This window comes from Streptomyces sp. NPDC029139 (assembly GCF_055564335.1).
Window position 1 is genome coordinate 1 of the sequence record NZ_JBVHWN010000010.1, and the last position, 54,072, is coordinate 54,072.

The window sequence follows — 54,072 nt, forward strand, 5'->3', positions numbered from 1 at the left end:
GGTACTGCAGGGGGGACCCTGTGGGAGAGTAGGACGCCGCCGAACAATCATTGTGGGAAAGCCCCGCACCTTATGGTGCGGGGCTTTTCTGCGTTCAGAGCACTTCAGCCCCCTTTCGGAGGCTGTCGCCGGCCGGTGCGAGCTCTAGTACCAAAAGGCCTTCACCACGGCGCACCTCGCTCCAGCAGCGCGGGTGTAGAGGGCGCGGAGGGCGGTGTGATGGGCGAGGTAGGTACCCTTCGCCGCGGTCTCCGGGTCGTCCCACAGGGCATACGGGGCAGTGAGGGCCGGTCCCGCCACCTCCCACAGGGCCTCGAAGGAGACGCTCGCGAGAAGGTCCGCGGTCGCGGTCACCTGGGACGGGGTGAGGAGCGCGAACGGGGGCCGGCTTCCGGTCGGATCGTGGACGATGCGGCCGCCGAAGACCGGAAGTTCACGGCTCGGCGAGGCGCCGGCGAGATAGAGGTCGTTGAGGGGGCCGAAGTCCTTCTCGACGGACGCGGCGATGCCCTCCTCGTACTCACGCTCCAGCCTCTCCCAGGCCACGTCCATGAAGTCCGTCAGCCAGGCGTGGTCGTCCCGGATCTCGTGCTCCGCCGTCGCACGGAGATGCATGTGGAAGCTCACGGCCGGCCCGGGGTGACCAGCTGGGCGTCGTACGCCAGGATCACGGCCTGGACGCGGTCCCGGGCGCCCGTCTTCGCCAGGATGCGGCTCACGTGCGTCTTCACCGTGGACTCCGCGAGGTGGAGGCGGCTCGCGATCTCCGTGTTCGTCCAGCCCTGGCCGACCACCGTGAGGATCTCCCGCTCGCGGTCCGTGAGGGCCGACAGGCGGGGGTCCTCACGCGGGGGGCCCGCTGTGGCCGGCAGATGGTGGATGTACGCGTCCAGGAGACGGCGGGTCAGGCTCGGCGCCACCACCGCGTCGCCGCCGGCGACCGCGCGGATGCCCGACAGGAGCTCCTCCGGCTGGGCGTCCTTGACCAGGAAGCCGCTGGCGCCGGCGCGCAGGCCCTCGTACGCGTACTCGTCGAGATCGAAGGTCGTGACGATCAGGACCCGGGTGCGGGCGCCGGTGGCGATGATGCGGCGCGTGGCCTCGATGCCGTCCAGGCCCGGCATCCGGATGTCCATCAGGACGACATCGGGGTGGTGGCGGTCCACGAGGCGGATCGCCTCGGTGCCGTTCGCTGCCTCACCCACGACCGTCATGTCGTCCTGACTCTCCAACAGCATGCGGAAACCGAAGCGTTGCATCGGCTGGTCGTCCGCGATGAGCACCGTCGTCACGAGGGGAATTCCTCCAGGGGGATGCGGAGCCGTACGCGCCAGCCACCGGTCGGCAGCGGACCCGCCTCGAGTGTGCCGTCATAGAGGGCGGCGCGCTCGCGCATGCCTGTAACTCCCTGGCCCGTTCCGACGATGGCGTGGCCCGTGCCGCCCGTGCCGCCCGTGTCGGTCACCGAGAGCGTCACGTCCCGCGGGCCGTAGGAGAGGAGGACGGAGGACTCGGCCTCCGGGCCGGCGTGCTTGAGCGTGTTCGTCAGTGCTTCCTGGGCGACGCGGTAGACCGTCAGCTGCGCTCCCGGCGGGAGGGGTTGGGCCTCGGGTGCGGGCTCTTCGCGGATCGTCAGGTGTACGGGCAGTCCTGCCGTCCGTACACCGGCGATCAGTGCGTCCAGGTCGGCCAGCGTCGGCTGCGGGTCGCGTACGGCCTCACCGCGCAGCAGGCGGCGGAGTTCGGCGAGGGCCTGGCGGCTGGTGGTGCCGATGGCGTCGAGGGCCTGGGCGGCCTGCTCGGGGCTCTTGGCCGCCGCGTACCGTCCGCCGTCCGCGAGGCCGGTGATGACCGAGAGGTTGTGGCCGATGATGTCGTGCATCTCGCGGGCGATCCGGGTGCGTTCGGCGGCCGCCGCCAGCTGGGCCTGCTGGTCCCGCTCGATCTCGAGACGGCGGGCCCGGTCGACGAGAGCGGCCGTGTAGTCCTTGCGGGAGCGGACCGCGATGCCGAGGAGGGCGACCATCGCGTACGCCCACAGGGTCGGGACGACCTGCTGGTCCCAGCTTCCCTGCGGGAAGCGGATCGCCCCGACCACCAAGGGCGGGGTGATCAGGGCGAGCGCCCACCAGAGGGCGCGGAGGGGCAGTCGCAGGGTGATGCCGAAGACGGCGACCGCCTGGAGGAAGCCGGCCTGGAGGAAGGCGCCGGTCCAGTGGCTGACGAGCGAGGCGCACGCCATCACGGCGAGGACGAGCAGGGGCCGGCGGCGGCGCCACAGGAGCGGGACCGAGAACGTCAGGCTCAGGGCGAGGACCAGCCAGACCGGGACGGACGGGTCGCGGGCGATGCTCCGCCAGCCGCCCGCCGCGTCGATCAGGGCGGCGATCGTCCAGAAGGCGGTGAGCAGTCCGTCCCAGACCCAGGGGCGGCGGGTGTCGAAGGCCCGGGCGCGCTGGGTCAGCCGCTGGATGTACCGGCTGAGGGGTTCCGTTTCCGTGCCGGGCCGCTTCTCCGTGATCACCAGCTCATCCTCGTACGGCACGGGCTCAGACGTCTCGGCGCTTCAGCAGGACGGCCGGGACGATCAGGGCGGCCGCCGCCCACAGGCACAGGGCGAGCAGGGCGGCGCCCGGGGAGGCCGCGCCGGGCATCGGGTCGGCGGAACCGAGGGCCCCGGCGGCCTGGGTGGGGAAGTACCTGAGCGCGGTCTCGACCGCGTCGTACGGAAGCATGCCGAGGACCTCGGGGAGGATCAGCACGCCGCCGACGAAGGCCCCGATGGCGCCCGGCACCGAGCGCAGCGCGGCGCCGAGGCCGAGGGCGATGAGGGCGAGCAGGGTGACGCCGGTGGCGTTGCCGGCGATGGCGGCGAGGACGCCGTCGTCGGTGAGGGCGGCCGCCTGGTCGGTGCCGGAGAGGAAGATCTGCGCGGTGAGGAAGGTGGTCAGGGCGGTCATGAAGGAGACCGTGAGGACGACTGCCGTGAAGACCGCGGCCTTCGCCCACAGGATCGGCGTGCGGCGCGGGACGGCGGTCAGCGAGGCTCTGACGAGGCCGGTGGCGTACTCGCCGGCGGTGACCAGGATGCCGAGGACGGCGAGGCAGATTCCGCCGAGCTGGGAGCCGTAGAGGGTGAGGACGACGGTGTCCACGTCGGAGTCGCCGCCGTCGGAGGTGTAGGTGGCGCCCATGAGGATGCCGACGCCGAGGAGGAACGCGACCGAGGTGAGGACGGTGATCCAGGTCGAGCGGACCGTCCACAGCTTGTGCCACTCGGAGCGCAGGACGCGGGGAGCGGTGATCGCGGGGGTGGCGGGGGTGCTCATGCGGCTGCTCCCTGGTATTCGACCGAGTCGCGGGTGAGGTCCATGAACGCCTGTTCCAGGGAGGCGGTCCGAGGGGTGAGTTCGTGCAGGGGGATGCCGTGGTCGGCGGCGGTGCTGCCGATCCGTACGGAGTCCACTCCGGTGATGCGGAGGGTGCCGGGGGACTCCTCGGTGACGCGGGCCTCCGGGAGCAGCGCCCGCAGCCGCGTCGGTTCGGGGGTGACCACCCTGACCGAGGCGCCTCCCGACTCCCGTACGAGGGCCTCGACGGTCGTGTCGGCGAGGAGCCGGCCCTTGCCGATGACGATGAGATGGTCGGCGGTCAGGGCCATCTCGCTCATCAGGTGGGAGGAGACCAGGACCGTACGGCCCTCGGCCGCCAGGGACTTGAGCAGCGTGCGGATCCACAGCACGCCTTCCGGGTCCAGGCCGTTGACGGGCTCGTCGAGGACGACGGCCTGCGGGTCGCCCAGGAGCGCGGCGGCGATGCCGAGGCGCTGGCCCATGCCGAGTGAGAAGCCCTTGACGCGGCGGCGGGCGACCTCGGTCAGACCGGTGAGGCCGAGGACGTGCTCGACGCGGGAGCGCGGGATGCCGTGCGTGTGCGCGAGTGCCATGAGGTGGTGGTGGGCGGAGCGGCCGGGGTGGATCGAACGGGCCTCCAGGAGCGCGCCGACCTGGGTGAGGGGCGCGGGGTGGGCGGCGTAGGCGCGGCCGCCGATGGTGGAGCGGCCGCGGGTCGGGGCGTCGAGGCCGAGGAGCATGCGCAGGGTGGTGGATTTCCCTGCGCCGTTGGGGCCGAGGAAGCCGGTGACCGTGCCGGGGTGGACGGTGAAGCCGAGGTCCTCGACGACGGTCCTGGCGCCGTACCGCTTGGTGAGTCCTTCTGCTCGGATCATGTCCACGACGCTACGGAGCGGGCGGCCGCGGATCGTCCGACCGTGGGTGGCAGCGGGGCGGGGGGACGTAGTACCGCGGTACGACGGGGATATGGGTTTGTGGGGGGTGGCCGGCAGCGGTGAGGATCGGGCCATGGACTATCTGATACGCGCGATTCGCGCCGACGAGTGGGAGCGGGCGCGCGAGATTCGGCTCGCCGCCCTGCGGGACCCGGTGGCGCACCTGGCCTTCCTGGAGACGTACGACGTGGCCGTGACCCGGCCCGACGCGTTCTGGCGGGAGCGGACCGAGGGGGCGGCCGAAGGCGGTACGGGTGCCCGTCAGTTCGTGGCCGAGGCGCCGGACGGGACGTGGGCGGGCACGATCTCGGTGCTGGTGGAGCGGCCGGCGGACGAGGTGCGGTTCGGGGAGCCGGCGAAGATCGACCAGACGCACATGGTGGGGGTGTACGTACGGCCGGAGGCGCGCGGGACCGGGGTGACGGAGGCGCTCTTCCGGGCGGGCGTGGAGTGGTCCTGGTCGCTGCCGGCGCCGGAGATCCAGCGGGTGCGGCTGTACGTGCACGAGGCCAACGCGCGGGCCCGCGCCTTCTACCGGCGGTTCGGTTTCGTGCCGTCGGGGGAGACCGTGCCCATGCCGGGGGACGAGTCGGCGCGTGAGGTGGAGTACGAGATCCGGCGGCCGGTGCTCGGCGCGTAGGGCGGGACCGTGCGCTACTGGAGCCGCCAGGTCTGGAGACGCTAGGTCTGGAGGCGCCGGGTCTGGAGACGCTAGGTCTGGGGGAGCGGCTCGGGCCAGCGGGCGCGGGCTTGTTCCTGGGAGCGGAGCAGGGCCAGGGTCGGCAGGCCCTGGTCCTGGCCGTCGGCCAGGAGCTCCGGGAGCCGGGGAAGGGGAGCCACCGCGGCGACGTCGTCGAGGACGAGCGTCAGTGGTGGGTCGAGGCGACCGTCGGATGACCGTGCGGCCATGCGGCGGCCGCGCTCGACCACGCTTGCGGTGAGGGCGGTGAGCAGAGGCATCGCGCCCGGGTGGGTGCGCGGGTCCTCGATCGGTTCGCCCACCACATAAAGGGTGCCCCCCTCCGCCACGAAAGATTCCAGGGTCAGGGAATCCGTTCGATTCGGTGTGCAGGCGTCCCTGATGTGGATGGAGGAGAGCGCGGAGAGGGTACGGGCCGTCAGTTCCTGGGCGATCTCCCGGCGTTCCGCGTGCGCGGTGAGCGCGGACTCCAGGAGTCCGGCGTGACCGGCGGCGGCCTTGGGGTGGGTGCGGAGGATGCGTACGGGCTCGTGGGCGCCCGCGCCCTGGGCCCAGCGGTGGACCTGCTTGAACGGGCGGCCGTCCAGGGCCGCGGCGTGCAGCCAGCAGCGCAGGAGCGTTTCGGCGGTGTCGGCGACGGCGGCGTCCAGACGGGACGGCGGGCGTACGGGGGCGAGGAGCGCGATCGCCCGTTCCTGGGCCGTGGCGGGGTCCTCGCAGTGGTCGGACGGTGACCAGTGGAGGCGGGCCGGGGTGTCGCAGAGGTGGCCGGGGTCGTAGACGAGGACGGGGCCGAGCTTGCCGCGGGCGTCCTTGGTGTCGGCCCAGACCGTGGGGTCGGAGGTGACGACGAGCGCGGGGCCTTCGGCGTCCTGGACGGCCTGGAGCGCGGCGGGGCGGCGGGTGGCGGGGGCGCCGAAGAGGAGGCCGGGGGCGGTGCGGGGCGCCGGGACGACGGGCTCGGGGGCCTCTGCCTGGGCGGGGGCCGGTTGCGGGGCGGGCTGGGAAACGGGTCGCTGGGCGGGCTGGGCGGGCTGAGGGATGGGGTGCGGGGCCGGCTGGGAGGGCGGGGGCTCCGTGGCGGGCGCGGGTGTCCACTCCGTGGCGGCGGCGCTGGCTGCCATTGGTGTGCCGTAACCCTGCCCGTACCCGTACGCGGCACGCCTGCTCGCCCGTACCGCTCTCCAGCGCGCCAGTGTCCCCACCACGAAGATCGTGAGGACCACCAGCACCATCAGCTCGCCGATGAGCAGTCCCCAGAACAGCCCGTACCCCGGCAGCTCGCCCGCCGGGGTGTCGGGCCAGGCGGCCGGCAGGTCCTGCGGGCTGCCGATCAGGGCGCGTACGGCCATGGGGGTTCTGGCGAAGGTGACCCCGGCCGGCCAGGCGCCCTTGGAGAGGACGGCGGCCAGGCCGGTCGCCGTCCACACGAGCACGGTCAGCCCGAGGACGAAACCGACGAGGCCGACCACCAGTCCGTCGGGGATGCCCCCTTGTCGTTCGTCCTTCCGCACGTCATGCCACCGTCGACTGCGAGGGGTCGTTGAGGTGCTGCTCGATGAGGGCGGCGCGCTGTTCCGTCTCCCATTCCAGTTCGGCGTCGATGGACGGGTCGACGGAGGACTCCGTCATGGCGCGGTCGGTGTAGACGAGCGGCCGTTCCTTCTCGGTGATGAGGTGTTTGACCACTTGGACATTGCCGTTGACGTCCCAGACGGCGATGCCGGGGGTGAGTGTCGGGATGATCTCGACCGCCCAGCGTGGCAGGCCGAGGACGCGTCCGGTGGCGCGGGCCTCGTCGGCTTTCTGGGCATAAATGGTGCGGGTCGAGGCCATCTTGAGGATGGCCGCGGCCTCCCGTGCCGCCGCGCCGTCGACGACGTCCGAGAGGTGGTGCACGACGGCGACGAAGGACAGGCCGAGCCGGCGGCCGAACTTCAGCAGTCGCTGGAACAGCTGGGCCACGAAGGGGCTGTTGATGATGTGCCAGGCCTCCTCGACCAGGAAGATGCGCTTCTTCCGGTCGGGGCGGATCCAGGTGTGCTCCAGCCACACGCCGACGATCGCCATGAGGATGGGCATGGCGATGGAGTTGCGGTCGATGTGGGACAGGTCGAAGACGATGAGCGGCGCGTCGAGGTCGATGCCGACGGTGGTCGGGCCGTCGAACATGCCGCGCAGGTCGCCGTCGACCAGCCGGTCGAGGACGAGTGCGACGTCCAGGCCCCAGGCGCGTACGTCGTCTATGTCGACGTTCATCGCCTCCGCCGACTCCTCCTTGGGGTGACGGAGCTGCTCGACGATGTCGGTGAGGATCGGCTGGCGGTCGGTGATGTGTGTGTTGACGTAGGCGTGGGCGACCTTGAGCGCGAAGCCGGCGCGCTCGTCGAGGCCGTGGCCCATCGCGACCTCGATGATCGTACGGAGCAGGGCGAGCTGCCCGGTCGTGGTGATCGAGGGGTCGAGCGGGTTGAGCCGGATGCCGGCGTCGACGGCGACCATCGGGTCGAGGCGGATGGGAGTTATCCCCAGCTCCTGCGCGATGAGGTTCCATTCGCCGACGCCGTCCTCGCCCTGGGCGTCGAGGACGACGACCTGGCGGTCGCGGAAGCGCAACTGGCGCAGGACGTAGGTCTTCTCCAGCGCGGACTTGCCGTTGCCGGACTCGCCGAGCACGAGCCAGTGGGGGGCCGGGAGCTGCTGGCCGTACAGCTGGAAGGGGTCGTAGATGTAGCCCTTGCCGCTGTAGACCTCGCGGCCGATGATCACGCCGGAGTCGCCGAGGCCGGGGGCGGCCGTCGGGAGGTAGACGGCCTGGGCCTGTCCGGTGGAGGTACGGACGGGGAGCCGGGTCGTCTCCACCTTCCCGAAGAGGAAGGAGGTGAACGCCTCGGTGAGGGCGGAGAGTGGATCTCGCATGTGCACGGGCCCCTTAGCGGCTGGCGTGGCTGGCGGCTAGTGGCTAGCGGCGGATGCCGGTCGCGAACGGCAACGTGTTCACAAAGGCCCGGTGGTGCTCGCGGTCGCACCACTCCAGCTTCAGGTACGACTTGCCGGCGGAGGCCCTGATCGTGCGCTTGTCCCTGGCCAGGGCCTCGGGCGAGCGCGACGAGACGGTGATGTACCCGACGAGGTTGACGCCGGCGGCGCCGCTGGCCAGGTCTTCGCCCCGCTGGTCGAGCCGCCCGTGCGCGGCGATGTCGCGCGGGTCGACGGTGCGGTTCATCTTGGCCTGGCGGGATGCCTCGGCCTCGTCGTTGGTCTTCTCGGTGAGCATCCGCTCGATGGCGACCTCGGTGGGTTCGAGGTCCATGGTCACGGCGACCGTACGGATCACGTCCGGGGTGTGGACGAGGAGCGGGGCGAGGAAGTTGACGCCGACGGGGGTCATCGGCCACTCCTTCACCCAGGCGGTGGCGTGGCACCAGGGGGCGCGGGTGGAGGACTCGCGGGTCTTGGCCTGGAGATAGGTGGGCTCCATGGCGTCGAGTTCGGCCGGCCAAGCGTTTCGTTTCGTCATGGCCTGGATGTGGTCGATGGGGTGGTCCGGGTCGTACATGGAGTGCACGAGGGAGGCGAGGCGGGACTGGCCGAGGGGCTGGCGGACGCGGATGTCGGCCTCGGCGAGACGGGCGCAGATGTCGGTGAGTTCGCGGGCCATGACGACGGCGAGGCCGGCGTCGCGGTCGAGCCTGCGGGCGCCGGAGGTGTGGCGGGCGGCGCGGGCCATGGCGTTGGCCTCGGCGGCGAGTTCGCGGGTGTAGTGCATGCAGGCCACGAGGTAGGCGCGGTGTTGCTCGCTGGAGGTGGAGACCATCGACTGGAGCTGTTCGTACGACTCCTGGAGCCAGGCCGGGGCGTTGGGGTCGCCGCGCTGGCCGACGTCCTTGGCGTGGGCGTCGGGGTCGGCGGGGAGGGTGCGGGCGAGCATCTGGAGGCGGGTGACGAAGCCGTCTCCGTTGGCGACGTGCTTCAGCAGGGTGCCGAAACGGTCCACCAGCGCTTCCTGGTCCTCGCTGTCGCGCAGGCCGACGCCGGGGCCCTCGATCTCGATGGCGGCGGTGACGGTGCGGCGGTCGGCGTGGAGGAGGACGGCGATCTCGTCGGGGCCGAAGGGCGCGGAGAGCCAGTTGATCCGGCCGATGCCGGGCGGTGGGCCGACCTCGACCTCGCGGCCGTCGAGCCGGGTGCCGGCTTCGGCGGCGGTGGACCGGTAGGCGGTGCCGCGCTTGAGGCTCCGCTTGTAGCTGCGGTTGATCTCGAACCACTTGTAGAAGGTGCGGTGCTTGTACGGGACGTACACGGCGGCGAGCGCGAGCATCGGGAAGCCGGTGAGCAGCACGATCCGCAGGGTGAGGACGGGGACGAGGAGTCCGCTCATCATGCCGAGGAACGCACCGGCGATGATCAGGGCGATCTCGCCGGTCTCGCGGTTCTTGCCGACGATCGCGTTCGGCCGGGCGCGGCCGATGAGATACGTACGGCGGGGCGTGACCGGCTGGGACTGGGTCGTCAACGCCCTCCACCTCCTGTGCTTCCTGTGTTCTTGCGGCTGCTGTGCGGGGTGCCTGACGTGGGGCTGCTGCTACGGGGCGGGGGTGCGGCGGAGGGGACAGTTCCGCCGCCGCCCCCGGCCGAGCCCCCGCGGCTGCTGTGGGCGGCGACACCGCCGGCGAGGGGGTTCGCGGGCCGTGCTGCGCCGCCGCTGTTCGGGGACTGGTTCCCGCCGCCGTCGCCGCGGGCGCTGTGGGTCTTGATGCCCTGGGAGACGAGGGAGGCGGGGGAGGAGATGACGGCGGCGGCCGCGTTCTCGCCGGCGCGGTGCAGGCGGTTGTTGCGGGAGGCGACGATCTCGTCGCCGAAGCCGGGGACGAAGCGGTAGATCATGGCGGAGGCGAAGATGGCGAGCAGGATGATCGCGAGGCCGGAGACGACGGCGGAGAACGAGTCGGGCCCGGTTCCGGAGGAGAGTGCTCCGGCGAGGCCGAGGACGATGACGATGACCGGCTTGACGAGGATCACCGCGATCATGATCCCGGCCCAGCGGCGGACGTGGCCCCACATGTTCTTGTCGACGAGCCCGGCGTAGACGACGACGCCGAGGAGGGCGCCGACGTAGAGCAGGACGGCACGCAGGAACAGTTCGAGGTAGAGCACGCCGGCGGCGAGGACACTCACCAGGGACACGATGATCAGCATGATGGGCCCGCCAGCGATGCTGTCGCCCTTCTGGAGGGCTTCCTTGAAGCTGCCGAAGAAGACGTCGGTCTGCTGGCCGGTGCCGGAGGCGATGACCTCGGTGACGGCGTCGGTGGCGTTGACGACGGTGTAGAGGATGAGCGGGGTGAAGGCGGAGGCGAGGACGGTCAGCCAGAGGAAGCCGATGGCCTCGGAGATGGCGGTGGTGAGGGGGACGCCGCGGATGGCGCGCTTGGCGACGGCGAGGAGCCAGAGGAGGAGGGTGAGGAAGGTGGCGGCGGCGAAGACGATGGCGTAGCGGCCGAGGAACTCGAGGTTGGTGAAGTCGACGTCGGCGGACTCTTTGACGGCCTGGGAGAGCTTGTCGACGATGGCGACGGCGGCGTCGGCGCAGCCGCGGGCGAGGGAGGAGAGGGGGTCGAGGGCGGTGGTGGGGTCCTCGAGCCCGGTGCGGCCGGATCCGCTGGATTCGCCGGTGTCGCAGTACTCCCTGGCGGGGCCGCGGATGAGGTCGCACGGGTCGTTGCTCGTGCTCGGGCTGGGAGTCGGCGTCGGGGCCGCGAAGGCACGGCCACCTCCGATCAGTACCAGCGAGCTCTGCACCGCTGCGGCGGCGACAATGGTGAGCGTGCGAGGCGGACGCTTAGCGGGCATAAGTGAATCCCCCGAACTGGTCGACGGCGTCGGCCATCTCCTCTGCGCCTGAGGCCCTCTGATCGCGGCCGACAGGCACCGGTCCGTCCTTCTGGTCGAAGTCCGTCACCTTCCAGTCGCCGTTGACCCACTGCAATTGGTACGTGGTCGTGTACCAACTCTCGGACACGGGGTTCTTGGATCCCTCGCCGGCCATGCCGAACAGGGACGAGAACCAGACCGCGACCGTGGCCCGGTCGTTGCTGTAGCTCTCCATCTTCGAGCCCACGGGGATGACCCGAGAGATGAACGTCATCCCGCTCGGAACCGTGCCGTCCTCCTGCAGGCCGATGCGGGCGAGGAATCCCTTGTCCGAGTAGACCTTGTCCAGGTCGTCGCCCCGTTCGGCGGCAGCTTCCGGCGTGTAGACCGAGTTGATGATCTCGTGGCGGCGGGAGGCCACGAACATGTCCGCGGACCCGAGCGGTACGGAGTAGTTCACGGCCGCGCTTTGGGCGCCCTGTTCGTCGTGGGCGAAGCCCATCGGGATCGTGCCGTTCTTGCCCGTCACCGGGCGGACGCCCGTCGCCGCCGTGGGGGCCTGGGCGCCCGGGGTGGCGGAGGAGGCCGAGGCGTTGTCGCCGGTGGTGTCGCCGGTGCCGCCTCTGTTCGCGAAGGCGATCGCGGCGATCAGCAGGACCACCACGCCCACGACCGTGATGAGCGACCGCGAGGCGCGCGCCGGTGGGCGGCGGGCGCCGCCGTAGACGTCGCCGGTGCCGCCCTCGGGGAGGCGCGTGCGGGTCTGGCCCGAGCCGCCGAAGCCGTCGTTGTCGTCGCCGAGGCTCATGACGGGTACGCCCCCTCAACCGTTCGCGGGTACGACAGAAGCCGTGCTGGTTTCCGCGCGGGCGCGGTGTGCTGACTGGACATCAGGGAACGTGACCTCGGTGGTTAGACGGCCATCCCGTACACGATCGTGAACAGCGTCCCGAGTGATCCGATGATGAAGACTCCGGTCAGACCGGCCACGATCAGGCCCTTGCCCTGCTCGGCGCTGAACGTGTCCCTGAGGGCGGTCGCGCCGATGCGCTGCTTTGCCGCACCCCAGATGGCGATGCCGAGGCAGAGCAGGATGGCCACGGCCATCACGACCTCGATCATCACCTTGGCTTCATTGCCCAGGCTCCCGAAAGGCCCCCAGTTCGGGGCGATTCCACCGATGATGGTGGTGATGTCGCCCTTCTCGGCCGCCAGGTACATGTAACTCACCGCCCCTGTTGGGTAGTTCGTCGCCCTTGCCTCATGGCATGGGTCATCGCCCTATCTTCGCTGATGAAACCGCTCGCGTGTGACGGCTTGACGGCTCTCTTTACCCGATCCCCGCACGCATGACCGATCTGACCGCCTTGACCTGCGGCGGTGTGGCCGGTTTCTCTACGAAGAAGCGTATGGTCACTCTGTGTATCACGGAGGGTGACTCCGGGCAATGACTGTCGTTGTTGCACTCTTGGGGTGGTGGCGGCGCCCTGGTCGGGCCGCGTCAGGCGTACGAGGCGATCAGGCGTGAGAGGTGGCGGCCGGCCAGGAGCAGGGGCGTCTCCGAGCGGGTGAGCTGGGCGGAGACCTCCGCGCCCTCCAGGGTGTTGATGACCGTCGCCGCGAGGGACTCGGCCTCGGGGTCGGGGAAGCCGCAGCCGAGGAGCTTGTCGGTGACCAGCCTCTGCCAGGCCAGCAGGGCTTCGGCGCAGGCGCGTTGGATCGGGTTGTCGGTGCCGAGGGTCTCCAGGGCGGCCGCGGTGACGGGGCAGCCGTCGGTCCAGCCGGAGGCGCGGAGTTCCGTGGCCAGGAGGCGGGCGCAGGCGTCGACCGCGGCGCCGGGGGAGTCCTCGCTGTCCAGGGCGGTGCGCAGCAGCGCGGCGAACTCCTCGCGGCCGTGCTCCATCGCCGCCACGGCCACGGCCTCCTTTCCGCCCGGGAAGAAGTGGTAGACGGAGCCGAGGGTGGCCTCCGCCTCCTGGGCGATCTGCTTGATGCCCGTGCCGACGTAGCCCTGGCGCTGGATGAGGCGCGAGGCGGCGACGACGATCCGGTCGCGGGTCCCGCTGGGGTTGTTGCCGGCGGTGGGGGTGCCGGCGCTGCTGGTCTGCATGCGGAGCAGTCTATCCAGGAATTAATTAGAGCGTTCGTTTTAGACCTGTGCTAGCTTCGGTCCTGCTCGCTAGATAGAGCGCTCGTTCTAGACCACCCACACGAGGGGATTTTCCGCATGCCCAAGAACTCCGTCACCGTCATCGGCCTCGGCCCCATGGGACAGGCCATGGCCGCCACCTTCCTCGACCGCGGCCACCAGGTCACCCTGTGGAACCGCACCGCCTCCCGCGCCGACGAGCTGGTACGCCGTGGGGCCGTCCTCGCGGCCACGCCCGCCGAGGCCGTGGCGGCCAACGAGCTGGTGGTGGTCAGCCTCACCGACTACGCGGCGCTGTACGACGTACTGGAGGGTGTGGACCCCGCCGTCCTGTCCGGCCGGGTTCTCGTCAACCTCAGCTCCGACACACCGCTTCGGGCCCAGGAGGCCGCGGCCTGGGCGCGGGAGCGGGGCGCGGTCCAGCTCACCGGCGGGGTGCTCGTGCCGCCGTCCGGCATCGGCCGGCCCGGCTCCTCCGCCTTCTACAGCGGCCCGCGCGAGGTCTTCGAGGCCCACCGCCCCACCCTCGAAGTGCTCACCGGCACGGACTACCGGGGGGAGGACCCCGGGCTGGCCGCGCTGTTCTACCAGCTCAACATGGTCATGTTCTGGACCGCCCTCAGCGGCTACTGGCAGGCTCTCGCCCTCGCCGACGCGCACGGCTTCAAGGCCGGCGACATCCTGCCGTACGCCGTCAACGCCCTGGACCTGAAGCAGTTCGTGGAGTTCTACGCACCACGCGTCGACGCCGGTGACCACTCCGGTGACGTCGACCGGCTCGCGATGGGTCTCGCGAGCACCGAACACGTCCTGCACACCATCACCGACGCGGGCGTCGACGGGGCGCTCCCCGCCGCCGTCGTCGACCTCTTCCGGCGCGGCGTCGAAGCGGGGTACGGGCAGGACAGCAGCTCCAGCCTCGTGGAGGTCCTGAAGCGGAAGTGAGGGCGGCGCGGACGAGGCGTGACCCGGGGCAACGCCCCGGAGCAATACACCTAGGGCCGGGTCGGCGGCGTGTGGAAGCCCGTGCAGCCGAAGCGCCGCCACTCGGTCCGGTCGTCGCCGTCCGCCCGGTAGGCGACCACCGTCCAGTCCCCGTCCTTCGACGTCACCGGCGGCGCCCCCGCGAAGTCCCCGGGGTACGTGAGGGTCTTCTCCGCCCCGCCGACCCGCAGCGGAGCGGAGGTGAAGCCGAACCCCTCGGCGCCGGGCGGCTTCACGCCGACCACCAGGCGGTAGGGCGCCCCGCCCGAGAACGCGAGCCTCACCTCGGCCGAGGGAGAGCCCGAGCGGTACGTGACCGAGGTCGACGAGGTGCTGCCGGAGGGGCCGCCCTCGGGCGGGCGGTCGCACTCCCCGGCGCCCAGCCGCGCCTGCTTCGGGTCCTTCGACAGCGCCCAGCGGACCTCGGACGCCGACTCGACCACGGACGCGGACGGGGTCGGGGTCGGGGTCGGGCGGGTCGGGCCGGTCGGTTCCACCGGCTGGGACGACGCGGCCTCCGCGCCCCTGTCCTTGCCTCCGCCCCCACCGTCCCCACCGTCCCCCTCACCCCAGCCCTGCCACGCGGCCGTGCCCACCACGCCGGCCAGCGCGAGGACCAGCGCCCCCGTCCCCCACCACCCACCACGGCCGCGCCGCGCACGAGCCGACGCCTCATCCGTCTCCGCCGCCGGATCCCTCGCCGGATCCCTCGCCGGATCCGCGCCCATATCCCCCGCCGGATCGGCAGGGGCGTCGACCCGTGTCGGCGACAGCGCCGTGCCCCCGTCTCGCGGGCCACACCGCGCGATCACCTCCGCGAGCTCCGGGCGGTCCGCGGGGTCCTTGGCCACGCAGGCCCGGATCAGCGCAATCAGCTCCGGATCGGGGTCCGTCCCGCCCGCCAGGTCGATCTCCTCGTGCACCGCCCTGTAGGAGACGGCCTCGGCGGGCCCGTCCCCGAACGGCGGCCGGCCCGTCGTCACGTACGCCATCGTGGCGCCCAGCGCGAAGACGTCCGCCGCCGCCGACGTCTCGTTGCGCAGCAGGACCTCCGGCGCGGTGAACCCCGGCGTCCCCGGCGCCGCGCCCGTCCGCGTCAGGGCCGTGTCGTCCGAGCCCCGCGCGATGCCGAAGTCGATCAGCCGGGGCCCGTCGGCCGCCAGGATCACGTTCTGCGGCTTCAGGTCCCGGTGGGTGATCCCGTACGCGTGGACGCTCTCCAGCGCCACCGCGAGCGCCGTGAGGAGCCGACGGCACTCCGCCGCCGGGAACGACCCCTGCGCGCCCACGGCCTGACGGAGGGTGGGGCCGGGGACGTACTCGGTGGCCAGCCAGTACGGCGCCGCGTCCAGCGAGGCGTCGACCAGTTGCGCGGTGTGCGGGCTGCGGACGGCCCGTACCGTCGCGACCTCCCGCCGGAACCGCGCCAGCGCCTCCCGGTGACCGGTGATCTCCTCCCGGATCACCTTCAGCGCGACCATCCCGCCGCCCGGCGAGCGCGCCAGGTACACCTGGCCCATGCCGCCGGCCCCGAGCCGGCCGAGCAGGATGTGGTCGCCTATGCGCGCGGGGTCCTGCCCGGGTCTCAGTGGGTCCACGCTGCCGCACTGTAGTGCGGGCGGTGTCGTCCGCGCGGGCCGTCGGCCTCCTCCGGACACTTCCTGTCCGTCCCGTTTGCCACCCCCCGAACCGCCTCCCGCCACCTAGACTTGGCGAGGATGGACTGCCAAGACCCTAGGGGTGGTTGACGGTGCGTAAGGCGCGAGGGGCGCGCAAGGCGTGGCTGGTGGGCGCGGGGGTCTTCGGGGCGTGCCTCAGCTTCGTCGCGCTGCTCGTCGTCGGTACGTACTCCGCCGCGGCCGGGCTCCTCGGTGGTGCGGGGAACGCCAAGAACGGCACGGTCGGACTGGCCAAGGGCGCCGTGCCGGCCGCGTACCAGGGGCTGGTGCAGAAGTGGGGGAACCTCTGCCCCGCCATCAACCCCGCCCTGCTCGCCGCGCAGCTCTACCAGGAGAGCGGCTGGAACCCGCGGATCGTCTCGCCCGCCAACGCCATGGGCATCGCCCAGTTCATCCCCGGCACCTGGGCGGGTCACGGCATCGACGGAGACAAGGACGGCGACCGGGACGTCTGGGACCCGGCGGACGCGATCCCGTCCGCCGCCTCGTACGACTGCGAGCTCGCCGGCTATGTGAAGGACGTGCCGGGCGACCCGACGAACAACATGCTGGCCGCGTACAACGCGGGGGCGTACCGGGTCATAAAGTCCGGTGGGGTGCCGCGCATCAGCGAGACGCAGAACTACGTGCGGATCATCCGCTCCCTGGAGAAGAGCTTCGCGCGGCCCCTGGGCCGGGTCGATCCCTCGCGGCAGGCCGCCGGGGCGATCCACTTCGCACAGCAGAAGCTCGGTACGCCCTATCTGTGGGGCGGGACGGGAACGGCCGCGCAGAATGGCCGATTCGACTGCTCCGGCTTGACACAGGCGGCGTACCGGACCGTCGGGATCGAGCTGCCGCGCGTCGCCAACGACCAGTACAACGCGGGGCCCCACCCCGCCCGTGCCGAGCTGCTCCCGGGCGACCTCGTCTTCTTCTCCGACGACCTGACCAACTCGCGCGCCATCAGGCACGTCGGCATCTACGTCGGCGGCGGTTACATGATCGACGCGCCGCGCACCGGGGCCGTGATCCGCTTCACCAAGATCGACACTCCGGACTACTTCGGGGCGACCCGGGTCACCCAGGAGGGCGCGGCGGCGCTCCCGACGCACCTGCCGCAGACCTGACGCGCTGTCGGACATGGCCGGAACTCTCCGTTAAGCACAGGCCCTGAGCTGCGACGACGTGTCACTCTTCGGTAACGTCGTGGTGATCGTCGAGGAAGAGCGGAACGTCCGCCTCAGGCGGTTCGTTTCCTGATCCGACCGCCCACGGTCGACTCACGTGACAAGGCAAGGGGCCGCAGCAGATGGCTGGACTCGCATCGGACGGTTCGAACCCCGATGTCAGCCTGCTCTACGACATCAACGGGCTGGCGCGGGAAGCCCCGCCGTGGTTCGACCGTGTCATGGGGTTCGTCGGCGAGTACGGGATCATGCTCGGCCTCGTCCTCGTCGCGCTCTGGTGCTGGTGGAGCGCCCGTCGGCGCGGCACCCTGACCGACTCCGTCACCGCTCTCTCGGGACTCGTCTGGGCCCCGCTGGCCGCGGGCATCGCGCTGCTCGTCAACATTCCCATCCGCGGGTTCGTCGAGCGACCACGGCCGTTCAAGGACCATGACGGTCTCGACGTCCTCGTCGACGGGAAGACCGACTTCTCCTTCGTCAGCGACCACGCCACCATGGCGATGGCCATCGGTGTGGGGCTCTTCGTCGCCCACCGGAAGTTCGGCCTCGCCGCCATCGGCCTCGCCTTCGCCGAAGGCTTCTGCCGCGTCTACATGGGCGTGCACTACCCGACCGACGTCATCGGCGGCTTCGCTCTCGGTACGGCGGTGACGCTGCTCCTCGCCCCCGTCGCCCACGCCCTGCTGACCCCGGTCGTGTCCGCGGTCGCCCGCTCCCGGCACGGGGCGCGGCTGGTCCGCTCCCGGAGCGCCGCCGAGCGCTGCCCGCAGCCCGAGACGCTCGGCATCCCCGAGCCGCGCCTGGGATCCGGCGAGAACGACCTGGCCGCGTGACCGCGCCGGAGTCCTGACCGCCCCCGAGCCCCTACCGCTCGAAAGCGCCTGCCGCTCGAGAGCCCTGGCCGCTTGAGACCCCCTGCCGCCCAAGACCCCTGACCGCGCAGGGGGCCCGCCTTCGAGAGCGGTCCGGCCCCGCGAGAGCGATCCGACCGCGAGAGCGATCCGACCGCGAGAGCGATCCGATCGCGCGATCGGTCCGGCCCCGAGAGCGGTTCCCTCCCCGTGAGCGACCTCGTCGCGCGGGCGGCCCCGCCGGCTAGGCGGTCGGCTGTCGTGCCTCGGCCGCGTGCGTCGCCGCGTCCGACCGGGCCTTGTCCCGCGATCTGCGTGCCGGGCCCGTCCAGCCGCAGCTGCACCGGGCCATCGCGAAGGAGCCGCGTTCCGTCGTGGTCGTGTGATGCGGGGCCTGCTGATGCACGGATCCACCGTACTGCGCGTGACGGGTGGCCCGGGACCGTCGTTAGGGGGTCGGGCGGGTCCCGGACAAGCAGCGGTACGGCGTTGGGGGTTGGCAGGCGATGGTGGTGCAGCGGTACGGGCGCGGGGGCGGCTCCCTCGCCGTCGCGGCGGCCCTGGTCGGGGCGGTGGCCTCGGGCGGGTGCTCCGCCCCCGAGGACTCCAAGCCGGGCGGCGACCCGGTGAGGACCGTGCGGGGCGCGGCCGAGGTGCTGACCCGGGCCGGCACCTCCAAGGCGAGTACGAGCATGGAGATGGCGGCCGGCGGGACCCGGGTGACCATCCGGGGTGAGGGCGGGTACGACTTCCGCCGGCGCACCGGCCGGCTCCAGGTCGTCCTGCCCAAGGACGCGGCCGGGGCCTCCGAGCACCGGCCCATCACCGAGCTGCTGGCGCCCGGCGCGCTCTACATGAAGAACCGCGGCGCCGGCGTCCCGGCCGACAAGTGGGTACGGGTGGACACCACCACCCTCGACGACGGCAACCTCGTCACCGGCGGGGCCACCGACCCGGCCGCCGCCGCCGAGCTGCTGCGCGGCGCGCAGCGGGTGACGTACGTCGGCGAGGTCGATCTCGCGGGGGTGAAAGTCAGCCACTACCGCGGGGTGACCGACATCGCCGTGGCCGCCCGGGCCGCCTCGCCGCAGGTGCGCGGGGCGCTGGCCGCGGCGGCGAAAGGGTTCGCCAAGGACTCCGTGCCCTTCGACGCGTATCTGGACCACGAGGGTCGGCTGCGCAAGGTGCGCCACCAGTTCAGCTTCGTCAACCAGGGACGTACGGTCGCCGTCGCGTCCACGACGCTGCTGTACGGGTTCGGTGCCGCCGTCGACGTACGGCTGCCGAGCCGCAAGGACATCTACGCCGGGAGGATCAAGGCGTAGCGGGAGGCGGGCGCAGGCCATTCCCAAATGGTCCGGACGTGTCATGCGCGGTGCGTGGCGCGCTCCCTACGCTGGGAGACCGACGCCGGCAGGAAGAGGTGAATGCGCGTGGCTCCGCCCAGTACCGCGACAGTGCCCACTGACCAGGACTGCGTCGCTCTCGCCGAGATCGAACTGTGCGGCGAACTGATCATCGCGGCCTCGGCCGCTGACGGGGAGCGGCTCAGCGCGGCCCGGATCGACGAGGTGCTGAGGGTCGTGACGGAGCGAGCCGAACGGTGCTGACCCGCCGGCCGGCCCGCCCCCGCCGGCCGGCGGGGCGGTCCGCCGGGCCCGTGCGTCGGGCCGGCGCCGTCCGCCGGGCCGGACCCGGCTCTCAGGTGCGCATCATCCGGGCGATGGCCTTCGTGGCCTCCTCGACCTTCGCCTCGATCTCGTCGCCGCCCTTCATCGCCGCGTCGGCGACGCAGTGGCGCAGGTGCTCCTCCAGAAGCTGGAGCGCGAAGGACTGCAGGGCCTTCGTGGAGGCCGACACCTGGGTGAGTATGTCGATGCAGTACGTGTCCTCGTCGACCATCCGCTGCAGACCGCGGATCTGGCCCTCGATCCGGCGCAGCCGCTTGAGGTGCTCGTCCTTCTGCTTGTGGTAGCCGTGCACGCCGTGGTCGTGGTCGGTCAGGGGCACAGCGCTCTCGACGGGCTGGGGGATGCCCTCGGCCGCCTCGGTGGTCGTCATCGCGTCCTCCCGTTGTCCAGAAAGGGTGTGTATACCCCTCGTGGGTATATGGTACCGATCCCCGCCGATCCGGGCGGGGGCCCGTGCAGATCACTGTGCCTGATGGGCGACACTGAAGGGACGCCGGTTAGCCGTGGCCGGATGATGCGCCTAGCATCAGCCTGACCGAAACCCAGCACCCCGAGGACCCCACGTGCGATTTCGTCTGACCCCCAGGGAGACGAGCTTCTACGACATGTTCGCCGCGTCCGCGGACAACATCGTCACCGGCTCGAAGCTCCTGATGGAACTGCTCGGAGCGGACACCTCCGCCCGGGCCGAGATCGCGGAGCGGATGCGGGCAGCGGAACACGCCGGTGACGACGCCACCCACGCGATCTTCCACCAGCTGAACTCCTCCTTCATCACGCCGTTCGACCGCGAGGACATCTACAACCTCGCGTCCTCCCTCGACGACATCATGGACTTCATGGAGGAGGCCGTCGACCTGGTCGTCCTCTACAACGTCGAGGAGCTTCCCAAGGGTGTCGAGCAGCAGATCGAGGTGCTGGCCCGCGCGGCCGTGCTGACCGCCGAGGCGATGCCGCACCTGCGGACGATGGACAACCTCACCGAGTACTGGATCGAGGTCAACCGCCTCGAGAACCAGGCCGACCAGATCCACCGCAAGCTTCTCGCGACGCTCTTCAACGGCAAGTACGACGCCATCGAGGTGCTCAAGCTCAAGCAGATCGTGGATGTGCTGGAAGAGGCGGCCGACGCCTTCGAGCACGTGGCGAACACGGTGGAGACCATCGCGGTCAAGGAGTCCTGAGGCTTCGTGGACACCTTTGCGCTGATCGTGACCATCGGTGTCGCGCTCGGCTTCACGTATACGAACGGGTTCCACGACTCCGCGAACGCCATCGCCACCTCGGTCTCGACCCGGGCGCTGACGCCGCGCGCGGCGCTGGCGATGGCCGCCGTGATGAACCTCGCCGGAGCGTTCCTCGGCAGCGGCGTCGCCAAGACGGTGAGCAAGGGCCTGATCGAGACGCCCGAGGGCAGCAAGGGGATGGGCATCCTCTTCGCCGCGCTGGTCGGCGCGATCGTCTGGAACCTGGTCACCTGGTACTTCGGTCTTCCGTCCTCCTCCTCGCACGCGCTGTTCGGCGGCATGGTGGGCGCGGCGCTCGCGGGCGGGATCGAGGTGATCTGGTCCGGGGTGCTCGAGAAGGTCGTCATCCCGATGTTCATCTCGCCGGTCGTCGGTCTGCTCCTCGGCTACCTGGTCATGTGCGCGATCCTGTGGATGTTCCGCAAGGCGAACCCGAGCAAGGCGAAGCGGGGCTTCCGTATCGCCCAGACGGTGTCGGCGGCGGGCATGGCGCTGGGGCACGGTCTGCAGGACGCGCAGAAGACGATGGGCATCGTGGTGATGGCCCTGGTCATCGCCGATGTCGAGCAGGCCGGTGACGCGATCCCGGCCTGGGTGAAGATCGCCTGTGCCGTGATGCTGTCGCTCGGTACGTACGCGGGTGGCTGGCGCATCATGCGCACGCTCGGCCGCCGGATCATCGAGCTGGACCCGCCGCAGGGCTTCGCGGCGGAGACCACGGCGGCGTCCGTGATGTACACGGCCTCGTTCATGTTCCACGCGCCGATCTCGACGACGCACGTGATCACCTCGGCGATCATGGGTGTGGGCGCCACGAAGCGTGTGAACGCGGTCCGGTGGGGCGTCGCGAAGAACATCATCCTGGGGTGGTTCATCACGATGCCGGCGGCCGCGCTGGTGGCGGCGGTGAGCTACTACGTGGTGAAGCTGTTCTTCGGGTAGTTCCCGGAAGCCGTACGGAAATGGGCCCGCCCCCTCGGGTAGAGGGGGCGGGCCCTTCGTCATGCGGTGGCACCGCCATGCAGCACCGCAGGACGCCACGCGGCGGAGCCGCATGGTCTGTGGGCTATCCGAAGCGGCCGGAGATGTAGTCCTCGGTCGCCTGGACGCTCGGGTTGGAGAAGATGCGCTCGGTGTCGTCCAGCTCGATCAGCTTGCCCGGCTGGCCGACGGCCGCCAGGTTGAAGAAGGCCGTGCGGTCCGAGACGCGGGCGGCCTGCTGCATGTTGTGCGTCACGATGACGATCGTGAAGCGCTCCTTCAGCTCGCCGATCAGGTCCTCGATCGCCAGCGTGGAGATCGGGTCCAGGGCCGAGCAGGGCTCGTCCATCAGCAGGACGTCGGGCTCGACCGCGATCGCGCGGGCGATGCACAGACGCTGCTGCTGACCGCCGGAGAGGCCGGAGCCCGGCTTGTTCAGACGGTCCTTGACCTCGTTCCAGAGGTTCGCGCCCTTGAGGGAACGCTCGACGATGTCGTTGAGCTCGGCCTTCTTGTACCGGCCGTTCAGCCGCAGGCCCGCCGCCACGTTGTCGAAGATCGACATCGTCGGGAAGGGGTTGGGGCGCTGGAACACCATGCCGACCGTGCGGCGCACCGCGACCGGGTCGACGTGGGAGCCGTACAGGTTCTCGTCGTCCAGCATCACCTTGCCCTCGACGCGGCCACCGGGGGTGACCTCGTGCATGCGGTTCAGGGTGCGCAGGAAGGTGGACTTGCCGCAGCCGGAGGGGCCGATGAAGGCCGTCACCGAGCGGGGCTCGACGGTCATGGAGATGTCGTCGATCGCCTTGTGGGCGCCGTAGTAGGCGGAGAGGCCGCTGACGTCGATTCGCTTGGCCATATCAATTCACTTCCAGAGTGACCGCGGTCAGCGGCCGGACTTCGGGGCCTTCCAGCGGGCGATGCCGCGGGCCACCAGGTTGAGGATCATGACGAAGGCGATCAGGACGAGCGCGGCGCCCCAGGCGCGGGCCACGGCTGCGTCGGTGCCGACCGCGTACTGCTCGTACACGTAGAGCGGCAGGGAGGACTGAGCGCCTTCGAAGGGGTTCGGGTTGATGAGCTTCGTACCGAACACGAGGAGCAGGACGGGGGCCGTCTCACCGGTGATGCGGGCGATCGCGAGCATGACGCCCGTGGTGATGCCGCCGATCGCGGTGGGCAGGACCACCTTCAGGATCGTGCGCCACTTCGGGATGCCGAGGGCCAGGGAGGCCTCGCGCAGCTCGTTCGGGACGAGCTTGAGCATTTCCTCGGTGGAGCGGACCACGACCGGCATCATCAGGATCGCGAGGGCCATCGCGCCGGCGAATCCGGAGGGCCCGAAGCCCAGCATCAGATTCCAGGTGGCGAGGATGAACAGACCCGCGACGATCGACGGGATGCCCGTCATGACGTCGACGAAGAAGGTGACGGCCTGCGCGAGCCTTCCGCCGCCGTACTCGACGAGGTAGACCGCGGTCAGCAGGCCGATCGGCGCGGCGATCAGGGTCGCGATGCCGACCTGCTCGATCGTGCCGAGCAGCGCGTGGTAGACACCGCCGCCCGCCTCGGCGTCGAGGACGCCGTTCATCGAGTGGGTCAGGAAGTACGGGTCGAGGACTTCCAGGCCCTTGCTGATCGTGACCCAGGCGAGGGACAGCAGCGGGATGACGGCCAGGACGAAGCAGACCCAGACGAGGCTGGTCGCGACCCGGTCCTTGGCCTGGCGGGAGCCCTCGACCTTGGTGGTGATCGCGTAGGTCGCGGCGACGAAGAACAGCGCGGCGAGCAGGCCCCACTGGATCCGGCTGTGCCAGCCGGCCGCGAGACCGAGGCCGACGCCGCCGGCGATCGACCCGATGGCGATGGCGAACGGGGTCCAGCGCGGGAGCCGGGCGTGCTTGAGCGGGTCGTGCGTGACCAGGCTCTTCACGGGCGGACGGTCCTGTATGGCGTGGCTCATGCCGCGGCCCCCGAGTACTCCTTGCGGCGGGCGATGATCCACCGGGCCGCGCCGTTGACCAGCAGGGTGATGACGAACAGGACCAGACCGGAGGCGATCAGGGCGTCCCGGCCGAACTCGTTCGCCTCGTTGAACTTGGCGGCGATGTTCTGGGCGAACGTGCCGCCGCCCGGATCGAGCAGGTGGCCCGAGAGGACGAAGCTGGGCGAGAGCACGACGGCCACTGCCATCGTCTCACCGAGCGCCCGGCCGAGGCCCAGCATCGAGGCGGAGATGATGCCGGAGCGGCCGAAGGGGAGGACCGACATCCGGATGACCTCCCAGCGCGTGGCGCCGAGGGCGAGGGCCGCCTCCTCGTGCATCTTCGGGACCTGGAGGAAGACCTCGCGGGTCACGTTGGTGATGATCGGCAGGATCATGATCGCCAGCAGGATGCCCACGGTGAACATGTTGCGGGCGACGCCGTCGCTGGCCTTGTCGAAGATGTACGTCCAGCCCAGGTACTCGTCGAGCCACTGGTTCAGGCCGTCCAGGTACGGGACCAGGAAGATCGCGCCCCAGAGGCCGTAGATGATGCTGGGCACGGCGGCGAGCAGGTCGACCACGTACGCGAGCGGCTTGGCCAGCTTGCGCGGGGCGTAGTGCGAGATGAACAGCGCGATGCCGATGGCCACCGGCACGGCGATGACCATGGCGATGATCGACGAGACGACCGTGCCGAAGGCGAGGACGGCGATGCCGAAGACCGGCGGGTCGCCGGCCGGGTTCCACTCGAAGGTGGTGAAGAAGTTCGTGGAGTCCTTGGAGATCGCGAGGACGGCGCGGTAGGTGAGGAAGCCCGCGATGGCGGCCATCAGCACCAGGAGCGTGATGCCCGATCCGCGGGACAGACCGAGGAAGATCCGGTCTCCGGGGCGGGTCGCGCCCTTGGCGCGCCCGTCGTTCTCTATGGGTGTTGTCGTAGCCATTCCGACTCTCCGGTCTGCGGAGCCGGTACAGATGTACGGGCTCCTGGCGGCGGTGCACCGGATGCCGGGCCGGTCCGTCGGTGGTGGCCGACGGACCGGGCCCGGCCGGGGATCAGGACAGGGTGGGGACGATCTCGCGGACCTTGGTCGCGATCTCGGCCGGCATCGGGGCGTAGCCCGCCTCGCTGAGGACCTTCTGGCCGTCCTCGCTGATCGCGTAGTTCAGGAACGCCTTCAGGGTCGGCAGGGTCTCCGCCTTGTTGCCCTTGTCGCAGGCGATCTGGTACGTGACCAGGACGAGCGGGTACGCGCCCTCGGCCTTGGTGGCGTAGTCGAGGGAGAGGGCCATGTCGCTGCCGGTGCCCTTGACCTTGGCGGCGGCGATGGCCTTCGAGGCGTTCTCCGTGGTGGCCGCGACCGGGGCGGCGGCGCCCGTGTTCACGGAGACCGTGGAGATCTTGTTGGCGGTCGCGTAGGAGAGCTCGAAGTAGCCGATGGAGCCCTCGGCGTCCTTGACGGCGGCGGCGACACCGGACGAGCCGTTGGCGGCCTGGCCGCCGGGGGCGGGCCACGACTTCGCCTTCGGGTCGTGCTTCCAGTCGGCCGCGGCGGCGGTGGAGAGGTACTTGCCCAGGTTCTGGGTGGTACCCGACTCGTCGGAGCGGTGGAAGGCCTGGATGTTGCTGTCGGGCAGCTTGGCGCCCGGGTTGAGCTTGGCGATCGCCGGGTCGTTCCACTTCGTGATCTTCGTGTCGAAGATCTTGGCGATGGTGGAGGCGTCCAGGACCAGGTTGTCCACGCCGTCGAGCTTGTAACCGATGGCGATGGGGCCACCGACCATCGGCAGGTTGATGCCCTTGCCGCCCTTGCAGATCTTCTGCGAGGCGGCGACCTCTTCTTCCTTCAGGGCGGAGTCGGAGCCGGCGAAGGCGACCTGGCCCTGGTTGAACTTGGTGATGCCACCGCCGGAGCCGATGGACTGGTAGTTGACCTCGACGCCCGAGCACGCGGCCTGGAAGTTCTTGACCCAGAGGTCCATGGCGTTCTTCTGCGCGGAGGAGCCCGCCGCGAGGAGCTGGCCCTTGGCGTCGTCGCACTTGATGTTCGACGCCGCGGTGGACGTCTTCCCGCCGTTCGGGGTCGTGCCGGTGTTGTCGTCCGAACCACACGCCGACAGGACGAGGGCACCGGAGACGACGAGGGCACCGATCGCGGAGGCGCGAAGCCCGTTGTTGCGCGAAAGCTTCACTTTCGGGTGTTCCTTCCAGAAGCCGCCTGACGCGGACCCAGTGTCCTGAACGTTCTACGGCGGCGTGTGTCGGGGTTGTGGGTGCAGCGCTGCGCTTGTGCACCTTGTACGGCCGAAATTAGGCAGAACAGGTGAAGCGGCCGACGGGGGAGGGTGAACGGGAAGTGAACCGTGCCGGAAGGGCGAGTGCGGGGCCCTCGGGCGGGAGGCCGGACGAGTGACAGCGACGGCCGGCGGGGTGGGCGCCCTGGCCCGGCCCCCGGCGCCCGGCCGCGGCTACGGGGCCGACACCAGCAGGTCGAGGAGTTCGCGGTCCCGGGGCTGGGTCAGGCGGTCGCGGGCCTGCGCGGGGGTGAGCCAGTCCACCCGGTCGACCTCCGCCGTCGGGGTGAACGTACCCCCGAGCGCACGGGCCGACCAGTACGTCACCTCTTTCTGGCGGCCGTTCGCCAGGTAGCGGACCGCGGGGAGACGGGGGCCCAGGACGCAGGACTGGCCGGTTTCCTCCCGTACCTCGCGGACCGCGCACGCCTCGGCGGTCTCGCCGCGCTTCAGCTTTCCTTTCGGATGGGACCAATCATCATATTTCGGACGGTGGACCAGGGCGATCTCGATGCCCCGCCCGGAGCGGGCGGGGCGCCACAGGACACAGCCGGCCGCGAGGATCACGGGACCGGCGCCGTCGTGTGCCGCCAGGCGCGCTGGAAGGCGAAGCGGGCGGCCTCGACCTCGTGGCGCTGGTCGGCGTGGAGGACACCCAGGGCGTACGCGGTCGCCGGGGCGATCCTGGGGGTGCGGGCCGCCGTGGCGGCCGCGGCGGCGGCCTCGGAGGCGTCCCGGTGGCGGTCGAGGGCGCGGCCGGCCTCGAAGAGGATCGGGGAGGAGCCCGTGCCGTGCAGGACCTCGCAGGCGTACCGGTGGAGGCGCAGCAGGAGCCGGGTCTGGTGCCAGGGCGCGTCCTGCGCCTCGCCGGCCGCGAGGGCGAGGGCGTCCGCGTTGTACGGGTGGCCCGCGCGGGCCAGCGGCAGCCCGGCGACGGCCTCCGTGAGGCGGCGCTCGACGACGACGGCCGGTGCGCCGAGGACCTCGGTCGCCGGCGCCTCCGCCGCGGGGCCCAGGGGGACGTCGGAGGCGAGGAGCGCGACGGCGTCCGCGACCGCGTGGAAGCGGGAGGAGCCCAGCGCCTGGAGGGCGGCCGAGTGGGCGCGCGTACGGGCGAGGGTGAGCTGGCGGTCGAGGAGGGCGCCGGCGCGGGCGGCGCCGACCGTCAGCCCCTGTCCGCCGTCCGTGCCCCGCGCCGCCGGGACGGGCCCGCTGCCGCTCGACAGCCGGGACAGCGCGTCCACCAGCCGGACGAGCCGGGAGGTGCAGGCGTGTTCCAGCGCGAGCGTTCCCGACAGCCAGGCGAGTTCCGCGCGCAGCTGGTCCGCCCAGGCGCCGTCGAGGAGTGGCCGGAAGGTGTGCAGGGTGCCGCTGATCCGGCGGGCGGCGGCCCGGAGCGACCGGGCGGCCTCCTCCGAGCCCGCCGTGTCCGAGCCGCTCTCGGTGTGCAGGCGCAGGGCGCGCAGGAAGTCTCCGGCGCGCGCCTGGAGGTAGGGGGAGAGGAGCTCCCCCGCCGTGACGCCCGTGGAGAGGCTCCGGGAGAGGGAGAGGTGGTCAGGGTTGTGCACGCCGGCGCCTCCGCGCGTCGATGAGCATCTCCTGGACGTGCCGCAGCGGCTGGCCCTCCGGGTCGGTCGCGTGCCGCGTCCAGTTCCCGTCCGGGCCGAGGTGCCAGGAGGAGGTGGTGTCGGACATTCCGGTCTCCAGGAGCCGGGTCAGGGACGCCCGGTGGGCCGGGTCGGAGACCCGCACCAGTGCCTCTATGCGCCGGTCCAGGTTCCGGTGCATCATGTCGGCGCTGCCGAACCAGACCTCGGGCTCGCCGCCGTTGCCGAAGGCGAAGATCCGCGAGTGCTCGAGGAACCGGCCGAGGATCGAGCGGACCCGGACGTTCTCGGAGAGGCCGGTGACCCCGGGGCGGATCGCGCAGATGCCGCGCACCCAGATGTCGACCGGCACGCCCGCCTGGGAGGCCCGGTAGCAGGCGTCGATGACGGCCTCGTCGACCATCGAGTTGACCTTGATCCGGACGTACGCCGGCCGGCCCGCCTGGTGGTGGGCGATCTCCTTGTGGATGCGGGAGACGAGTCCGTCCCGGAGGGACTTGGGCGCGGTGAGCAGCCGGCGGTAGGTCTCGCGGCGCGAGTAGCCGGAGAGCCGGTTGAACAGGTCGGAGAGGTCCGCGCCGACCTGCGGGTCGGCGGTGAGCAGCCCGAGGTCCTCGTAGAGCCGGGCCGTCTTGGGGTGGTAGTTGCCGGTGCCGACGTGCGAGTACCGGCGCAGCACCTCGCCCTCCTGCCGGACGACGAGCGACAGCTTGCAGTGGGTCTTCAGGCCGACGAGGCCGTAGACGACGTGGCAGCCGGCCTCCTCCAGCTTGCGCGCCCACTTGATGTTGGCCTGCTCGTCGAAGCGGGCCTTGATCTCCACGAGGACGAGGACCTGCTTGCCGCTCTCGGCGGCGTCGATCAGGGCGTCGACTATGGGGGACTTGCCGGAGGTCCGGTACAGCGTCTGCTTGATGGCGAGGACGTCCGGGTCGGCGGCCGCCTGCTCCAGGAACGCCTGGACGGAGGTGGAGAAGGAGTCGTACGGGTGGTGCAGCAGCACGTCCCGCTCGCGCAGCGCCATGAAGATGTCGGGCGCGGAGGCCGACTCGACCTCGGCGAGGTCCCGGTGGGTGCCGGCGACGAACTTGGGGTACTTCAGCTCGGGCCGGTCCAGGGAGGCGATCCCGAAGAGGCCGGTGAGGTCGAGCAGGCCGGGCAGCGGGTAGACCTCGGCGTCGGAGACCTTCAGCTCGCGGACGAGCAGGTCGAGGACGTACGGGTCGATGGACTCCTCGACCTCCAGGCGGACCGGCGGCCCGAAGCGGCGGCGCAGCAGCTCCTTCTCCAGGGCCTGGAGGAGGTTCTCGGTGTCGTCCTCCTCGACCTCCAGGTCCTCGTTCCGGGTCACCCGGAACATGTGGTGGGCCAGCACCTCCATGCCGGGGAAGAGCTCCTCCAGGTGCGCCGCGATGACGTCCTCCAGCGGGACGTACCGCTGCGGGGACGCCTCCAGGAAGCGGGAGAGCAGCGGGGGCACCTTGACCCGGGCGAAGTGGCGGTGACCGCTGACCGGGTTGCGCACGACCACGGCGAGGTTCAGGGACAGGCCGGAGATGTACGGGAAGGGGTGGGCGGGGTCGACGGCCAGCGGCGTGAGCACCGGGAAGATCTGCTGGCGGAAGAGGGTGAAGAGCCGCGCCTGCTCCTTCTCGGTCAGCTCCGGCCAGCGGATCAGGTGGATGCCCTCCTCGGCGAGGGCCGGGGCGACGTCCTGCTGGTAGCAGGCGGCGTGCCGGGCCATGAGCTCGCGCGAGCGGGTCCAGATCAGGTCGAGCACCTCGCGGGGCTGCAGCCCGGAGGCGGAGCGCGTGGCGACGCCGGTGGCGATCCGGCGCTTGAGGCCGGCGACGCGCACCATGAAGAACTCGTCGAGGTTCGAGGCGAAGATCGCGAGGAAATTCGCTCGTTCGAGGAGGGGCGTGGTGGGGTCCTCGGCCAGTTCGAGGACCCGTTCGTTGAACGCGAGCCAGCTGCGCTCGCGGTCGAGGAAGCGGCCCTGGGGGAGCTCGCCGGCGGCGTCGTCGTCCTCGTACGCGTCGGGGTCGGCGTCCAGGTCGGGCTCGAGGTCCGACGCCGGCCCGGTCTGGACGGTGTGGGGGCGGTGCGCCGCTATCGATCCGACGGAGGGCTGGGCGGTCGGCTCACCGTTCTGGGCACTCTTCGCGGACGGCTTGGCGGACGCCTTCGCGGACGACTTGGCGTTCTTCGCGGACGGCTGCGCGGACGGCTTCGCGGACGGCTTGGCGGAGGACTGGACCGGGACCTCGGCAGGCTGCTGGCTCATGGCCCCATTCTTCCGCGCGAACGGGTGGTCAGGCGCGTCGGAGCGGGCCGTGGGCGAGGGAAGTCTCCCTTTGGGGAGCCCCTTGGCGAGAGGAGGCACGGCGGGCTTCATTGCGTGAGCGTCGCAAGCGTGTCTGAATGGCCGGTAACGACGACATGTCGTGCGGGAATCGGGGGCGGGGCCCCTGAAGGCCCCGCCGACCGGTTCTCGACGGCTCGATTCCTACGTTACGGGTGCCGGGCGCAGGACCCGGCACGCGGCCAGGAGGGCGAGCGCGGCGAGGGCGAGGACGATGCCGGTCTCGATGAGCCGCGTCGGCCGGAGGTGCGTTTCGGGGTGGTGGTCGACGTACCGGCCGGTGATGCCCTTCTCGGCGAGACAGGCCGCGCGCTCGGACGGGTGGTGGCAGGACCGTTCCGTGACGCGCCGTCCCGTCTCCGGTGAGCGGGCCCATGTCCGTCATGAGCCAACCACCCCCTCGGGAAGCCCGGTTCAGGACTCCGTGCGATACATCAGATCCACCTCGTGCGTGACGAAGCCGAGCCGCTCGTACACCGTCACGGCCGCCGTGTTGTCCGCGTCCACGTAGAGCATCGCCGTCGGCACCGCCTGCGCCGCGAGGTGCCGCAGGCCGATCGCGGTCAGCGCCTTGCCGAGGCCGCCGCCCTGGGCCTCCGGCAGGATTCCGACGACGTACACCTCGCCGAGCTGCTCCTCGGCGTGCACCTTCGTCCAGTGGAAGCCGATCAGCCGCCCGTCCTTCTCCGCGAGGAAGAAGCCCTTCGGGTCGAACCACGGCTCGGACACACGGTCGTCCAGGTCCCGCTGGGTGAGCGAGCCCTGCTCGGGGTGGTGGGCGAAGGCGGCCGCGTTCACCGCGAGCCAGGCCGCGTCGTCCTGACCGGGCACGAACGTGCGGACGGTGACGCCCTCGGGCAGAACGGGCTCGGGGATGTCGAGCGGCACCAACGAGCGCCGCAGCTGGCGCAGTTCGCGGAACAGGGTCAGGCCGAGCACCTGCGCCAGGTGCCGGGCCGCCGACTTGCCGCCGTGCGCCCACACCCGCAGCCGCTTGCCCGAGGCCGCGAGCAGCGCCGCCCCGAGCGCCCGCCCGTGACCGCGGCCGCGGTGCGAGGGGTGTACCACCAGCTCGGCGGCCGGCGCCTCCACCGGGTCGGTGTCCTCCAGCTGGGCGTAGCCGTAGAGGTGCGATCCGACGGTGAGCAGGAAGTGCCGTACGCCCTCGCGCCTGCCGTGCCGCAGGTACAGCCGCCCCTGCTCGGACACGGCGTGCAGCCCGTCGGCGCGGTCGGCGGCTTCCAGCAGGTCGAGGACGTCCTGGACCTGTTCGGGCGAGAGTTCGTCGACGGTGAGGATCTGCCGTCCGGGTTCAAGGGCCGGTGTCGGGTCAGGAGTCATGCTCCGAGCCTACGGAATCAACTGACTTGTAACCCGGTACCCCCTGTTGCGCTACGCGCGTTGACTCTAGGCTGCGCTGGCACACCAGGAGTCGAGCAACGCCGCAAAAGGGGCGAGGGGCAAGGGGAGCGATGTCAGCAACACCGAAGAAGAAGAGGACGGCACGGCGGATACTCGCCGTGGGCGCGGGGCTCGCCACGGCCGGCGCGCTCGTCGCCGCGCTGCCCGCGGGCGCGTCGGGCACCAAGGACCGGCCGGGCGGTGCCCACGGACGGTACGTCGACGTCCAGCTGCTCTCCTTCAACGACCTCCACGGCAACCTGGAGCCGCCGACCGGCTCGTCGGCCCGCCTCACCCACCTCAACGAGGACGGCACCACCAAGACCATCGAGGGCGTCGGCGGCGTCGAGTACCTCGCCACGCACCTGCGGCAGGCGCGCGAGGGCCACCGGTACTCCGTCACCGCCGCCGCGGGCGACATGATCGGCGCCTCGCCGCTGATCTCCGGGCTGTTCCACGACGAGCCGACGATCGAGGCGCTGAACAAGCTGAAGCTCGACGTGAGCTCGGTGGGCAACCACGAGTTCGACGAGGGCGCGCGCGAGCTCGCCCGGATCCAGAACGGCGGCTGCCACCCGACCGAGGGCTGCTACGAGGAGGGCCGGAGCTTCGAGGGCGCCGACTTCCCGTACCTCGCGGCCAACGTGGCGGACGAGAAGACCGGCCGGCCGATGCTCGACCCGTACTTCGTGTGGGAGCGCGACGGCGTCAAGATCGGCTTCATCGGCGTGACCCTGGAGGGCACGGCCGACATCGTGAACGCCGACGGCATCAAGGGCCTGAAGTTCGGCGACGAGGTCGAGACGATCAACAAGTACGCCAAGGTGCTGGAGCGCAAGGGCGTGAAGTCGATCGTGGCCCTGCTGCATGAGGGCGGCGCGCCGGCCTCCGGCGCGTACAACTACGACTGCGACACCCCGGGCGCGGGCGCCGGCATCTCCGGCCCGATCGTGGACATCGCCAAGAACGTCACCCCGCAGGTCGACGCCCTGGTCACCGGCCACACCCACCAGGCGTACGCGTGCAGCATCCCGGACCCGTCCGGCAAGCCGCGCACGGTCACCTCGGCGGCCTCCTTCGGCCGGCTCTACACCGACACGACGCTGACGTACGACCGTCGTTCGAAGGACATCGTCCGCACCGCCGTCGCCTCCGCGAACCACGTCGTCACCCGTGACGTGACCCCGGCGAAGGACATGACCGACCTGATCGGCCGCTACAAGACGCTGGCCGCGCCGGTCGCGAACCGCGCGGTGGGTCACATCTCGGCCGACATCGAGAACCCGCTGCCCGACCCCAAGAACCCGCTCGCCGGCATCGAGAAGCCGGCCGGCTACCTGATCGCCGACGCGCAGCTGGAGGCCATGGCCCCGGCCGACAAGGGCGGCGCGCAGCTCGCGCTGATGAACCCGGGCGGCGTCCGGATGCCGCTGGTCCACGCGCAGTCCGGTGGCGAGGGCGACGGCGTGGTGACCTACGCCGAGGCGTACGCCGTCCAGCCGTTCACCAACATGATGACGGCGGTCGACCTGACCGGTGCTCAGCTGATCACCACGCTCCAGCAGCAGGTCAGCGGCGCGAACCAGGCCGCCCCGAAGTACCTGCAGGTCTCCAAGGGCTTCACGTACACCCTGGACCTGACCAAGACCGGCGCGGACCGGATCGTGGTCGACTCGGTGAGGCTGAACGGCGAGGCGATCGACCCGGCGAAGACCTACCGGGTCGCGATGAACGAGTTCCTGGCGGCCGGCAGCGACGGCTTCCCCGTGCTGAAGGAGCACAAGAACAAGCTGGTCGGCGCCTCCGACCTGGATGTTCTCGTCGCCTACCTGGGCGCCCACTCCTCGGCGAGCGCCCCGCTGGCGCCGCCGGCGCTGGGCCGGATCGCCATCGTCAAGTGAACCTGACGTAGCGCCCTGAGCGGAGGAGGGGCGGCGGCCGGAGCGACCGGTCCGCCGCCCCTTCCGCGTCCGCGGGGCTTCCCCGTACGCGCGACTCTGGCGCTCCTTGACGCGTACGCGTCATACTCCGCGCATGGACCGACGAAGCTTTCTCGCGGGCGCCGCGGCGGCAGGCGCCGTCCTCCTGGCCGGAGCTCCGCCCGCGCGGGCGCTCACGACCCAGGACTGGATGGCCGGCCACGGCGACGCCACCCCGCTCCAGCGGCTCACCATCCCCGGCACCCACGACTCCGGCGCACGCTTCGGCGGTCTCTGGTCGGAGTGCCAGAACACCACCATCGCGCAGCAGCTCGCCTCCGGAATCCGGTTCCTCGACATCCGCTGCCGGGTCACCGGCGGCTCCTTCGCCATCCACCACGGCGCCTCGTACCAGAACATGATGTTCGGCGACGTGCTCCTCGCCTGCCGCGACTTCCTGGCCGCGCACCCCTCCGAGGCCGTCCTCATGCGGGTCAAGCAGGAGTACTCGTCGGACTCCGACGCGACCTTCGGCGCGATCTTCACCGACTACCTCGACAACCGCGGCTGGCGCTCCCTCTTCCGCATCGGCGCCACGCTCCCCACCCTCGGCGAGGCCCGCGGCAAGGTCGTCCTCATCGCCGACAACGGCGGACTGCCCGGCCTCAAGTGGTGGGACGGCGGTGCCATCGCGCTCCAGGACGACTGGAACGCCCTGCCGTACGCCAAGTACCCCAAGATCGAGGCCCACTTCCGCACGGCCGTCGAACAGCCCGGCAAGCTGTACATCAACTTCGTCAGCACGTCGGCCTCACTGCCCCCGCGCTGGAACTCCGACAACCTCAACCCGCGCGTCCACGGATTCCTCGACTCCACGGCGAGCGGCTGGAAGGGCCTCGGCATCGTCCCCCTGGACTACCCGAACACCCGCTCAGGACTGGTCGAGTCCCTCATCCGCCACAACTGACGGAGGTGGCGTCGGCGCGCCCGGCAGGCGGATGACCGCGGCCGTGCCGCCGTCCTCCGGAGCCGTCAGGGTCACCGTGCCGCCCGCCTGCTGCACCGTGCGGGCCACGATCGAGAGGCCCAGGCCCGAGCCGGGGAGGCTGCGCGCCGACGGTGAGCGCCAGAAACGGTCGAAGACGTGGGGGAGTTCGTCGGGAGCGATGCCCGGGCCGTGGTCGCGGACCGTCAGCTCGCCCCGCATCAGGGTCACCTCGACCGTGCCGCCCGGCGGCGAGAACTTCACCGCGTTGTCCAGGACGTTCACCAGGGCACGCTCGAGGCCCGCCGGCTCCGTCCGGACGTACCAGGGCGCCAGATCCGTCACGAAGGTCAGTTCGGGGCCGCGCAGCCGCGCCCGGTCGAGGGCCGCGCGCAGGATCGTGTGGAGCGGTACGACCTCCAGCGGGCCCGGCTGGGCCGCGTCCGGGCGGGCCAGTTCCTGCAGGTCGCCGATGAGCGCGGCCAGCTCCGTCATCTGCGCCTTCACCGAGGCCAGCAGGGCCCGCCGGTCCTCGGGCGGCAGAGCGCGGCCCGTCTCCTCGCTGCGGACGAGCAGTTCGACGTTGGTACGCAAGGAGGTCAGCGGCGTTCGCAGCTCGTGCCCGGCGTCCGCGATCAGCTGGGCCTGAAGGTCCCGGGAGGTGGCGAGGGCGGCCGTCATCGCGTTGAAGGAGCGCGAGAGCCGGGCGATCTCGTCCTCGCCCTCCACCGGGATGCGCACCGTCAGGTCCTCGGTCGCGGCCACGTGCTCGACCGCGCCCGTCAGCCGGTTCACCGGCTCGAGACCGGTCCGCGCCACCCACAGCCCGGCCGCACCGGCGCCGACGACACCGATCCCGGAGACCAGCAGCAGCACCCAGCCCAGCGTGGACATCGAGTTGTCGATCTCGTACAGCGGGCGGGCGACCGACAGCGCCACCGGCCGGCCGGCGATCGTCGCGGGCGAGGAGTAGACCCGCATCTCCGTGCCGTTCTCGGCCTTCGTGGTGTGCAGGGCGTGCGGCCGCTCCGCCCGCGCGACCGCGAGATCGGCGGCCTGGGCGGGAATCGGCGAGGCGCCGAACGAGCACAGTTCACCCGTGGCCGTCACGATCTGCAGGGTCTGCGAGGGCCCGGCCGGCAGGCGGTTCTCGGTGCCCGGGGCGCAGGACGCCAGCAGCCAGCGCTTGTCGTCCTCCGTGAGCTGGGTGTTCCGCAGCGACGAGTCCAGCTCCGCCTCCAGCTGCGCCCGCGTCACGAACCAGCACGCCAGCGAGACGGCGGCCACCGCCACCGCGACCGCGAGCGCGGTCAGCAGGGCGAGCCGGGAGCGCAGCGGCCGCGACCGGAACCACGTCACGGGTCCGCTCACTCCGGGCCCCCGCCGCGCAGGACGTACCCCACGCCCCGCACCGTGTGCACCAGGCGCGGCTCGCCGCCCGCCTCCGTCTTGCGGCGCAGATACATCACGTACACGTCCAGCGAGTTCGAGCTCGGCTCGAAGTCGAAGCCCCACACCGCCTTCAGGATCTGCTCCCGCGTCAGCACCTGGCGCGGGTGCGCCAGGAACATCTCCAGGAGCGTGAACTCCGTCCGCGTCAGCTCCACCGGGCGCCCGGCCCGCGTCACCTCGCGGGTCGCCAGGTCCATCCGCAGATCGCCGAAGCTCAGCACGTCGCCCTCGGACGCCCGCACGGCCGGGGAAGCGTACGAGCTGCGGCGCAGCAGGGCCCGGATCCGGGCGAACAGTTCGTCCAGCTCGAAGGGCTTCACCAGATAGTCGTCGGCGCCCGCGTCGAGCCCCGTCACGCGGTCGCCGACCGTGTCCCGCGCCGTCAGCATGAGGATCGGCACCGTGGAGCCGGAGGCCCGGATGCGGCGGGCCGCCGTCAGCCCGTCCATGCGCGGCATCTGGATGTCGAGGACGACGAGATCGGGGGCGTACGACTCCATCCGGGCGAGGGCGTCGACACCGTCGACGGCCTCCTCGGTCCCGTACCCCTCGAAGGCGAGGCTGCGCCGCAGCGCCTCCCGCACGGCGGGCTCGTCGTCGACGATGAGGATGCGGTCGCCTTCGTTCACCGGGCCAGTCATGGGCTCAGCCTCGCACGGGTTCAGTTGCCGTCACCGGACCGCAGGTCGTCCAGATCTGCCTTGAGGGTGTTGACGGGGATGGCGAATCCCAGGCCCACGCTGCCGGCCGAAGATCCGTTCGACGCACTCGGCGCGTACATGGCCGAATTGATCCCGATGATCTCGCCGTCCATATTGATCAGCGCGCCACCGGAATTCCCCGGGTTGAGCGAGGCGTCCGTCTGGATCGCCTTGTACGTGGTCTTCGACGAGCCGGTGTCGCCGTTGAACTGCTGTCCGCCGAATTCGAAGGGCCAGCCCTGGCGCGGGTCGTACTGCTGCCGCTGGTCCTGGCCGTCGTCCTTGGCCACGGTCACATCGCGGTCGAGCGCGGAGACGATGCCGCTGGTGACCGTGCCGGTCAGGCCCTCGGGGGAGCCGATCGCGACGACCTGGTCCCCGACCTTGACGCCGTCGGAGTTCCCGAGCGTGGCGGCCTTCAGCCCGGACGCGCCCTCCAGCCTGATCAGCGCGAGGTCCTTGTCCGGGTTCGTGCCGACGACCTTCGCCTCGTACGTCTTCCCGTCCGACAGCCGCACCCCGATCGAGGTGGCCCCGGAGATCACGTGGTTGTTGGTGACGACCTCGCCGTCGCCGGTGATGATCACGCCGGAGCCGGTGGACTTGCCGGACGCCGAGCTCGCGGAGATCTCCACGATGGACGGGGAGACGGCCTCGGCGACGCCGGCGACCGTGCCCTTGCTGCTCGCGGAGACGGTCGTCCCGTTCACGCCGGAGGCGCCCGTCGTGCCGTCCGCGGTGAGCTGCTGGACCAGGGTCGCGGTGCCCCCGCCGACGGCCGCTGCGGCGATCGCCACCGCCGCCATCAGCCCGACGCCCCGCTTGGCGCGCCGGTGGGGAGGAGGGGAGGGAGCGGCGGGCGCGGGCGGGGGAGTGACGGCGGGGGGTACGTGCCCGCCGGAGGGCCAGATCGTGGTGCCCGGCTCCGTGGTGACCGGCTGCGTCGGGTCGTACGGCGGCCGGGGCGGGAAGTGCGGCTGCTGAGGGTGGTCCGTCATGGGTACGACTCTGGGAGCCGTACATGAGAGCTCCCTGAGGACGACCTGAGAAGCCCGACAGAACCCCGTATGCCCCATATAAAGGGCCGTCGGGAAGGTCTCCCGGGGGCAGTGGGGAGGTCAGCCCTGGCAGCCGCAGGAGCGACGGACGATCAGGGCCGAGGGGAACTGCTTGACCCGCTCGCGCTTCGACCCCGCCACCCGCAGCGAGTCGTCGAGGACGAGGTCCACCGCCGCCCGGGCCATCGCGGGCCGGTCCGAGGAGATCGTCGTGAGCGGAGGGTCCGTGAGGGCCGCCTCCTTCACGTCGTCGAAGCCCGCCACCGCCAGCTCGGTCGGCACGTCGATGCGCAGCTCGCGCGCCGCGCGCAGCACGCCGAAGGCCTGGTCGTCGGTGGAGCAGAAGATGGCCGGCGGTCTGTCGGGGCCGGAGAGGATCTTCAGGGCGATCTGATAGGCGTCGTAGCGGTTGTACGGGGCCTGGAACAGCCGGCCCTCGATCGGGATGCCCGCCTCCAGCATCGCGCGGCGCCAGCCCTCCTCGTGGTCCGCGACCGGGTCGCCGACCGCCGGGGTGTTCGGCACGCCGCCGAGGCACGCCACGTACGGGTGCCCGTGTTCCAGGAGGTGCCGGGTGGCGAGCTGGGCGCCGCCGATGTCGTCGGTGACGACGGCGACGTCGTCCAGTGCCTCGGGCCGCTCGTGCAGCAGCACCACCCGGGCGTCCCAGGCCTCGATCTCGCTCGCGGCCCGCTCGCTCATGCCCTGGCTGACCAGGATCAGTCCGGAGACCCGCATGCCGAGGAAGGCACGGAGATAGTGGACCTCGCGCTCGTCGCGGTAGTCCGAATTGCCGACCAGGACCATCTTCCCGCGCTCGGCGGCGGCCTGTTCGACGGCGTGCGCCATCTCCGCGAAGAAGGGCTGGCGCGCGTCCGGGACGATCATGCCTATGAGGTCCGTACGCCGCGACGCCATCGCCTGGGCCACCCGGTCGGGCCGGTAGCCCAGCTCCTTGATGGCGGCGAGGACACGCTCGCGCGTGGCCGGGGCGACCGGCCGGGGTCCGTTGTTGATGACGTAACTCACCACAGCGGTCGAAGTACCCGCCAGTCGCGCTACGTCGTCCCGCGTCACCTTGGCCACGCGCGGCAGTCTACGCGGGGTGACCTACCTACCGGCAGGTCGGACTGTGGCTTCCGCCACGTTCGTGTCCCCCGCGGGGGTGACTTCCCGGTCCGCCTCCTTGACCCGGGAGGTGCGGGACCCCTCCTTGGCGCGCGCCTCCTCGGCGGCCCGCTCGACCTTCTCCGGGGTGACGAAGCGGTAGCCGACGTTGCGGACGGTGCCGATCAGGGACTCGTGCTCGGGGCCGAGTTTGGCCCGCAGACGCCGTACGTGGACGTCCACCGTACGGGTGCCGCCGAAGTAGTCGTACCCCCATACCTCCTGCAGGAGCTGGGCGCGGGTGAAGACCCGGCCCGGGTGCTGCGCGAGGTACTTCAGGAGCTCGAACTCCTTGAAGGTCAGGTCCAGGACCCGGCCCTTGAGCTTGGCGCTGTAGGTCGCCTCGTCCACGGAGAGGTCGCCGTTGCGGATCTCCATCGGGGAGTCGTCGGAGACGATCTGCTGGCGGCCCATCGCGAGTCGCAGCCGGGCCTCGACCTCGGCCGGACCCGCGGTGTCGAGGAGGACGTCGTCGATGCCCCAGTCGGCGGTGACGGCCGCGAGGCCGCCCTCCGTGACGACGAGGATCAGCGGACAGCCCGGCCCGGTGGAGCGGAGCAGCTGACAGAGGCTGCGCACCTGCGGAAGGTCGCGGCGGCCGTCGACCAGGATGACGTCGGCGCCGGGGGTGTCCACGAGGGCCGGGCCCTCGGCGGGGGCCACCCGCACGTTGTGCAGCAGCAGGCCGAGTGCGGGAAGCACCTCGGTCGACGGCTGGAGGGCGTTGGTCAGGAGCAGCAGTGAGCTCATCGCTCCCCACCTGCCTGAGTCGTCGGTCGGTCGTGCTTCGTTCGCTCGTCCATGACGTCGGTTCCTCCTCGGTCCCTGCGAGGACTACGGCACTGCTTCGTACGCATCACTGCTGGCTCTCGCGCCCTGAGAGCTTTTGTTCATCCGCCCGTAACAACGGTCGGAAAACGCAAAAGGACCCGGGGGCTGCGTCGCCCGGATCCTCTGCCAAGGAGAATAGCCCACATGACTTCCGAGGCAGAGGGTCGATTTCACATCGTGGATGTCTCCTCGCTCACTTTCCGATCCCAGCGTGCCACTTTGCGGACAGATGACGGTGTGCGTATCGACGCTGTTTACGAACCCTGTACGGCGGGCGCCACCGACACGGCCATCGTCCTCGCCCACGGCTTCACCGGCTCGGCGGACCGGCCCGCCGTCCGCCGGGCGGCCGGGACATTGGCCGGGCACGCGGCCGTCGTCACCTTCTCCTTCCGCGGCCACGGCCGGTCCGGTGGCCGTTCCACGGTGGGCGACCGGGAGGTCCTGGATCTCACGGCCGCGGTGCGCTGGGCCCGGAAGCTGGGCCACGCGCGCGTGGTGACCGTCGGCTTCTCCATGGGCGGCTCGGTCGTCCTGCGCCACGCGGCCCTGGCCCGGGACACCGACGGACACACCGACGCCGTCGCCGCGGTCAGCGCGCCGGCCCGTTGGTACTACCGGGGGACGCCGTCGATGCGGCGCGTCCACTGGGTGATCACCCGCCCGATGGGCCGGCTGGTCGGCCGCTACGGGCTCCGGACGCGGATCCACGACCAGGACTGGGATCCCGTACCGCTGTCCCCCGTGGAGGCGGTTCCGCTGATCGCGCCGACCCCGCTGCTGATCGTGCACGGCGACCGCGACCCGTACTTCCCCGTCGACCATCCGCGCATGCTGGCGGCGGCGGGCGACTGCGAGCTGTGGATGGAGCGCGGCATGGGCCACGCCGAGAACGCGGCGGGCGACGAGCTGCTCGCCCGGCTGGGGGACTGGCTCACGCGCCGATAGCTCATGATGGACAGCGGCGCGCACACGAACGAAGGGAGTGCCGCTATGGCAGCGGGAACCATCCGCTACTGGGCCGCGGCCAAGGCCGCCGCCGGTGTCGCCGAGGAGCCGTACACCGCCGAGACCCTGGCCGAGGCGCTGGAGACGGCCCGCGAGAAGCACCCGGGCGAGCTGGTCCGCGTACTCCAGCGGTGTTCGTTCCTCATCGACGGTGACCCCGTCGGGACCCGCGCGCATGAGACGGTACGGCTTGCCGAGGGCGGCACGGTCGAGGTGCTCCCACCGTTCGCAGGAGGGTGAACCGCACAGCATGAGCAGCGATCAGCAGCAGCCGTACGATCCGGGCCACGACCCGTACGCCGGGCAGCGGCAGTACGGGTACCCGCACCAGGACCCCAACGTCACCCAGACGTGGGAGGGGCAGACCTGGGACACCCAGTACCAGCCCGTGGTCCAGCCGGGCCGTCCCGCGGACCGGTCGGAGCCCGCCCCGCCGCCGGTGGCGTACGACACCGCCTACCTGCCGCCCCAGCCGGCGTACCCGCTGCCGCCCGAGACGCCCGTCGCCCCTGAGGAGCCGGTCGCCGCGTCCGCGTACTCCGCGCCCACCACGGCCGGCAACACCCGGGTCACCGACGCCCAGCGCGCCCGGGCCGAGGGGCGCTCGCCGGTCATCGAGCCGGGGATGCAGCCGGCCGCCCTCACCGCGGTCCTCGGCGTCCTGCTCGCCGCCGGCGCGGCCGTCGGCCCGTACGGGCTGCTGGTGCCGCTCGTCCTGCTCCAGGCGGTCACCGCCGCCGGCTGGTTCCGTCTCAACGGCATGTGGCCGGCCCGGCAGGGCATCGCGCTCGCCTTCGCGGGCGGCCTGACCGCCGACGCCGTCCTGCTGGCCGTGGGCCGCGAGCACGCCCCCGCCGCCATCATGGGCACCCTCGGCGTCTGGGTGCTCCTCACGCTCGTCCTCCAGCTGCGCAGCCACGCCGACCCGGACGAGCGCATGTACGGCCTGATGGCGACCGTCGCCTCCGCGGCGCTGACCGTCGTGGCCACCGGACACCTCGGTGCCGCGCCGGACGCCGTGGTCGTCGGCGGGGTCGCCGTCGCCGCCGCCGTCCTCGCCCGGGCGCTCCCGCTGCCGGGCCCGGCCTCCGTCGTCGTGGCACTCCTCGCCGCCGCGGGCGCCGGCATCGCGGCCGGCGGGTTCACCGACCTCGGCACCTCCGGGGCACTGCTGGGCCTGGGCGCCGGGGTGTGCGCCCTGGTCGGACTGCGGGCCGCCAGCTACGACTACCCCTCGCGCTTCGTCCACATGACCGCCGGGGTCGCCCTTCCGCTGACCGTCGCCGCGCCCGCCGTCTACCTGCTGGGCCGCGCGCTGGCGTAAGGGTCCCGGTTCGCCCGCGGGAACCATCCGGGCCCCCGACACGTCGATCTTCGTGTCGGGGGCCGGAGACTTTCTTGGGGGCGGACAGGCCATGCGAGCACTGCGCGTACTGCTGATCGTGGCCGTACTGCTCGGCGGGATACTCGTCGGTCTGGACCGGCTCGCCGCCTCGTACGCGGAATCGGAGGCCGCCGACCGGGTGCGGCTCGGTCCCGCCCGGGCGGCCTCGACGGACGTCGACATCAAGGGCTTCCCCTTCCTGACCCAGCTCATGGACCAGCGGTTCGACGAGGTCGACGTGGTGCTGACCGGCGTCGAGGCCACGGCCGGCGGCCGGAAGATCCGGATCGGCGAGCTGACCGCGACGCTCCACGACGTGACGCTGAACGAGGACCGCACGAGCGCCCGCGCGGGCACCGTCAGCGGGACGGCGCTGATCTCGTACGAGGACCTCGCCGCGGCCTCGGAGCGTGAGGTGAAGGTCGCGTACGGCGGCAACGGCAAGGTGAAGGTCACCGGCGGGGTCGAGATCCTGGGCCGTACGGTCACTCGCAGCGTCGTCTCGACGGTGACGCTGATCGACGGGAACACGATCCGGGTGCGGGCCGACCGGGTGCCCGGTGAGGGCATTCCCGGCCTGGAGGGCCTGGTGCGGCAGCGCACGGACTTCGACCGGCAGATCGGCGGACTGCCCGCCGGGATGAAGCTGGAGAAGGTGGAGGCCCGCGAGGACGGCGTGGCCATCACCGTGAGCGGCAAGAACATCGCCCTGACGGGCTGAGCCGACGAGCGGGGCGAGGCCCTCCCGCACCCTCCGGCCACATGGTGAGACGGCCCTGTCCGAGGCGTAGAAGCAGCACCACGCCACCACGGCCGGGAGCGGGGTACGAGCCCCTTCCCGGGTGATCGCATCCCACATCTCGGACGATCGCGTCTCAAAATACGACACACCGGTGACACGGCCGCCTGTCCGTCCCTACGATCGTGGGCATGAAGCGACAGGCGGAACTCACGAAGCGGCGGGCAGTAGACCTGTGCCGCGTCGCCGCCATGCTCTGTCGCTCCGTCTGAGCGGGACGCCCGACGCCCGCATTCCTCAGGCCCTTCGACGATCCGTCGGGGCCGTCCGTGCAGCCCGTACGCACCTCGTCACCTGCGATGACGCGTACCCGCACCACCTTGCGCCACACCGCCGAACACTGCCCCGGAGGAGAAACAGCATGAGCCGCAGCGACGTCCTGGTAGACGCCGACTGGGTCGAGGCCCACATCGACGACCCGAAGGTCGCCATCGTCGAGGTCGACGAGGACACCTCGGCCTACGAGAAGAACCACATCCGCAACGCGATCCGGATCGACTGGACGAAGGACCTGCAGGACCCGGTCCGCCGCGACTTCATCGACCAGGAGGGCTTCGAGAAGCTCCTCTCGGCGAAGGGCATCGCGAACGACACCACGGTCGTCCTCTACGGCGGCAACAACAACTGGTTCGCCTCCTACGCCTACTGGTACTTCAAGCTCTACGGTCACCAGGACGTGAAGCTCCTCGACGGCGGCCGCAAGAAGTGGGAGCTCGACTCCCGCGACCTCGTCGCCGAGGTGCCGACCCGCCCGGCCACGTCCTACAAGGCGCAGCCGCAGAACACCGCGATCCGCGCGTTCCGCGACGACGTCGTGAAGGCGATCAACACCGAGAACCTCGTCGACGTGCGCTCGCCCGACGAGTTCTCCGGCAAGCTGCTCGCCCCGGCCCACCTCCCGCAGGAGCAGTCGCAGCGCCCCGGCCACGTGCCGAGCGCCCGCAACATCCCGTGGTCGAAGAACGCCAACGACGACGGCACCTTCAAGTCGGACGACGAGCTCAAGGCCCTCTACGAGGACGAGCAGGTCGACCTGGCGAAGGACACCATCGCCTACTGCCGCATCGGTGAGCGTTCCGCGCTGACCTGGTTCGTGCTGCACGAGCTGCTCGGCGTCGAGAACGTCAAGAACTACGACGGCTCGTGGACCGAGTACGGCTCCCTCGTCGGCGTGCCGATCGAGCTCGGCGCCAACAAGTAATTCTCCGGACCCCTCCCCGGACCTCCCGACCGTAAGGACAGAAGACATGTGTGGTGCGCAGCCCGGCGGCCCCGACGCCTCGACGATCAAGCCCGGTGAGACCACCATCCAGGGCTTCGTGACCAAGGACGGCCAGCCCGTCACCGGTTACGTCCGCCTCCTGGACTCGACCGGCGAGTTCACCGCGGAGGTCCCGACCTCCGCCACCGGCCAGTTCCGCTTCTACGCGGCCGAGGGCACCTGGACGGTCCGCGCCCTGGTCCCGGGCGGCACCGCCGACCGCCAGGTCGTGGCACAGCAGGGTGGTCTCGCGGAGGTCGCCATCGCCGTCTGACGGCACCGTTGAACCGGCCGAAGGGCCGTGCCTCCTGGGGGGTTGGACGCCTATTCCAGGACTTGAGGCACGGCCCTTCGGTCTTTGCCGTCCGGGGCCCGTGACGCGGGAAAGCCCCCGCCGGGCGTACCCGGCGGGGGCTTTCCCGCGTGCGGCGACTTTCCTGTGCCGGGGCCCGAGGGGCGGGCCGCCCGGTGTCAGGAGCGGGCCAGCGACTCCGTCTTCTGCTGGACCTTGGTCTCGTCGGCTTCCAGGCCCTGCGGGGCGCGGCTCGGGGCCGGGTAGGCGAGGTGGGCGAGCCGGGACTGCTCCTGGCGCAGGTGCATGAACGACTCGAGGATGTACCCCACCAGCAGCACCAGCACCGCGATGGTCATGATCGCCGCGGCGAGGATGGCCGTCGGGAAGCGCGGCACCGTGCCCGTGTTGACGTAGTCGACGATCACCGGCGTGCCGAGGCCCAGGGAGACCAGGGCGAGCAGGCCCGCGACCACGCTGTGGAAGAGCGAGGGACGCTGACGGCGGGCCAGGCCGAGGATCATCTTGAGGATGCGCCAGCCGTCCCGGTAGGTGCGCAGCTTGCTCTCGCTGCCGGCCGGACGGTCCTTGAAGTCGACGGGCAGTTCCGCCGTGGGGAGCCGCAGGTTCAGCGCGTGGACCGTCATCTCGGTCTCGGTCTCGAACTCGTGCGACAGCGCCGGGAACGACTTGATGTAGCGCCGCGAGAAGACGCGGTAGCCGCTCAGCATGTCCGTGACGTCGTTGCCGAAGAGGGTACGGACCGCGCCCGTGAGCATCTTGTTGCCGACCGCGTGACCCGGACGGTAGGCACCCTCGACCGTCTCGCGACGGGCACCGACGACGTGGTCGTACGGGCCCTCGAAGAGCAGGTCGACCATCTCGCGCGCCCGCGACGCGTCGTAGGTGTCGTCGCCGTCGATGATGAGCAGCGCGTCCGCGTCGACGTCGGCGAAGGCACGGCGGATGACGTTGCCCTTGCCCTTGCGCCGCTCGTGCCGCACCGTCGCGCCGGCCTCCAGCGCGACCTCCACCGTGCGGTCGGTCGAGGCGTTGTCGTAGACGTATATCTCGGCCTCGGGAAGCGCCTCACGCAGGTCGCGGACCACCTTGCCGATGGCCGCCTCCTCGTTGTAGCAGGGGACGACGCAGGCGATCGTGGGTCTCATCTCTTGGTCCTTCGGCTTGTCGTATTCCCATGACGCGAGCGGGCATCTCGATACGGCATCTCGATACGACGAGTGGGCATGGTGTGGAGACGGGTGAGAATACCCTGCGGTTACCCTCTTTTTCATGTCCGATCAAGTCTCCCTGCGCCTCCGTCTGCGTGACGTCATCCGTGGTCTCTGGCGGGAGGTGGCGAAGTTCGGTGTCGTCGGGGCGGTCGCCTTCGTCGTGGACGCCGGCGGCTACAACCTTCTGGTCTTCGGTCTTCCGGGGGCGATCGACGGTCCGATGGCATCGCTGCCGGTCCTGGCGTCGGTGGTGGCCACGGCGGCGGCGATGGTGGTGAGCTGGGCGGGCAACCGGCACTGGACCTACCGCGATCAGCGCTCGGAGACGACGCCCCGCGAGGTCGTCGTGTTCGTCCTGGTAAATCTTGCCGGGATCGTTATCACCGCCGCCCCGGTCTTCGTCTCCAGGGAGCTGGGCTTCGACTCGGCCCTGACCGACAACATCACCCGTCTCTTCGGCTGGGCGGTGGCCACGCTCGTCCGCTTCGTCGTCTACCGGCGTTACGTGTTCCAGGCCGCGTAACAGCGCTCACATCGGGCCCACCCGACGCACGTTCGGTGGGTGAAGCGTGAAGACCCGGGACTGTTAGGCTCCGACCTCATGAGACCTGAGCGACCCGAGCGACCGATCTCGCGGATGTGGTCAAATCTGTCAGATCGTCGGCTCTGGCCCTGGGTTCTCGCCGCCATCGCCGTCTTCTGCGGCGTGGGCACGGCCCTCGTCTTCTCTCCCGGCTTCCTGAGCCTGGACAGCTCCGACCAGCTCCAGCAGGCCCTGGGCAAGCAGCCCATGACCGACTGGCACCCGCCCGTGATGGCGCTGCTGTGGCGCGCGCTCATCGAGGTGACCGGCCGCCCCGGAGCCATGGCCGCCCTGCAGTCCGCCGTCCTGTGGGCGGCGCTGTGGACGATCGCCTGGCGGGTCTGGGCCCGCACCGGCCGGCGGGTGGGTTCCCTCGCGGTCCTCGCGATCGGTCTCGCCCCGTTCGTCATCAACTTCACCGGGGTGGTGTGGAAGGACGTCCAGATGGCGTTCACCCTCCTCGCCGCCTGCGCGGTCGCCTTCGTCGCCCGCGATCTTCCCGCCGACCGCACCCGCACCCGCTGGGCGCTGCTGGTCCTCGGCGTGCTCTTCATCGCGTACGCCCTGCTGGTCCGCAAGAACGCGGTGCTTGCCGGCATCCCCGTCTTCTACCTGCTCGTGCGCTCCCTGTGGCCCGCCACCGGGCGGCGCCGGTGGCTGATCTCGGCCGGCGCCCTGATCGCCGCCTTCGCCGTGGCGAGCGGGACCGTCTCCGCCGTGGCGAAGCCGACGGAGACCCGGCAGTTCTCGCAGATCCTGCTGGACGACCTGGTGCACGTCCTGACCGTGGACGAGGTGCGGGTGGCGGCCGGAAAGGCGGCGACCACGCCGGACTTCCAGCAGGCCATGGTCGTCACGGCCCAGCGGTGCCTGCCGGAGAAGAACCTCTCCGACGCGTACTGGCGCTGCTACCCGCGCGACCACGCCGCCGGCCTGGCCGACCTCGGCCGGCACGCGGACGAGCTGACCTCGATGTGGATCAGCGAGATGCCGAGCCGGCTGCCCCAGTACGCCGAGTACCGCCTGCAGGTCTTCTCGAAGGTGCTGTTCCAGGGCCGGTACACGTTCCAGAGCGGCAGCCTGGACAACATCCCCGGGATCGGCGAGCCGGACGAGCGCCGCACGGCGATGCTCCGCTACTACGTCGTCGGCGTGGGCGAGGACCTGCCGATCCTCTTCGCGGGCTGGTTCTGGCTGGCCGTCGGCCTCACGCTGACGTTCCGGCCGGGCCGTGGGCAGTACGCGCTGCCGATCCGCGTCCTGGGGATCAGCGCGGTGGCGTACTTCGCCGGCTATCTGCCGACGGTGCCCGCGGGTGACTTCCGGTACTTCTACTGGCCCGCTATCGCCGGCACGCTCGGCGTCCTGCTGTTCTGGCTGGGGCGGACGACCGCGACCGGTGCGGGCGGCGAGGACACGGCCGAGGGGCGCACCGACGCCGGGACCGACCGGGAGCCCGAGCCGGGCGCCTCGCGCCGTACGGCTCCCGCCGACCTGACCGGGGCGGACGTCCGGTCGTAATCTGAAGGTATGTACGCGCGACGGCGCCATACCTACTTCTGGATGATGGGCATCTGCCTGGTGCTCTTCGTCGGGGCGTGGGCCGTCGTGCGGCTCTTCTCGATGCCTGTCGCCATCGGGATGTGCGTGGTCGCCATGATCATCCCGCCGGTCGCCGCGATGATCGCGAACCGGCGGGGGCCCGAGGACCGCTGGTGGGACGACCCGTCCGGGGACCCGCAGTCCGACGAGTGGTGGGACGAGCTCGACGGCAAGAAGCGCCGGGAGCCCTGACCCTGGGCCGACGGGCCTGCCCCGGGCCCGCGCGAGGGACGGGTCAGTAGACGAGCGCCTGGGTGCCGTCCGTCATGGCCTCCTGGACGAAGACCTGCGCGCCGGCGATCCGTACGCCCTCCAGGACGTCCTTCTCCGTGATCTCGCGCCGGGCGGCGCACTGCGTGCAGAGCGTGATCCGCCCGGCCGCCAGGATCGAGTCGATCAGATCCGGCAGCGGGGCGGCGTGCGGCAGCTCGAACTCGGCCGCGCGGCCGGGGAGCGCGAACCACGCCGACTCGCCCGTCAGCCAGAGCGAGACCTCGACCCCACTGGCCACCGCGACCGCGGCCACGGTGAAGGCCTGCGAGCAGCGTTCGGGGGCGTCGGCCCCGGCGGTCACCTTGATCACGAGCTTCTTCGCCATATACCGAACTGTAATGCGGACCACTGCAACCCCATGCATGACTCATGGGTCAGTTGGGTGCGCGGGTTACGGAATCTGCGCTTCAGGTCTCGTGGGGGGACCCTTTGGAAGCCACAGAAACAACGGAAAACACCGGAAACGGACCGGTTCCGGCACCGGTCACCGACCCGGCGCCCGCACCGCTCGCGGAACCGGTACCCGTGACAGAGCCGCTGCCGTCGGCGGACGACGCCGTGCCGCCGCGCCGGCGCCGGACCGGTCGTACCGTCGCGCTGATCGCCGTCGCCGCCGTCCTCGGCATCGTCGGAGGCACGGCGGTGGGGTACGGCATCCAGGCCGAGCGCGAGCCGACACCGCTGGGCCCGTTGAACCAGCCGGACCTCGCCTACCCGCAGCCGCTCCCGAGGGGGCAGAACCCGGTGCCGCTCACGGCCGCCGAGGACCGCATGGTCAAGACGGACGGTGATCTGCGCAAGCTGCTGCTGCCCAGGCCCGCGGGGACGAAGAGGTCCCAGTTCTCGGGCGACGACGGCTGGATGACGCTGCGCGAGTACGCCTCCGGCTTCAAGAGCCCCGAGTGGGCCCTGGGGGACCAGCTCGAGAAGAGACTGCGACGGATCGCCGCCACCTCCTGGCAGAAGGGTGACTTCCGGACCACGGGGATCCGGCTCGTCCAGTACCGCGCCGGCGACTCCCTCGGGTCGCGGGACCATGCCGAGGGCCAGATCGAGGCGACCGCGGAGATGGCCGAGAACGACGGCGAACCGCTCAAGGGATCGGCGGACGGGCGCGTCTTCCTCATGCCCGTGCACAAGGAGGCCGGGTACGTGGATGTCTACGAGGCCCGGGCGTACTTCCACCGCGGCGACATCATGGTCACGGTCTACATCATCGACACCAAGAAGATCTCCCTGAAGGAGATCAGTTCGGTGGCCGAGCAGCAGCTGGGGCGCCTGTGAGCGAGGACCTGAACACCGTGACCGACCCCGAGAACGTCTGCGCCGCGCCTGCGGACCCGCCCGCCGACGAGCCGAAGAAGAAGGGGAAGTCCGGCCGCGGGCGCAAGCTCCTGACGGTCGCGCTGCCCGCCGTGCTCGTGCTCGGGGCGATCGGCGGTGGCGTCACGTATACGGGCGTCACCGTCAGCTCCGCGGACCGCACCGCCCCGACGACCGTGTGGGAGCAACCGGACCTGGGATCGATGCCCAAGGACCCGGCGCTCGACGTCGCTCGCGGCCGCTCGTCGACGCCGCTCAGCAAGCTGTTGCTGCCCGTCCCGTCCGCGTACGAGCTCGGTCCCGACATCGAGTCGTACGGGAACGACGGCGAACTGAGCGCGAAGGAGGCGGTCGCGCTGCTGAAGCAGGAGGGCAAGGGGCTTTCCGGCAAGAAGCGCCGTGACTACGAGAAGCGGGTCGAGCGGCTCGGCGTGCAGGGGATCGCGGTCCGCTCCTTCGCCTGGCCGGAGCAGGGCCTGCTGGTCGACGTGCACATCACGCGGATGAAGGACAAGAAGCGCATCCGCGGGATGTTCGAGCTGCGCGAGGACCTCTCCGAGCTGCTGGAGTTGCCCGCGGGACCGAAGATCGGCGGGCACAAGAACTCCTCCTGCTCCATGATCCCGCAGGACGAGGACGACGACATGGACAAGGAGGAGAAGAAGGCACAGCTGGACGGCATGGTCTGCGCGGCCTACGACTCCGATGTCTTCGTCTCGGTCACCGCCGTGGGCGTCAAGCCGTTCCAGAAGTCCGCGGTGGCGGAGCTGGTGAAGAAGCAGCTCGACCACATCAAGTCCCCGGGGGAGTACGTATGACCGAGCAGACGGCGGCGGAGACGGAGACGGCGGCGGAGACGGAGACGGTGCGCCCGTCCGGCGAGGCGGTCCCGTCCCTCCCGGTGGAGCCGCCTGCCGAGCCCGTGTCCGTGGCGCCTGTGTCTCCGCCCGAGGGGCCCGAGGTGCCCGAGGGGCCCGCCGCGAAGTCCTCGCGTCGCGTGCTGTGGGCCGTCGCCCGCTGGACCGCCGCCGTGCTCGTGTGCGGAGGGCTCGGTGCCGGGACCGCCTTCGGGATCGCCTCCATGGAGCGCACCGACGTGCCTGGTCTCGCGACCGAGAGCGACGGCCGCTGGGCGTACCCGAAGCTCAGCCTTCCGGCCCTCCCGGCCGACACCCCGCGCCCCTTCACCGAGGGCAACGTCGGCGAGATCCACCACGCCGACCTGCGCAAACTGCTCCTGCCCGCCCCTGCGGGCGCCACGCCCGACCCGAAGCTGAACGGCGGCTGGGCCACGGTGGAGCAGTACCTGGCCGAGTACCGCCCGGAGGACCGTACCGAGCTGAAGGACGCGCTGACCGAGTCCGCGCTGCGGCACATCGCGTCCCGCGGCTGGACCATGCCCGACGGCACGTCGACCCGGATCCACCTGCTCCGGTTCAACTCGGTGGCCTTCGCCGAGGCGTACAAGGACGACGCCGTGCGGGCCGGCTCGGTCGAGGGCCCGCTTCTCGGGGTCGAGGGCATCAAGATGGAGAGCGAGTTCGCGAGCATGGTCCGCGTGCCGTACACCGCCCTCTACACCTTCGTGGAGGCGCCGCAGAACGCCGACCAGACCCGCTGGAGCTACATCCAGGCGGGCGACACCCTCGCGCTGGTCACCCAGACCCGCAAGGGCGAGGCGCTGAAGGTCCCGTTCCAGCAGACCGTCACCCTGCAGAACCAGCTTCTGGGCTGATCGGGCAGGACACACCTCACAGCGCGGCGCCGGACCCCAGCCCAGTAAGCTGGGGTCCGGCCCGTTCTGCCTTCACCGCTCATTCGAGGAGCACCTGTGATCATCTTCTTCGAAGCCCTCCTGGCTCTGGTCTGCGTGGCCGTGCTCGCGTTCACCGTTCTGGCCGTGAAGAAGCTGTACCAGGGCCAGCGTTAATCACCTCTACAGATCGACAGAGCTGCTCATGATCGAGATCCCGTCCGACCTCAACCCGGACCTCGTCCCCCTCGCGTTCCTCCTCGGAACGTGGGAAGGCGCGGGCGTGGCCGACTTCCCCGGTGCCGAGAAGTGCAACTTCGGCCAGTCCGTGACGTTCAGCCACGACGGCCGGGACTTCATCGAGTACCGCTCGCACTCGTGGGTCCTGGACAACGACGGCAACCAGATCCGTCCGCTGGAGAGCGAGAGCGGCTACTGGCGTATCGACAAGGACCGCAAGGTCGAGACCGTCATGGTCCGCGACCAGGGCATCGTGGAGATCTGGTACGGCGAGCTCGCCGACAAGAAGCCCCAGATCGACCTGGTGACGGACGCCGTGGCCCGCACCGCGGCCTCCGGCCCGTACAGCGGCGGCAAGCGGCTCTACGGCTACGTCAAGGGCGACCTGTTGTGGGTGGGCGAGAAGGCCACCCCCGAGGTGCCGCTCCGGCCGTACATGTCGGCGCACCTGAAGAAGGTCGTGACGCCGGAGGAGGTCGCGGAGATGGCGCGCGGCCTCGGCGACCTGCCGGACGACGGCATCGCGTTCTTCAAGTAGGCCGCTTTCTCGGGCAGGCCCGCTTCTTGGGCGGGCCCGCTTCGCACGTAAGTCCGTGAAACCCCCGGGTTTCCGCCACGCCCTCCTACACTGGGGGGCGTGGTGAGCACCGACTGGAAGAGCGACCTGCGGCAGCGCGGCTACCGGCTGACGCCTCAGCGTCAGCTTGTCCTGGAGGCGGTGGACGCGCTCGAGCACGCGACCCCGGACGACATCCTGGGCGAGGTCCGCAAGACCGCGTCCGGGGTGAACATCTCCACCGTGTACCGGACGCTGGAGCTCCTGGAGGAGCTCGGTCTCGTCTCCCACGCCCACCTGGGCCACGGTGCGCCGACGTACCACCTCGCCGATCGACACCATCACCTCCACCTGGTCTGCCGGGACTGTACGACCGTCATCGAGGCGGACGTGGAGGTGGCCGCGGAGTTCACCGGGAAGCTCCGGGAGACCTTCGGCTTCGACACGGACATGAAGCACTTCGCGATCTTCGGCCGGTGTGAGGACTGCTCCCGCAAGGCTTCCGCCGCCGAGTCGTAGGCTTAGGCGCATGCAGCGACTTTCACCGATCAGCCCTCTGCTGTCCCTGCCGGGTGCCGTCCCCGCCGAAGGCCCCGACGAAGGCGTCGCCGCACATTACGGAGATCTGTTCCGTGAGCAGCGCACCCTCTCCGCGGGCAACGGCTTCGTCGACCTCTCGCACCGCGGAGTCGTCACCGTCTCCGGGGACGACCGGCTGAGCTGGCTCCACCTGCTGCTCACCCAGCACGTCAGCGAGCTCCCGGCCGGCCGGGCCACCGAGGCCCTGATCCTGTCCGCCACCGGCCACATCGAGCACGCGCTCTACCTCGTCGACGACGGCGAGACGGTCTGGGCGCACGTCGAGCCCGGCACGCGCGAGGAGCTCATCGCCTATCTGGAGTCGATGAAGTTCTTCTACCGGGTCGAGGTCGCCGACCGTACGGACGACTTCGGCGTGGTCCACCTGCCGGCCGGCTCCATCGCGGAGGTGCCCGAGGGCGTGGTCGTGCGGGAGACCCCGCACGGACGCGATCTGTTCCTGCCCCGCCCCGACCTGGAGTCCTTCGCGGCCTCCCACGGGCCGGCCGCGGGGATCCTCGCGTACGAGGCGCTGCGGGTCGAGACCCACCGGCCGCGGCTCGGCTTCGAGACCGATCACCGGACCATCCCGCACGAGCTGGGCTGGATCGGCAGCGCGGTGCACCTGCAGAAGGGCTGCTACCGCGGGCAGGAGACCGTCGCCCGTGTCCACAACCTGGGGAAGCCGCCGCGGCGGCTGGTCTTCCTGCACCTGGACGGCAGCGAGGTCCATCTGCCGGGCCACGGCACCCCGATCCGGCTCGCGGCGGACGGCGCCGAGGGCCGGCAGCTCGGTTTCATCACCAGCTCGGCCCGCCATCACGAGCTGGGTCCGATCGCGCTGGCGATGGTGAAGCGGAACGTGCCGGTGGACGCGGAGCTGATCGCGGGGGACACGGCCGCCGCGCAGGAGACCGTCGTCGAGCCGTAGCCCCTCCGGAGCCGGACATACCTCGATCAGACCTCGATCAGACCTCGATCCGGCCTCGGCCAGACCTCGATCCGACCCGGATCAGACCTCGATCAGGACCGTGAACGGGCCGTGATTCGTGAGCGAGACGCGCATGTCCGCTCCGAACCGGCCCGTTTCCACGCGCGCTCCCAGCGTGCGGAGTTGAGCCACGACCTCGTCGACGAGGGGTTCGGCGACGGGACCGGGCGCGGCGGCGTTCCAGGTGGGCCTGCGGCCCTTGCGCGCGTCCCCGTAGAGGGTGAACTGAGAAATCACCAACAAGGGCGCATTCACGTCCGAACAGGATTTCTCTCCCTCCAGAATCCGGACGGACCACAGCTTTCTGGCGAGCTGTGCCGCCTTCTCCGGCGTGTCCTCGTGGGTGACTCCCACCAGCACGCACAGTCCTTCGCCGACGATCTCGCCGACCGTCTCGCCTGCGACGACGACGCTCGCGCCGTCGACCCTCTGCACCACTGCTCGCATACCGACCAACCTACAGACCGACTCATCTGCGGCTGAACGGGTGCAGAGCGCCTGCACACACACGTGCGGAGTGGCACCATGCCTGGAGGCGGTGCGGCTCCGCACCGGTCGAGGGGACGAATCACATGAGTGCACCTGGCGCTGGGCAGACGCCGTCCGGTCCCGTACCGCTGACACGCGTCGGCGCGACCGTACGTCCAGCCGTACGTCCACCCCTGCAGCGGACGGCTGCCCCCACGCTCCCGGAACGGCCACAGCCGGATCTCGCCGCCCTGCGGCTGCCGGAGCTGCGCGCGCTGCGCCGTGACGCCCAGGGGGACGAGGCCGACCTCAGCTACGTACGGAGGATGCTGCAGGGCCGG

Annotated in this window: 58 protein-coding genes (1 of these 58 only partly in view); 27 read left to right on the top strand and 31 right to left on the bottom strand. The window is 71.0% G+C overall.

Annotated elements, in window-relative coordinates; genetic code table 11:
- Positions 1-144: 144 nt before the first annotated feature.
- Genes ACZ4VW_RS21815 through ACZ4VW_RS21835 form a run of 5 tightly spaced genes read right to left on the bottom strand, consistent with a single transcriptional unit; the run spans position 145 to position 4,228 of the window.
- Positions 145-615 carry a DUF1877 family protein gene (locus tag ACZ4VW_RS21815; protein ID WP_467964826.1) on the bottom strand — a complete coding sequence of 157 codons (471 nt, stop codon included), beginning with the start codon at positions 613-615 and terminating at the stop codon, positions 145-147.
- A gap of 8 nt (positions 616-623) precedes the next feature.
- Positions 624-1,292 carry a response regulator gene (locus ACZ4VW_RS21820; protein ID WP_467964828.1) on the bottom strand — a complete coding sequence of 223 codons (669 nt, stop codon included), beginning with the start codon at positions 1,290-1,292 and terminating at the stop codon, positions 624-626.
- A complete protein-coding gene (locus ACZ4VW_RS21825; protein ID WP_467964830.1) occupies positions 1,289-2,545 on the bottom strand; it encodes a sensor histidine kinase in 1,257 nt (418 codons plus the stop codon). The genes ACZ4VW_RS21820 and ACZ4VW_RS21825 overlap by 4 nt, the downstream gene beginning before the upstream one ends.
- 4 nt (positions 2,546-2,549) lie before the next feature.
- Positions 2,550-3,329, bottom strand: coding sequence for an ABC transporter permease (locus ACZ4VW_RS21830; protein WP_467964832.1), 780 nt, complete (start codon positions 3,327-3,329; stop codon positions 2,550-2,552).
- On the bottom strand, positions 3,326-4,228 hold the full coding sequence (locus ACZ4VW_RS21835) for an ATP-binding cassette domain-containing protein (RefSeq protein WP_467964834.1): 903 nt from the start codon (positions 4,226-4,228) through the stop codon (positions 3,326-3,328). Before ACZ4VW_RS21835 ends, ACZ4VW_RS21830 begins: the two co-directional genes overlap by 4 nt.
- 133 nt (positions 4,229-4,361) lie before the next feature.
- Between ACZ4VW_RS21835 and ACZ4VW_RS21840 the strand changes: the two genes are divergently transcribed.
- Positions 4,362-4,928 carry a GNAT family N-acetyltransferase gene (locus ACZ4VW_RS21840; RefSeq protein WP_467964836.1) on the top strand — a complete coding sequence of 189 codons (567 nt, stop codon included), beginning with the start codon at positions 4,362-4,364 and terminating at the stop codon, positions 4,926-4,928.
- Positions 4,929-4,999: 71 nt separating this feature from the next.
- Here the strand turns inward: ACZ4VW_RS21840 and ACZ4VW_RS21845 are convergent, their stop codons facing one another.
- The 7 genes from ACZ4VW_RS21845 to ACZ4VW_RS21875 form a co-directional block, all read right to left on the bottom strand.
- Positions 5,000-6,502, bottom strand: coding sequence for a type IV secretory system conjugative DNA transfer family protein (locus ACZ4VW_RS21845; protein WP_467964838.1), 1,503 nt, complete (start codon positions 6,500-6,502; stop codon positions 5,000-5,002).
- A gap of 1 nt (position 6,503) precedes the next feature.
- Positions 6,504-7,907, bottom strand: coding sequence for an ATP-binding protein (locus ACZ4VW_RS21850; RefSeq protein WP_467964840.1), 1,404 nt, complete (start codon positions 7,905-7,907; stop codon positions 6,504-6,506).
- A gap of 43 nt (positions 7,908-7,950) precedes the next feature.
- Positions 7,951-9,504, bottom strand: coding sequence for an SCO6880 family protein (locus tag ACZ4VW_RS21855; protein ID WP_467964842.1), 1,554 nt, complete (start codon positions 9,502-9,504; stop codon positions 7,951-7,953).
- Entirely contained in the window at positions 9,501-10,841 is a 1,341-nt protein-coding gene (locus ACZ4VW_RS21860) for a hypothetical protein (RefSeq protein WP_467964844.1), read from the bottom strand. Before ACZ4VW_RS21860 ends, ACZ4VW_RS21855 begins: the two co-directional genes overlap by 4 nt.
- Entirely contained in the window at positions 10,831-11,670 is an 840-nt protein-coding gene (locus tag ACZ4VW_RS21865; RefSeq protein WP_467964846.1) for a DUF8175 domain-containg protein, read from the bottom strand. The genes ACZ4VW_RS21860 and ACZ4VW_RS21865 overlap by 11 nt, the downstream gene beginning before the upstream one ends.
- Before the next feature lie 104 nt (positions 11,671-11,774).
- Positions 11,775-12,083 (bottom strand): hypothetical protein, encoded by a 309-nt coding sequence (locus ACZ4VW_RS21870; RefSeq protein ID WP_024757447.1) that lies wholly within the window; start codon positions 12,081-12,083, stop codon positions 11,775-11,777.
- A 280-nt stretch (positions 12,084-12,363) separates the two neighbouring features.
- Positions 12,364-12,972: a TetR/AcrR family transcriptional regulator gene (locus tag ACZ4VW_RS21875; protein ID WP_467964848.1), complete on the bottom strand. Its 609-nt coding sequence runs from the start codon at positions 12,970-12,972 to the stop codon at positions 12,364-12,366.
- Positions 12,973-13,089: 117 nt separating this feature from the next.
- Between ACZ4VW_RS21875 and ACZ4VW_RS21880 the strand changes: the two genes are divergently transcribed.
- Positions 13,090-13,956, top strand: a complete 867-nt coding sequence (locus ACZ4VW_RS21880; RefSeq protein WP_467964850.1) for an NAD(P)-dependent oxidoreductase — start codon at positions 13,090-13,092, stop codon at positions 13,954-13,956.
- A gap of 50 nt (positions 13,957-14,006) precedes the next feature.
- Here ACZ4VW_RS21880 and ACZ4VW_RS21885 read toward each other — a convergent pair whose 3' ends face one another.
- Entirely contained in the window at positions 14,007-15,593 is a 1,587-nt protein-coding gene (locus ACZ4VW_RS21885; RefSeq protein WP_467964852.1) for a serine/threonine-protein kinase, read from the bottom strand.
- Positions 15,594-15,745: 152 nt separating this feature from the next.
- Here ACZ4VW_RS21885 and ACZ4VW_RS21890 point away from each other — a divergent pair, with 152 nt between their 5' ends.
- Together ACZ4VW_RS21890 and ACZ4VW_RS21895 are read left to right on the top strand one after the other, a co-directional pair.
- Positions 15,746-16,783: a C40 family peptidase gene (locus ACZ4VW_RS21890; protein WP_467964854.1), complete on the top strand. Its 1,038-nt coding sequence runs from the start codon at positions 15,746-15,748 to the stop codon at positions 16,781-16,783.
- A 182-nt stretch (positions 16,784-16,965) separates the two neighbouring features.
- Complete coding sequence (locus ACZ4VW_RS21895) at positions 16,966-17,676, top strand: phosphatase PAP2 family protein (protein ID WP_467964856.1); 711 nt, start codon at positions 16,966-16,968, stop codon at positions 17,674-17,676.
- 262 nt (positions 17,677-17,938) lie between these two features.
- On the opposite strand, the gene ACZ4VW_RS21900 is transcribed toward ACZ4VW_RS21895, so the two are convergent.
- A complete protein-coding gene (locus tag ACZ4VW_RS21900; RefSeq protein WP_467964858.1) occupies positions 17,939-18,100 on the bottom strand; it encodes a hypothetical protein in 162 nt (53 codons plus the stop codon).
- Between the two features lie 100 nt (positions 18,101-18,200).
- Between ACZ4VW_RS21900 and ACZ4VW_RS21905 the strand changes: the two genes are divergently transcribed.
- Together ACZ4VW_RS21905 and ACZ4VW_RS21910 are read left to right on the top strand one after the other, a co-directional pair.
- Positions 18,201-19,019 (top strand): SCO4651 family lipoprotein, encoded by an 819-nt coding sequence (locus tag ACZ4VW_RS21905; RefSeq protein WP_467964860.1) that lies wholly within the window; start codon positions 18,201-18,203, stop codon positions 19,017-19,019.
- Positions 19,020-19,121: 102 nt separating this feature from the next.
- On the top strand, positions 19,122-19,304 hold the full coding sequence (locus ACZ4VW_RS21910; RefSeq protein ID WP_467964863.1) for a hypothetical protein: 183 nt from the start codon (positions 19,122-19,124) through the stop codon (positions 19,302-19,304).
- 91 nt (positions 19,305-19,395) lie between these two features.
- Here ACZ4VW_RS21910 and ACZ4VW_RS21915 read toward each other — a convergent pair whose 3' ends face one another.
- Positions 19,396-19,755, bottom strand: coding sequence for a metal-sensitive transcriptional regulator (locus ACZ4VW_RS21915; protein ID WP_467964865.1), 360 nt, complete (start codon positions 19,753-19,755; stop codon positions 19,396-19,398).
- A 193-nt stretch (positions 19,756-19,948) separates the two neighbouring features.
- Here ACZ4VW_RS21915 and ACZ4VW_RS21920 point away from each other — a divergent pair, with 193 nt between their 5' ends.
- Together ACZ4VW_RS21920 and ACZ4VW_RS21925 are read left to right on the top strand one after the other, a co-directional pair.
- Entirely contained in the window at positions 19,949-20,569 is a 621-nt protein-coding gene (locus ACZ4VW_RS21920; protein ID WP_361858055.1) for a DUF47 domain-containing protein, read from the top strand.
- Positions 20,570-20,575: 6 nt separating this feature from the next.
- Entirely contained in the window at positions 20,576-21,574 is a 999-nt protein-coding gene (locus ACZ4VW_RS21925) for an inorganic phosphate transporter (protein WP_467964867.1), read from the top strand.
- A gap of 124 nt (positions 21,575-21,698) precedes the next feature.
- Here the strand turns inward: ACZ4VW_RS21925 and pstB are convergent, their stop codons facing one another.
- The 8 genes from pstB to mshD all read right to left on the bottom strand — a co-directional run bounded on the left by pstB (position 21,699) and on the right by mshD (position 31,211).
- A complete protein-coding gene (gene pstB, locus ACZ4VW_RS21930) occupies positions 21,699-22,475 on the bottom strand; it encodes a phosphate ABC transporter ATP-binding protein PstB (RefSeq protein ID WP_467964870.1) in 777 nt (258 codons plus the stop codon).
- A 27-nt stretch (positions 22,476-22,502) separates the two neighbouring features.
- Positions 22,503-23,579, bottom strand: coding sequence for a phosphate ABC transporter permease PstA (gene pstA, locus ACZ4VW_RS21935; RefSeq protein WP_467964873.1), 1,077 nt, complete (start codon positions 23,577-23,579; stop codon positions 22,503-22,505).
- Positions 23,576-24,547 (bottom strand): phosphate ABC transporter permease subunit PstC, encoded by a 972-nt coding sequence (pstC, locus tag ACZ4VW_RS21940; RefSeq protein WP_467964875.1) that lies wholly within the window; start codon positions 24,545-24,547, stop codon positions 23,576-23,578. The genes pstA and pstC overlap by 4 nt, the downstream gene beginning before the upstream one ends.
- A gap of 112 nt (positions 24,548-24,659) precedes the next feature.
- On the bottom strand, positions 24,660-25,796 hold the full coding sequence (gene pstS, locus ACZ4VW_RS21945) for a phosphate ABC transporter substrate-binding protein PstS (RefSeq protein WP_467964878.1): 1,137 nt from the start codon (positions 25,794-25,796) through the stop codon (positions 24,660-24,662).
- 276 nt (positions 25,797-26,072) lie between these two features.
- Positions 26,073-26,465 carry an NUDIX hydrolase gene (locus ACZ4VW_RS21950; RefSeq protein WP_467964880.1) on the bottom strand — a complete coding sequence of 131 codons (393 nt, stop codon included), beginning with the start codon at positions 26,463-26,465 and terminating at the stop codon, positions 26,073-26,075.
- Positions 26,462-27,466, bottom strand: a complete 1,005-nt coding sequence (locus tag ACZ4VW_RS21955; protein WP_467964882.1) for a CHAD domain-containing protein — start codon at positions 27,464-27,466, stop codon at positions 26,462-26,464. Before ACZ4VW_RS21955 ends, ACZ4VW_RS21950 begins: the two co-directional genes overlap by 4 nt.
- Entirely contained in the window at positions 27,453-29,792 is a 2,340-nt protein-coding gene (locus ACZ4VW_RS21960; RefSeq protein WP_467964884.1) for an RNA degradosome polyphosphate kinase, read from the bottom strand. The genes ACZ4VW_RS21955 and ACZ4VW_RS21960 overlap by 14 nt, the downstream gene beginning before the upstream one ends.
- 492 nt (positions 29,793-30,284) lie before the next feature.
- Entirely contained in the window at positions 30,285-31,211 is a 927-nt protein-coding gene (gene mshD / locus ACZ4VW_RS21965; protein WP_467964885.1) for a mycothiol synthase, read from the bottom strand.
- Positions 31,212-31,342: 131 nt separating this feature from the next.
- Here mshD and ACZ4VW_RS21970 point away from each other — a divergent pair, with 131 nt between their 5' ends.
- Positions 31,343-33,172, top strand: coding sequence for a bifunctional metallophosphatase/5'-nucleotidase (locus tag ACZ4VW_RS21970; RefSeq protein WP_467964888.1), 1,830 nt, complete (start codon positions 31,343-31,345; stop codon positions 33,170-33,172).
- 133 nt (positions 33,173-33,305) lie between these two features.
- The gene (locus tag ACZ4VW_RS21975) at positions 33,306-34,157 is read left to right on the top strand and encodes a phosphatidylinositol-specific phospholipase C (protein WP_467964890.1); all 852 of its coding nucleotides are present in this window, start codon (positions 33,306-33,308) and stop codon (positions 34,155-34,157) included.
- Here the strand turns inward: ACZ4VW_RS21975 and ACZ4VW_RS21980 are convergent.
- The 5 genes from ACZ4VW_RS21980 to ACZ4VW_RS22000 form a co-directional block, all read right to left on the bottom strand.
- Complete coding sequence (locus ACZ4VW_RS21980; protein WP_467964892.1) at positions 34,122-35,534, bottom strand: HAMP domain-containing sensor histidine kinase; 1,413 nt, start codon at positions 35,532-35,534, stop codon at positions 34,122-34,124. The genes ACZ4VW_RS21975 and ACZ4VW_RS21980 overlap by 36 nt on opposite strands.
- Positions 35,535-35,542: 8 nt before the next feature.
- Complete coding sequence (locus tag ACZ4VW_RS21985) at positions 35,543-36,268, bottom strand: response regulator transcription factor (protein ID WP_467964894.1); 726 nt, start codon at positions 36,266-36,268, stop codon at positions 35,543-35,545.
- 20 nt (positions 36,269-36,288) lie between these two features.
- Entirely contained in the window at positions 36,289-37,326 is a 1,038-nt protein-coding gene (locus ACZ4VW_RS21990; protein WP_467964897.1) for a S1C family serine protease, read from the bottom strand.
- A 120-nt stretch (positions 37,327-37,446) separates the two neighbouring features.
- Positions 37,447-38,472, bottom strand: a complete 1,026-nt coding sequence (locus ACZ4VW_RS21995; protein ID WP_467964899.1) for a LacI family DNA-binding transcriptional regulator — start codon at positions 38,470-38,472, stop codon at positions 37,447-37,449.
- A 24-nt stretch (positions 38,473-38,496) separates the two neighbouring features.
- A complete protein-coding gene (locus tag ACZ4VW_RS22000; RefSeq protein WP_467964901.1) occupies positions 38,497-39,303 on the bottom strand; it encodes a response regulator transcription factor in 807 nt (268 codons plus the stop codon).
- Positions 39,304-39,528: 225 nt separating this feature from the next.
- Here ACZ4VW_RS22000 and ACZ4VW_RS22005 point away from each other — a divergent pair, with 225 nt between their 5' ends.
- The 7 genes from ACZ4VW_RS22005 (at position 39,529) to ACZ4VW_RS22035 (ending at position 44,110) form a co-directional block, all read left to right on the top strand.
- Positions 39,529-40,332, top strand: coding sequence for an alpha/beta hydrolase (locus ACZ4VW_RS22005; protein ID WP_467964903.1), 804 nt, complete (start codon positions 39,529-39,531; stop codon positions 40,330-40,332).
- Between the two features lie 45 nt (positions 40,333-40,377).
- A complete protein-coding gene (locus tag ACZ4VW_RS22010) occupies positions 40,378-40,632 on the top strand; it encodes a MoaD/ThiS family protein (protein ID WP_355104314.1) in 255 nt (84 codons plus the stop codon).
- A 10-nt stretch (positions 40,633-40,642) separates the two neighbouring features.
- Positions 40,643-41,716: a hypothetical protein gene (locus ACZ4VW_RS22015; RefSeq protein WP_467964905.1), complete on the top strand. Its 1,074-nt coding sequence runs from the start codon at positions 40,643-40,645 to the stop codon at positions 41,714-41,716.
- A gap of 91 nt (positions 41,717-41,807) precedes the next feature.
- Positions 41,808-42,497: an LmeA family phospholipid-binding protein gene (locus ACZ4VW_RS22020; RefSeq protein WP_467964907.1), complete on the top strand. Its 690-nt coding sequence runs from the start codon at positions 41,808-41,810 to the stop codon at positions 42,495-42,497.
- Positions 42,498-42,706: 209 nt separating this feature from the next.
- Complete coding sequence (locus ACZ4VW_RS22025; protein ID WP_352021666.1) at positions 42,707-42,787, top strand: Ms5788A family Cys-rich leader peptide; 81 nt, start codon at positions 42,707-42,709, stop codon at positions 42,785-42,787.
- Between the two features lie 149 nt (positions 42,788-42,936).
- Positions 42,937-43,776: a sulfurtransferase gene (locus ACZ4VW_RS22030; protein WP_467964909.1), complete on the top strand. Its 840-nt coding sequence runs from the start codon at positions 42,937-42,939 to the stop codon at positions 43,774-43,776.
- A 46-nt stretch (positions 43,777-43,822) separates the two neighbouring features.
- The gene (locus ACZ4VW_RS22035) at positions 43,823-44,110 is read left to right on the top strand and encodes a DUF1416 domain-containing protein (protein ID WP_073819964.1); all 288 of its coding nucleotides are present in this window, start codon (positions 43,823-43,825) and stop codon (positions 44,108-44,110) included.
- A gap of 197 nt (positions 44,111-44,307) precedes the next feature.
- Here ACZ4VW_RS22035 and ACZ4VW_RS22040 read toward each other — a convergent pair whose 3' ends face one another.
- Complete coding sequence (locus tag ACZ4VW_RS22040) at positions 44,308-45,297, bottom strand: glycosyltransferase (RefSeq protein ID WP_467964911.1); 990 nt, start codon at positions 45,295-45,297, stop codon at positions 44,308-44,310.
- A 124-nt stretch (positions 45,298-45,421) separates the two neighbouring features.
- Here ACZ4VW_RS22040 and ACZ4VW_RS22045 point away from each other — a divergent pair, with 124 nt between their 5' ends.
- The 3 genes from ACZ4VW_RS22045 (at position 45,422) to ACZ4VW_RS22055 (ending at position 47,740) form a co-directional block, all read left to right on the top strand.
- On the top strand, positions 45,422-45,886 hold the full coding sequence (locus tag ACZ4VW_RS22045; protein WP_467964913.1) for a GtrA family protein: 465 nt from the start codon (positions 45,422-45,424) through the stop codon (positions 45,884-45,886).
- Positions 45,887-45,964: 78 nt separating this feature from the next.
- Positions 45,965-47,467 (top strand): hypothetical protein, encoded by a 1,503-nt coding sequence (locus ACZ4VW_RS22050; protein ID WP_467964915.1) that lies wholly within the window; start codon positions 45,965-45,967, stop codon positions 47,465-47,467.
- Between the two features lie 9 nt (positions 47,468-47,476).
- On the top strand, positions 47,477-47,740 hold the full coding sequence (locus tag ACZ4VW_RS22055) for a DUF3099 domain-containing protein (protein ID WP_467964917.1): 264 nt from the start codon (positions 47,477-47,479) through the stop codon (positions 47,738-47,740).
- Positions 47,741-47,783: 43 nt separating this feature from the next.
- Here ACZ4VW_RS22055 and ACZ4VW_RS22060 read toward each other — a convergent pair whose 3' ends face one another.
- Complete coding sequence (locus ACZ4VW_RS22060; RefSeq protein ID WP_467964919.1) at positions 47,784-48,146, bottom strand: DsrE family protein; 363 nt, start codon at positions 48,144-48,146, stop codon at positions 47,784-47,786.
- A 200-nt stretch (positions 48,147-48,346) separates the two neighbouring features.
- Here ACZ4VW_RS22060 and ACZ4VW_RS22065 point away from each other — a divergent pair, with 200 nt between their 5' ends.
- The 6 genes from ACZ4VW_RS22065 to ygfZ all read left to right on the top strand — a co-directional run bounded on the left by ACZ4VW_RS22065 (position 48,347) and on the right by ygfZ (position 53,203).
- A complete protein-coding gene (locus tag ACZ4VW_RS22065; RefSeq protein WP_467964921.1) occupies positions 48,347-49,105 on the top strand; it encodes a hypothetical protein in 759 nt (252 codons plus the stop codon).
- Complete coding sequence (locus ACZ4VW_RS22070; protein WP_467964923.1) at positions 49,102-49,962, top strand: hypothetical protein; 861 nt, start codon at positions 49,102-49,104, stop codon at positions 49,960-49,962. The genes ACZ4VW_RS22065 and ACZ4VW_RS22070 overlap by 4 nt, the downstream gene beginning before the upstream one ends.
- Positions 49,959-50,879, top strand: a complete 921-nt coding sequence (locus ACZ4VW_RS22075) for a hypothetical protein (RefSeq protein WP_467964925.1) — start codon at positions 49,959-49,961, stop codon at positions 50,877-50,879. The genes ACZ4VW_RS22070 and ACZ4VW_RS22075 overlap by 4 nt, the downstream gene beginning before the upstream one ends.
- A gap of 223 nt (positions 50,880-51,102) precedes the next feature.
- Positions 51,103-51,675: a heme-binding beta-barrel domain-containing protein gene (locus ACZ4VW_RS22080; protein WP_467964927.1), complete on the top strand. Its 573-nt coding sequence runs from the start codon at positions 51,103-51,105 to the stop codon at positions 51,673-51,675.
- A 99-nt stretch (positions 51,676-51,774) separates the two neighbouring features.
- On the top strand, positions 51,775-52,212 hold the full coding sequence (locus ACZ4VW_RS22085; RefSeq protein WP_467964929.1) for a Fur family transcriptional regulator: 438 nt from the start codon (positions 51,775-51,777) through the stop codon (positions 52,210-52,212).
- A gap of 10 nt (positions 52,213-52,222) precedes the next feature.
- Positions 52,223-53,203 (top strand): CAF17-like 4Fe-4S cluster assembly/insertion protein YgfZ, encoded by a 981-nt coding sequence (gene ygfZ, locus ACZ4VW_RS22090; protein ID WP_467964931.1) that lies wholly within the window; start codon positions 52,223-52,225, stop codon positions 53,201-53,203.
- An 81-nt stretch (positions 53,204-53,284) separates the two neighbouring features.
- Here ygfZ and dtd read toward each other — a convergent pair whose 3' ends face one another.
- Positions 53,285-53,710: a D-aminoacyl-tRNA deacylase gene (gene dtd / locus ACZ4VW_RS22095; protein ID WP_467964934.1), complete on the bottom strand. Its 426-nt coding sequence runs from the start codon at positions 53,708-53,710 to the stop codon at positions 53,285-53,287.
- A gap of 125 nt (positions 53,711-53,835) precedes the next feature.
- Here dtd and ACZ4VW_RS22100 point away from each other — a divergent pair, with 125 nt between their 5' ends.
- Positions 53,836-54,072 carry the 5' end (the start) of an RsiG family protein gene (locus tag ACZ4VW_RS22100; RefSeq protein ID WP_467964936.1) on the top strand. Its footprint extends 369 nt past the window's final position, so 237 of the gene's 606 nt are visible here — the first part of the coding sequence; the start codon lies at positions 53,836-53,838; its stop codon lies beyond the right edge, outside the window.

What these genes read in the sequence shown, in the direction of transcription:
- ACZ4VW_RS21865 (WP_467964846.1), bottom strand. Translation starts at nt 11,670, where the DNA reads ATGAGCCTCGGCGACGACAACGACGGCTTCGGCGGCTCGGGCCAGACC.
- ACZ4VW_RS21910 (WP_467964863.1), top strand. Translation starts at nt 19,122, where the DNA reads ATGCGCGTGGCTCCGCCCAGTACCGCGACAGTGCCCACTGACCAGGAC.
- ACZ4VW_RS21835 (WP_467964834.1), bottom strand. Translation starts at nt 4,228, where the DNA reads ATGATCCGAGCAGAAGGACTCACCAAGCGGTACGGCGCCAGGACCGTC.
- ACZ4VW_RS21895 (WP_467964856.1), top strand. Translation starts at nt 16,966, where the DNA reads ATGGCTGGACTCGCATCGGACGGTTCGAACCCCGATGTCAGCCTGCTC.
- ACZ4VW_RS21975 (WP_467964890.1), top strand. Translation starts at nt 33,306, where the DNA reads ATGGACCGACGAAGCTTTCTCGCGGGCGCCGCGGCGGCAGGCGCCGTC.
- ygfZ (WP_467964931.1), top strand. Translation starts at nt 52,223, where the DNA reads ATGCAGCGACTTTCACCGATCAGCCCTCTGCTGTCCCTGCCGGGTGCC.
- ACZ4VW_RS21970 (WP_467964888.1), top strand. Translation starts at nt 31,343, where the DNA reads ATGTCAGCAACACCGAAGAAGAAGAGGACGGCACGGCGGATACTCGCC.
- ACZ4VW_RS22055 (WP_467964917.1), top strand. Translation starts at nt 47,477, where the DNA reads ATGTACGCGCGACGGCGCCATACCTACTTCTGGATGATGGGCATCTGC.
- ACZ4VW_RS22030 (WP_467964909.1), top strand. Translation starts at nt 42,937, where the DNA reads ATGAGCCGCAGCGACGTCCTGGTAGACGCCGACTGGGTCGAGGCCCAC.
- ACZ4VW_RS22020 (WP_467964907.1), top strand. Translation starts at nt 41,808, where the DNA reads ATGCGAGCACTGCGCGTACTGCTGATCGTGGCCGTACTGCTCGGCGGG.
- pstC (WP_467964875.1), bottom strand. Translation starts at nt 24,547, where the DNA reads ATGGCTACGACAACACCCATAGAGAACGACGGGCGCGCCAAGGGCGCG.
- ACZ4VW_RS22050 (WP_467964915.1), top strand. Translation starts at nt 45,965, where the DNA reads ATGAGACCTGAGCGACCCGAGCGACCGATCTCGCGGATGTGGTCAAAT.
- mshD (WP_467964885.1), bottom strand. Translation starts at nt 31,211, where the DNA reads ATGACTCCTGACCCGACACCGGCCCTTGAACCCGGACGGCAGATCCTC.
- ACZ4VW_RS21915 (WP_467964865.1), bottom strand. Translation starts at nt 19,755, where the DNA reads ATGACGACCACCGAGGCGGCCGAGGGCATCCCCCAGCCCGTCGAGAGC.
- ACZ4VW_RS21840 (WP_467964836.1), top strand. Translation starts at nt 4,362, where the DNA reads ATGGACTATCTGATACGCGCGATTCGCGCCGACGAGTGGGAGCGGGCG.
- ACZ4VW_RS22080 (WP_467964927.1), top strand. Translation starts at nt 51,103, where the DNA reads ATGATCGAGATCCCGTCCGACCTCAACCCGGACCTCGTCCCCCTCGCG.
- ACZ4VW_RS21850 (WP_467964840.1), bottom strand. Translation starts at nt 7,907, where the DNA reads ATGCGAGATCCACTCTCCGCCCTCACCGAGGCGTTCACCTCCTTCCTC.
- ACZ4VW_RS21860 (WP_467964844.1), bottom strand. Translation starts at nt 10,841, where the DNA reads ATGCCCGCTAAGCGTCCGCCTCGCACGCTCACCATTGTCGCCGCCGCA.
- ACZ4VW_RS21875 (WP_467964848.1), bottom strand. Translation starts at nt 12,972, where the DNA reads ATGCAGACCAGCAGCGCCGGCACCCCCACCGCCGGCAACAACCCCAGC.
- ACZ4VW_RS22040 (WP_467964911.1), bottom strand. Translation starts at nt 45,297, where the DNA reads ATGAGACCCACGATCGCCTGCGTCGTCCCCTGCTACAACGAGGAGGCG.
- pstA (WP_467964873.1), bottom strand. Translation starts at nt 23,579, where the DNA reads ATGAGCCACGCCATACAGGACCGTCCGCCCGTGAAGAGCCTGGTCACG.
- ACZ4VW_RS22035 (WP_073819964.1), top strand. Translation starts at nt 43,823, where the DNA reads ATGTGTGGTGCGCAGCCCGGCGGCCCCGACGCCTCGACGATCAAGCCC.
- ACZ4VW_RS21960 (WP_467964884.1), bottom strand. Translation starts at nt 29,792, where the DNA reads ATGAGCCAGCAGCCTGCCGAGGTCCCGGTCCAGTCCTCCGCCAAGCCG.
- dtd (WP_467964934.1), bottom strand. Translation starts at nt 53,710, where the DNA reads ATGCGAGCAGTGGTGCAGAGGGTCGACGGCGCGAGCGTCGTCGTCGCA.
- ACZ4VW_RS22000 (WP_467964901.1), bottom strand. Translation starts at nt 39,303, where the DNA reads ATGAGCTCACTGCTGCTCCTGACCAACGCCCTCCAGCCGTCGACCGAG.
- ACZ4VW_RS22025 (WP_352021666.1), top strand. Translation starts at nt 42,707, where the DNA reads ATGAAGCGACAGGCGGAACTCACGAAGCGGCGGGCAGTAGACCTGTGC.
- pstB (WP_467964870.1), bottom strand. Translation starts at nt 22,475, where the DNA reads ATGGCCAAGCGAATCGACGTCAGCGGCCTCTCCGCCTACTACGGCGCC.
- ACZ4VW_RS21880 (WP_467964850.1), top strand. Translation starts at nt 13,090, where the DNA reads ATGCCCAAGAACTCCGTCACCGTCATCGGCCTCGGCCCCATGGGACAG.
- ACZ4VW_RS22010 (WP_355104314.1), top strand. Translation starts at nt 40,378, where the DNA reads ATGGCAGCGGGAACCATCCGCTACTGGGCCGCGGCCAAGGCCGCCGCC.
- ACZ4VW_RS21870 (WP_024757447.1), bottom strand. Translation starts at nt 12,083, where the DNA reads ATGTACCTGGCGGCCGAGAAGGGCGACATCACCACCATCATCGGTGGA.
- ACZ4VW_RS22005 (WP_467964903.1), top strand. Translation starts at nt 39,529, where the DNA reads ATGACTTCCGAGGCAGAGGGTCGATTTCACATCGTGGATGTCTCCTCG.
- ACZ4VW_RS21905 (WP_467964860.1), top strand. Translation starts at nt 18,201, where the DNA reads ATGGTGGTGCAGCGGTACGGGCGCGGGGGCGGCTCCCTCGCCGTCGCG.
- ACZ4VW_RS22060 (WP_467964919.1), bottom strand. Translation starts at nt 48,146, where the DNA reads ATGGCGAAGAAGCTCGTGATCAAGGTGACCGCCGGGGCCGACGCCCCC.
- ACZ4VW_RS22015 (WP_467964905.1), top strand. Translation starts at nt 40,643, where the DNA reads ATGAGCAGCGATCAGCAGCAGCCGTACGATCCGGGCCACGACCCGTAC.
- ACZ4VW_RS22075 (WP_467964925.1), top strand. Translation starts at nt 49,959, where the DNA reads ATGACCGAGCAGACGGCGGCGGAGACGGAGACGGCGGCGGAGACGGAG.
- ACZ4VW_RS21990 (WP_467964897.1), bottom strand. Translation starts at nt 37,326, where the DNA reads ATGACGGACCACCCTCAGCAGCCGCACTTCCCGCCCCGGCCGCCGTAC.
- ACZ4VW_RS21815 (WP_467964826.1), bottom strand. Translation starts at nt 615, where the DNA reads ATGCATCTCCGTGCGACGGCGGAGCACGAGATCCGGGACGACCACGCC.
- ACZ4VW_RS21985 (WP_467964894.1), bottom strand. Translation starts at nt 36,268, where the DNA reads ATGACTGGCCCGGTGAACGAAGGCGACCGCATCCTCATCGTCGACGAC.
- ACZ4VW_RS22045 (WP_467964913.1), top strand. Translation starts at nt 45,422, where the DNA reads ATGTCCGATCAAGTCTCCCTGCGCCTCCGTCTGCGTGACGTCATCCGT.
- ACZ4VW_RS21830 (WP_467964832.1), bottom strand. Translation starts at nt 3,329, where the DNA reads ATGAGCACCCCCGCCACCCCCGCGATCACCGCTCCCCGCGTCCTGCGC.